Source organism: Shinella sp. (genome assembly GCF_035998705.1).
In the GTDB taxonomy this organism is placed as follows: domain Bacteria; phylum Pseudomonadota; class Alphaproteobacteria; order Rhizobiales; family Rhizobiaceae; genus Shinella.
Window position 1 is genome coordinate 166,487 of record NZ_DASYHH010000019.1, and the last position, 40,903, is coordinate 207,389.

The window sequence follows — 40,903 nt, forward strand, 5'->3', positions numbered from 1 at the left end:
CCAAAGACCCAGAATTCGTTCATATCCACCGTCACTTCTGCCGTTTCTCGAAGTCCGTCCGGTTCATTCAGAACCGGACGGACTTTCGCCTTTTTGTTTCCGTTTGTCTTGTCGGGAAAACCGGGTTCCACTTTTCCCCGACAAACTCTAAAAGCCGCCGCAATTGCCGGCTTTGACGCCTTTGCGGGCAAATCGCATCGCCACCATTGGAGAACAACATGGCATCGTCAAGCCACGCCGGCACATCCGGCGTCTCGCGCAAACTCGTTCGGCTCGCCATTGCCGTCGTTCTCGTCGTCGCGCTCTATACGGGCGGATGGTTCTATGCCGCAAGCTGGCTGAAGGACACGCTGACGCAACAGCTCTCGGCGTCGGCCGCCGGCCTGCACTCCGCTTCCTGCAGCAATCTAGCCGTGCGTGGCTTCCCCTTCCGCATCGGTCTGTTCTGCGACACGGTCGGCATCGATGACCGCCCGACGGGCCTGTCGGCGACGTTCGGGGCGCTGCGCTCCGCCGCCCAGGTCTATCGTCCGGGCCATGCCGTCGTCGAGCTCGACGGGCCGGCGCAGGTGCGCGTGACACCCGATCTCGTCTTCGATGCCGACTGGGACCTGCTGCGCGCGAGCGCCGTCGCCTGGACGAACGGCCTCGACCGCGCCTCCGTCGTCTATGACGGGCTGAAGGGCCGGCTCAACGTGCCGTCGGAAGCCGTCTCGATCGGCGTTGCCGCGGCGCATGGGGAAAAGCATATCCGCCAGTCCGGCGAAGCGCTCGACGTTGCCGCCTCCTTCGATGCGCTGTCGCTCGATCTCGGCGACCGGGTGCTGCCGCCGCTCGACGTCGTGGCCGACATGACGGTTGCCGATGCGGCGAAATGGCTTTCCACCGAAGGACCGCCCGCCGACATGCCGCTCGGGGCAAGCGTGGAGCTGCGCCGCCTGTCGCTCGATCTCGGCGACGGCAAGGTCGCGGCCCTTTCCGGCCCGCTCAAGGTGGGCGACGACGGTTATCTCTCCGGCACGCTCGATCTCGACATTGCCGGCATCACGGTTTGGCGCGACCGGATTTCCGAGGCGTTTCCGGAGATTGCCGAAACGGCGGAGCAGGTGGCACAGGTCATCGAAGGCCTGTCGAAGGGCGGCGACCGGGCGGTGGTGAAGCTCAATGTCCGGGATGGGACGGTTTATCTCGGCCTCTTCCCGATCGCCTTCATCCCGCCATTCTGACGCTTTGTTTTACGCAATTCCGGACGCAAAACCGCTTCACGCTTTTGCTGGAATTGCTTCTAACGTTTTTTATCCGCAACCGGGCGGCCGAAGTTCGGCGCGGCGGTATCCTGGCCGGCATCGATGATCGAGCGGCGGATGGCGCGGGTGCGGGTGAAGAGGTCGAAGAGCTTTTCCCCGTCGCCCCAGCGGATGGCGCGCTGGAGATAGGCGAGGTCCTCGGAAAAACGCGACAGCATTTCGAGGATCGCGTCCTTGTTGTGCAGGCAGACGTCGCGCCACATGGTCGGGTCCGAGGCCGCCAGACGCGTGAAGTCGCGGAAACCCGAAGCGGAATATTTGATGACTTCCGATTCCGTCACCGTCTCCAGGTCATCGGCCGTGCCGACGATGTTGTAGGCGATGATGTGCGGCAGGTGCGAAACGATGGCGAGCACCTTGTCATGGTGCTCCGTGTCCATCTCGTCGACCTTCGAGCCGAGCGCCTCCCAGAAGGCGGCGAGCTTGCGCTTGGCGTCCTTGTCCGTGCCGTGCACCGGCGTCAGGATGCACCAGCGGCCCTGGAACAGTTCGGCGAAACCGGCGTCGGGGCCGGAATGTTCGGTGCCGGCGAGCGGATGGCCGGGGATGAAATGCACGTTCTTCGGAATATGCGGCAGCATCTGCGCCACCACCGAGGCCTTGGTGGAGCCGACATCGGTGACGATGGCGCCGGGCTTCAGGTGCGGCGCGATTTCCTCCGCCACCTTGCCCGAGGCGCCGACGGGCACCGAGACGACGATGAGGTCGGCGCCTTCGACGGCCTGGCCGGCATCGTGCACATAATCGGTGCCGAGATCGAGCTCGCGGGCGCGGTCGAGCGTCTCCTGGCTGCGGCTGGAGATGGTGACGGTCTTTGCCAGCCCCTTGGCCTTCACCGCGCGGGCGATGGAGGAGCCGATGAGGCCGATGCCGATCAGCGTGATCTTGTCGAAATGTCCGTCCGTCATGTCCGCCGTCCCTTTTTGCCGCTCCGGCCCGGATTAGCGGGCAGCTCGACATTTGTCGAGGGGATCAGCGCGGCGCGCGCTCGCGCGTCGTCGGCACGCCCTGCGGCGCCAGCACCGGCACGAAGACGCGGCGCGAGGCGCGGGCGGCGACCGGCAGGCCCTGGTAGAGCCGTTTCTGCGCCTCCACGATGATGACGCCGGAAAACATCGGCCAGAGCATGCGCCCCAGCCGCTCGAAGGCGCCGCGCAGTTTCTGCACGCTGCGCAGCTTGGAGGGCGGGAAGAACAGCGCCTCGGCGGAGGCGCCGGGCGTGAAATTGGTCTCGCGCAGCAGCGCGGTGAGCTGGCCGCGGGAATAGGGCCGGCCGGAGCCGAAGGGCGTGTGCTCCATGCGCGCCCAGACACCGCGCCGGTTCGGCACGACGATGACGAGCCGCCCGCCCGGCGCCAGCACGCGCCAGAGCTCCTTCATGGTCTCGCGCGGGTTTTCCGCGAATTCCAGCGAATGCACCATCAGGATACGGTCGACGGCAGCGTCCGGCAGCGGCAGTTCCTCATCGAAAACCAGCGCCGTGGAAGAGAGCTCGCTCGGCGGCCAGTTCACCGCGCCCTGGCCGGCCGGCATGAAGGCGAAGGTGCGCTCGGTGTCCGCGCGGAAGCGCTCGAGATAGGGCACGGCATAACCGAGCCCGACCAGCCGCTCGTCCGGCAGCCGCGCCCAGAGCGAGGCAAGCGCCATGGCGATCGAATGATCGGCCAGGCGGCCAAGCGACGAGTGGTAGAATTCGCGGAGGTCGACGATATCGGCATGCATGGCCTGAATGTGAGCGATAGTCCGGTGGACTTCAAGGCCGATTGCCTTACATTCCCGCCGACCGACCGCCCGACCGATAGATAAGGATTGCGCCATGGCTTCGCTCGAACTAGACCTCTTCCCTTGCCGCAGCGACAATTTCGGCGTGCTGCTGCATGACCCGGCGACGGGTGCGACCGCGAGCATCGATGCGCCGGAGGAACAGCCGATCCTCGACGCGCTCGCCCGCCGTGGCTGGACGCTCAGCCACATTTTCACGACCCATCACCACAACGACCATGTCGAGGCCAATCTGGCGCTGAAGGCGCGTTTCGGCGTCACGATCATCGGGCCGGCGCGCGAGGCGCCGCGCATTCCCGGCATCGATCAAAAGGTGGATGGTGGCGACAGCTTCGACTTCGCCGGCCGCCGCGTCGATGTCATCCTGACGCCGGGCCATACGCTGGGGCATGTCTGCTTCCACCTGCCGGCAGAAAAGCTGCTGTTTGCCGCCGATACGCTCTTCGCGCTCGGCTGCGGCAGGCTTTTCGAGGGTACGCCGGCGCAGATGTGGGACTCGCTTTCAAAGCTCGCTGCCCTGCCGGACGAGACGACCGTCTACTTCGGCCACGAATACACGCTGTCCAATGCGCGCTTCGCAAAGACCATCGACCCGGAGAATGCAGCGCTCCTCAGCCGTGTCGCCGAGATCGAGACGCTGCGGGCGGAGGGTACTTTCACCGCGCCCACGACGATCGGGTTGGAAAAGGCGACGAACCCGTTCCTGCGCGCCGCCGACCCGGCGATCCGCCGCCATCTCGGCCTGGAGACGGCCAGTGACGCCGAGGTCTTCGCCGAAATCCGGGCGCGCAAGGATCGGTTCTGATGACGCCCGAAGAGATCATCGCCCGGCTCGGCATGGAGCGGCATCCGGAAGGCGGCTGGTATGTGCAGACCTTCAGGGATGCCGATGGCGGCGAGCGCGGGCATTCGACGGCGATCTACTACCTGCTGGAAAAGGGTGAACGTTCGCACTGGCACCGGGTGAAGGATGCCGTCGAGATCTGGCATCATTATGCGGGCGGGCCGCTGGCGCTGTCGCTGAGCGACGGCGATGCGCCGGCCGAGGTGCAGGTGCTCGGACCGGATCTTGCCGCAGGTGAGCGGCCGCAGCTCATCGTTCCGGCAAACTGGTGGCAGGCGGCCGAGCCGCTCGGCGACTGGACGCTGGTCGGCTGCACGGTCTCGCCCGGCTTCGTCTTCTCGTCCTTCGAGATGGCGCCGCCCGGCTGGACGCCCGGCGGCTGAGTTCAGGTCGGCACCGCCGTGCGCCTGCGCAAAATCATGTCCTTGGCGGCCAGCACCGCGCCACCCGTCACCAGCAGGCAGGCGAGGCCGATGCGCCAGGACGGTTCGGCGAAGCCCGTGAGGATCAGCATGAAGGTCGAGAGCAGCGGCGCGGCATAGCTTGCGGCGCCGAGGATCTGGATGTCGCCGTTCTTGACGCCGAAATCCCAGGCATAGAAGGCGGCTCCCACCGGCAGCAGGCCGAGACCGGCGACGGCGAACCACTCGAAATTGCTTTGCGGCCAGACCGTGGTTTCCAGCATCACATGGCAGATGAGCGACAGGAGCGAGGTGGCGAGGCAGAAGCCGGTCACCACATCGGTCGAGACGGCCTCGAAGCGGCGGGTGATCAGCGAATAACCGGCCCAGGTGAAGGCGCAGAGGAACGCCGCGCCATAGCCGACGAGATAGGCCTCGTCGAAGGCAAAGCCGTTACGGCCGACGATGAGGACCGTGCCGCCAAGGCCGAGGACGGCGCCGACGACATGGTTCCACTTCAGCGTCTCGCCCGGCAGCAGCGCCGAGCCGACGACGATCAGCAGCGGCCAGAGATAGGCGATGAGGCCGGCTTCGACGGCCGGCGCGTTGCGCAGCGCCGTGAAATAGAGGAAGTGATAGCCGAACAGGCCCAGAATGCCGGTGATCCAGACCTTTGGCGGTTGCCGCAGCAATCTGACGCGCTGCGGCCTCGCGGCGAGCACGATGAGGCCGGGCAGGCTGCCGATCAGGAAGCAGATGGCGGAAAGCTGGAAGGGCGGCATCTTGCCCGAGGCGGCGGTGAAAAGCGCGAGCAGCGCCCACATGAGGATCGCCGAAAAGCCGATGAGGGTTGCACGCGTCTTCAAGGCCGATCACTCCCGCCGGTTTTCCGACGGGGCGCCGCGTCAGCCGCCGAAGCGCGTGGCCGAGACGGTGACAGGGCCGAGCTTGGTCGGAATCTGTACATAGACCGGAGCATATACATTCGCCCCCTCGGCCTTGGCAAACCAGATTTCCATCGTCGTCAGCTTGCGCAGGTATTCCACGTCGTCACGGCCCTTCTTGTAGCCGGACTTGGGGATGAAGCGGATGCCGCAGACCACGACATCGCCTTCGAAACCCTTGGTGGAATAGGGCTTGGTTCCCTTGGAGGTGAGTTTGATGTCCATCCGGGATTCGCCGTCGAAGATCGGCAGCGTCTTCGGGCAGACCTTGCCGTCGTCGGAAGGAATGATCAGGCCGGAGATCGGATCCAGCACGGCACGCATGTCGGCGCTGGAGACCGGCACCCAATTCTTCGGTTTGCGGCGCGGCGGCGTCATGTTCGCGGTGACGACGTTGCCGTTGCGGAAGGTGACATCGATGGCGCGGCTGCGCTTGCCGCTCTTGTAGGTCACGGAATAGTTGGTGGCGCGCAGCTTGTCGCGGCTGACGGTGCCCGAGACCGAGGTCGTGCCCTTGGTGCTGGAAAAGATATCGGCGAGGCCGGCCGATTGCAGGCTGCCGGAGATCGTGTAGCGGTTGCCCTCAAAGGCCGAGCGGAAGGTGGCGGTGGCGACCGGCAGGCCGGAGAGACGGATGCTGTAGTCCGTGCGATGCTCGATTTCAGCCGACGACAGCGGTGTCGCGCTGCCCGCAAGGGCAAGCGACACCAGTGCGCCAGCAATCCAACCCCGCCCGTTCATCTTCACGCTCTCCATTGAGACGCTCCGCCTAACCCGCCATTGCGGCGATTCTGCGCCGGTCGAAAAATCCCGACCGGCTTGCTATTGCCTGCAAATCATGGGTTCTGGCAACTGAATTCAAGCTGAACGGCAGGTTTGGCTTGACGGCTCCGCTCCGTGTGACTATAGAACCGCAACTTTCCAAAAAGGCCAGACGGACTGCGGCCGGTTTCGGTGCCGGAAACGTATTGTCCTGAACCAAGAAAAATAGGTGTACCATGTCCCGTAGTTGCGAATTGACCGGCAAGGGCGTCCAGTCGGGCAACAATGTGAGCCACGCAAACAACAAGACGAAGCGCCGGTTCCTGCCGAACCTGTGCAGTGTCACGCTGATTTCCGATGCCCTCGGCCAGCGTTACCGTCTTCGCGTTTCCGCTGCAGCGCTCCGCTCCGTCGAGCACCGCGGTGGTCTCGATGCCTTCCTGCTGAAGGCTGACGAGGCCGAACTGTCGATGCGCGCGCGTCTGCTGCGTCGCCAGATCGCCAAGAAGACCGCAGCCGCTGCTGTCGCTGCCTGATCTTTCAGGTTTTGCGTTGCGATGCTTTGATTGAGGCTTGACCGGTTCCGGGCAGGCCTCAATGCTTTGCGTGGCGTACATTGTCAGTCCTCCAACTGGTGGCATCACCCAGGATAAAAAAATGCTAGCGAACCGCATTACCCTTATCTACGTCCTCCTGATGACGGTCGTCGTCGTCGCCTCCAACGTGCTGGTGCAGTACCCGCTTTCCGGTGAACTGTTCGGCATCGCGCTCGGCGACCTTCTGACCTATGGCGCCTTCACCTATCCGGTCGCCTTCCTCATCACCGACCTCACGAACCGCCAGTTCGGCCCGCGCGTCGCGCGCCGCGTCGTAGCAGCCGGTTTTCTGGTCGCCGTGGTGTTCTCCTTCGCGGTCGCCTCGCCGCGCATCGCCATTGCGTCCGGCTCGGCCTTCCTGCTGGGCCAGCTCCTCGACATTTCCGTCTTCAACCAGCTGCGCCGGCAGGCCTGGTGGCGTGCGCCGCTGCTCGCCTCGGTGATCGGCTCGGTGCTCGATACGGTGATCTTCTTCTCCTTCGCCTTCGCGCCGGCCTTTTCCATCTTCGGGCCGAACGATGCCTTCGCGATCGAATGGGCGCCGGTGCTCGGCGTGCTGACCACGGACGCGCCACGCTGGATCTCCTGGGCGCTCGGCGATTTCACGGTGAAGGTGCTGGTGGGCATCGTCATGCTGCTGCCCTATGGCGCGCTGATGAGCAAGCTGAAGCCGATGTCGGGCATCGAAAAGACGGCCTGATAACGGCCGCAAAGCCTGAATGAAGAAAGCCGTCCGGTTACTGCGGGCGGCTAAGGTCGTCGAAAAACATCACTCCAAGCACTCCGTCATCCTCGGGCTTGACCCGAGGATCCACATCCGCGTGGTGCCGGTGGATGGATGGCCGGGTCAAGCCCGACCATGACGGAGGAGCGGTTTGGCGGCCTTTATTTGTCCTGCGGCAGCCTGAACTCCAGCATCAGGTTACGCTGGAGAATGGAGTGGTTGTCGTCGGAAACGACGATGAGGCGGATGTCGTCCGGCGCCATGACCACCACGTCCAGCCCCTCCATATTGTCGATCTGGTGGCTGAGATCGACGTCGATCAGCACCTCGCCATCGGCCACTGCGCCCGGACGGATCTTCGTGCCGTCGATCCGGCGGATGCGCATGCCGACGCCATCGGAAAGGCGGAAGCGGCGTTCCAGCAGCAGCAGGTCGCCATTCGGCAGGAAGGCGCCGTCGGTGATGTCCCAGGGGTCGTTGCGCCTCACCGTGAAAGCGCCGGCAAGCGGGCCGTCGAGAATGGCCGCAAGCGCGTTGCCATCGGCATCGAGACTGCGCTCGGTGACCGTGACCGGCACGGCGCCGAGCGGCCCCGCCTCGGGCGACATGGCGAGCGTCTCCATGCCGCGGTTGCCGCGCAATTCCGCGCGGGGGAAGGGGAGCGGCAGTTCGCGTGATGGCCGCGCTTCCATGAAGCCCGGATCCGGATAGGCGTCGATGCGGTGCACCGCCTCGAAGCTTACCAGCAGCTCGCCCTTGCCGATCGCCAGGCCCTCGGCGTCCATCTGGTACTTGACGTTCTCGTCCTGGCCTTCGGCATTGAACATCGAGCGCGTCTTCAGGTCGGCAAGACCGCTCAGGCGGCCTTCGCTATCGCGTTCAATGCGACCGGTCAGCCAGTGCCCGGTGTCGAGCACGGCGACGAAGGATTCGTGGTCCGCGCGAAAGCGGATCGCCGACACGGCGCCGAGCAGCGGATTGCTGGACGAATAGCTAAGGCCGCCTAGGAATTCGAGCTTGCCGAAGGTGCGGGTGTCGGAGCCGAGCGCGAATTGCGAGAAGCCGCGGTTGACGACGGGCAAGTCGATGATTTCGGCTGCGGCCGGTTGGGCCAACGTGAGCGCCATACCGAGCGCAAGCCCATGCCACAGGCGACTGTGCGCCGCCGGCTCAGCCCGCACGGCGGCGGCCGGCGGGGCGGCGGCTGGTGGTTTCGTCGGCGAAGAGCGAGGCGAGCTGTTCGGTCATGGCGCCCGCCAGCTCGTCCGCGTCGACGATGGTGACGGCGCGGCGATAATAGCGGGTGACGTCGTGGCCGATGCCGATGGCGAGAAGCTCGACGGGCGAACGGGTCTCGATCTGCTCGATGACGGCGCGCAGGTGCCGTTCCAGATAGTTGCCGGGGTTCACCGAGAGCGTCGAATCATCGACCGGTGCGCCATCCGAGATCATCATCAGGATGCGGCGCTGCTCGGGGCGGGCGAGCAGGCGGTCGTGCGCCCAGATCAGCGCCTCGCCGTCGATGTTTTCCTTGAGCAGCCCTTCGCGCATCATCAGGCCGAGATTGCGCCGTGCGCGCCGCCAGGGCGCGTCCGCCGCCTTGTAGATGATATGGCGCAGGTCGTTGAGGCGGCCCGGCGCCTGCGGCTTGCCGCTGCCGAGCCATTTTTCGCGCGACTGGCCGCCCTTCCACGCCTTGGTGGTGAAGCCGAGGATTTCCACCTTCACGCCGCAGCGCTCCAGCGTGCGGGCCAGGATATCGGCGCAGGTGGCGGCAACCGTGATCGGCCGGCCGCGCATCGAGCCGGAATTGTCGATGAGCAGCGTCACGACCGTATCGCGGAAGGTCGTGTCCTTCTCGCGCTTGAAGGAGAGCGGCTGCATCGGATCGATGATGATGCGTTGCAGGCGGGCGCTGTCGAGGTAACCCTCTTCGAGGTCGAATTCCCAGGCGCGGTTCTGCTGCGCCATCAGGCGGCGTTGCAGGCGGTTCGCCAGGCGGCCGACCGCGCCCTGCAGATGGGCGAGCTGTTTGTCGAGGAAGGCGCGCAGGCGGTCGAGTTCCGCCTCGTCGCAGAGCTCTTCCGCGGTGATCGTCTCGTCGAATTCCTGCGTGAAGACCGTGTAGTCGACCTTCTCGTTGAAATCCGTGAAGGGATGGTTCGGGCGGCGCACTTCGCCGGGCGTCTCGGTGTCATCGCCGTCGTCGTCGACGAGATCGTCGTCGGAGATTTCCGCGCCGTCCATCTCGCCTTCTTCCATCTGGTCGTCGGACGTGTCGCTCTCGTCGGCAGGCGCCGAATCGTCGCCGGCCTCTTCCTTGCTGTTGTTGTCTTCTTCCTCTTGGCTGCGCGGCTGGTTTTCGTCCTCGGGCGTTTCCGAATCGTCCTCTTCGGTCTCGTCCTCGCCGTACTGCTCGGCGACGTTCATCGAGGCGAGCATGTTGCGCACGACGCGGGAGAAGGCCTGCTGGTCGTTGATCGTCGCGGAGAGGCCGTCCATGTCCCTGGCGGCCTTGTCCTCGATGAAATCGCGCCAGAGGTCGAGCACCTTGCCCGCGGAGGCCGGCGGGGCCTGGCCCGTCAGCTTTTCGCGCACGATAAGGGCGACGGCCTCTTCGAGCGGCGCATCGGCCTGGCGGGTGATCGCGGAGAAATTCGCCTTGGCGTATTTCTCCGTCAGCATGGTGGTGAGGTTCTGCGACATGCCATGCATGCGGTTGGAACCGATCGCCTCGACGCGCGCCTGTTCGACGGCGTCGAAGATGGCGCGCGCATCCGCACCCTGCGGCGACATGGTCGCGTGGACGCGGGCGTCGTGGCAGGCCTTGCGCAACGCCATCGAATCGCCGAGGCCGCGGGTGATCGCGACTTCGGTCGGCGTGGGGCGTTTGGTCAGTTCCGGCAGGCGGATGCGCTCGCCGGTCATGCCGGGCCGCTCGTTGGCGAAGGCGACCTCCACCTCCGCATCGCCGGAGACGGCGCGAACACAGCCCGTCACCGCGCGGCGGAACGGCTCCATGTCGACCACGCCGCCGGGCCTCGGCTTCGAATTGTCTCCGCGAGCAGCCATGAGATTCCTACCCGACCGTCAGGCCGTCGCCTCAAGCACGATATTGGCGGCACTTTCCTTCAGCTCGACGCCGAAGGCGCGCTGGTACAGTTCGGCGACCAGCGTGCGTTCCAGTTCGTCGCACTTGTTGAGGAAGGTGACGCGGAAGGCGAAGGCGAGATCACCGAAGATCTCGGCGTTTTCGCCCCAGGTGATGACGGTGCGCGGGCTCATCACGGTCGACAGGTCGCCGTTGATGAAGGCAGCGCGCGTGAGATCGGCGACGCGTACCATGCGCGAGATCGTGTCGCGACCGTCCTTGCCGGCAGCAAGGCGCTTCACCTTGGCGGCGACGATGCTGACCTCGTGGTCGTGCGGCAGGTAGTTGAGCGTGGTGACGATCGACCAGCGGTCCATCTGCGCCTGGTTGATCTGCTGCGTGCCGTGGTAGAGGCCCGTCGTATCGCCGAGGCCGACCGTGTTGGCGGTGGCAAACAGACGGAAGGCGGGGTGCGGGCGGATGACGCGGCTCTGGTCGAGCAGCGTCAGGCGGCCGGAGGATTCCAGCACGCGCTGGATGACGAACATCACGTCCGGGCGGCCGGCATCGTATTCGTCGAAGACGAGCGCGACATTGTGCTGGTAGGCCCAGGGCAGGATGCCGTCCTTGAATTCGGTGACCTGCAAACCGTCCTTGACGACGATCGCGTCCTTGCCGACGAGGTCGATACGGCTGACATGGCTGTCGAGGTTGACGCGCACGCAGGGCCAGTTGAGGCGGGCCGCGACCTGCTCGATATGGGTCGACTTGCCCGTGCCGTGATAGCCGGAAACCATGACGCGTCGGTTATGCGCAAAGCCCGCGAGAATGGCGAGCGTGGTTTCCCGGTCGAACAGGTAGTCCGGGTCGAGGTCCGGCACATAGGCGTCCGCCTTGGAATAGGCCGGAACCCGAAGGTCCGTATCAATGCCGAAAGCCTCCCGTACGGAAACCGTGGTATCCGGGAGGTTGGAAATATCGAGATCCATCTTGCTCATCACGTCTCCGTGGGCCGCCGCCACCCGCGCGTCCGCCCAATGTCTTGTTGTGCGCCGTCTTATTGTGCGCTGACTGCTCTAGCAGAAGCCGGCCTGCTTTAACAATTGATATGCTTGGATGACCGCGCGAAAACGCTCCTCCGAGCCCCTATCTCCGCCATTTGCATCGGGGTGATGCTTTTTGACAAGGGCTTTGTAGGCGGTCTTGACGTCCTGGGCCGTCGCATTGGCGGCAAGGCCGAGCGTATCGAAGGCTTTTGCCTCCAGTGTCTTCAGTTTTCGGGTGCGCGGTTCCAGGCGGGGGCCGCGGCTTCCCCTGCCCTCGCCGAACAGGCCGAAAGGATCGCGGATGCGCTGATTTGCCCCAGCGGAGCCGGAGCGGGCGCTGCCCTGCGCCGGGCCGTTCTTGGACGCCTTGTTGACGCCGATCGTCCAGGTCGGGCGGTGGCCGGTGATCGCTTCCTTCTGGTAGCGCGCGATCTCGCCGTCGGAGAGGCCGGAGAAGTAGTTGTAGCCCTTGTTGTATTCCTTGACGTGCTCGAAGCAGAACATGAAATACTGGCCTTCGGCATTGCGGCCCACCGGCGCGCGATGCACGGCATTCTCCTCGCAGCCGTCCCACTGACAGGTCGGCGCGGAGCGTTCGGGACGCTCCACGCGCCGCTTCGTGCGAATGCGGTCGAAATATTTGGAATCGAGTTTCATGGCGCTAATTATGGGGGGCGTGACGGCTCGCCACAAGAATTGACAAAGCGGTTTGTTGCTGGCTTTGTGGGACCCTTTTTCTCTCTCGCGGCGCACGGATTTTTTCGCCGTTCAAGGTCTTCGAATGTCCATGAAATCCAGCATAACAGAGAAGCTCGGCGCCGCTTTTGCGCCGGAGCGTCTCGAGGTCATCAACGAAAGCCACCTGCATGCCGGCCACAAGCCGGAATTCGATGGCGAAGGCGAGACGCATATGCGCGTGCGCATCGTCTCGTCCGCCTTTGCCGGCATGAGCCGCGTGGCGCGCCACCGGGCGATCAACGATCTGGTGAAGGCGGAGTTCGATGCCGGGTTGCATGCGCTCGCCGTCGAGGTGGCGGCACCCGGCGAACCCACCCGTTGGTAATCAGAGCAATTCCAGCAAAAGTGCGAAGCGGTTTTGCGTCCGGAATTGCGTCAAACAAAAGTCAGGCGCGCAGTTGCTCCGGGGCGACCGGGCGGATGCGCAGCTTGGTGATGCGGTTCTTCACCCGCTTCATGACAATGAAGCGCTTGCCGTAGAAGGTGAAGGCCTGGCGCTCTTCCGGAATCGATTTCGATTCGTGGATGACGAGGCCGGCAATGGTCGTCGCTTCCTCGTCGGGAAGGGACCAGTCAAAAGCGCGGTTGAGATCGCGGATCGCAACGCTGCCGTCGACGACGAGCGAACCGTCCGCCTCCTGGCGCACGCCCTGCATGTCGACATCCTTCTCGTCGGAAATATCGCCGACGATCTCCTTCAGAATGTCCTGTAGCGTGACGAGGCCCTGCACCTCGCCATATTCGTCCACAACGGTGGCAAAGTGCTCCTTGCGGCGCAGGAAGGCGGCGAGCTGTTCCTTGAGCGTCGTGGTATCCGGCACGAACCAGGGTTTTTGCGCGACCTCGGTGATGTCGAGGTTCTTCGGCTCGACGCCCGGCTCCGCCAATGCGCGCAAAAGATCCTTGGCGTGCACGACGCCGACGATATTGTCGACCGAGCCCGCCCAGAGCGGCATGCGCGTATAGGGGCTCTCGAGCACGGCCTTCACGATCTCCTCCGGTCGATCACCGGCATTCAGCGCCCGCATGGTCGTACGGTGGATCATGATGTCGGAGACTTCCAGCGCGTCGAGATCGAGGGTGCTGGCGGATTTTTCGCGTTCGGATTTTGCCTGCGGGTCGCGGGAGGCCTGGCCGTTGCGGCGCTCGCCTTCCGCTTCGCGCGTCTCCTGGCGCGGGCGCCGGAGCCCGGCGATCGCCGTGCGCCAGCGGAAAAGAGCCACGGCGAGAACGACCAGGCCGACGATGAGGACGATCAACGGCCAGTGGGTGGGAGCGAGCGCGGCGGGCGTGTCGCTGGTCATTTCGGCAGCTTTTCCTTGAGGAAGGCGACGACTTCGGATTGCGGCACGTCATCGGCGACGAAGGACTGGCCGATGCCGCGCGTCAGGATGAAGGTGAGCTTGCCGCCCTTGACCTTCTTGTCCTGGGCGATCGCGTCCATCAGCCGTTCGGCCGGCGGCAGGCCGCCCGGGATCTGGTCCATCGTTGTCGGCAGACCGACTTCGCGAAGATGCGCCTCGACGCGCCTGCCGTCGTCGGGGCTGGCGAGGTTCATGCGGGCGGAGAACTGGTGGGCGAGCACCATGCCGATCGAAACGCCCTCGCCGTGGACGAGGCGGGCGCTGTCATAGTCCGTCGCGGCTTCCAGCGCATGGCCGAAGGTGTGGCCGAGATTGAGCAGCGCGCGTGCGCCGTTCTCCCGCTCGTCGGCGGCGACGACGTCGGCCTTGGCCTGGCAGCTGGTGGCGATCGCCTCGATGCGGGCCTCGCCGCCGGCAAAGACGTCCTGCCAGTTCTTCTCCAGCCAGGCGAAGAAGTCCGGCTTGTCGATCAGGCCGTACTTGGCAACTTCGGCATAACCGGCTCGGAATTCGCGCTGCGAGAGCGTGTCGAGCACGTCCGTATCGGCGAGCACGAGGTCCGGCTGGTGGAAGACGCCGATGAGGTTTTTTCCGTGCGGCGAATTGATACCCGTCTTGCCGCCGACGGAGGAATCGACCTGCGCCAGCAGCGAGGTCGGCACCTGGATGAAGCGCGAGCCGCGGCGCGCGATGCCGGCGGCAAAACCGGTCAAGTCGCCGATGACGCCGCCGCCGAGCGCCACGACCGCGTCGTTGCGCTCGATACGGGCGGCGAGCACGCTGTCGCAGACGCTGATCAGGTGCTCGAAGCTCTTCGTCTTTTCGCCGGCCGGCAGCACCAGCGAGACGGCATCGATGCCTTCTGCGTTGAGCGCGGCCATGAAGCCGTCGAGATAGAGGGGGGCGACATGCGCATCGGTGATGACGGCGATCTTGCGGCCCTTGAGGCGGCTGGCGATCTCGCGGCCGGCGGCGGCGATCAGGCCGGGGCCGATCAGGATGTCGTAGGCGCGGTCGCCCAGTTCGACGCGGACGGTGCGGCGGGCGGTGGCAGTGGCAGTCATCGTCATCTCGTCAGGTTCTGGGGCGGGCGGCGGTGATCGCGGCGAGCACCTCCTCCACCATGGTTTCCTTCTTCACGTCGCGCGAGAGCACCGTGAGATCGGCTTCCGCATAGACGGGATAGCGGGCGTTCATGAGGTTTTCGAGCGTCTGGCGTGGATTCTCCGTCTTGAGCAGCGGGCGGGTGTCGCGCATGTTGACGCGTTCCCACAGCACGTCGAGGTCGGCCTTCAGCCAGACGGTGAGCCCGCCGCGCCGGATGTGCTTTCGCGTGTTCTCGTTGATATAGGCGCCGCCGCCGGTCGACACGACCCGCGGGCCGGAGCGCAGCAGGCGCTTTATGACCCGGGTTTCCAGCGCGCGGAACTCCGCCTCGCCGTAAGCCGCGAAAAGATCGGTGATCGACATGCGCGAGACACGCTCGATTTCGTGGTCGGAATCGATGAAGGGAATGCCGAGCGCCTGGGCCGTCATCCGGCCGACCGCCGACTTGCCGGCGCCCATCAGGCCGATCAGCACGAGGTTGCGCTTGCCGAGTGCTGCGCGGGCCTGCTCGGCGAGCGTGGAAGGGGCCGGTTCGATCAGCTCGGTCATTTGTGTTTCCGGGGTTTCGTCCCTTTCCGTATCGACAAAAGCACCGGAAGCGTCAAGCCTGCGCCGGGGTTCATCCCACGTGTCGGCCTTGCGCTCGGCGTGGGGCGAGGCGATATAGGGGGCATCGTCCCGGAGAGCGCCATGCCGACCCTGTTCCGATTCCTGTTCTTCTGCGCCGTGATCGCCGGCTCGATCTACGGTACGATGGTGGCGCTGGTGACCTTCGTGGAACCGACGCCGCGCGAGGTGACGATCCGCATTCCTTCCGAACGGGTGAACCCGCAGCCATGAGGGACCCCTCCGCACTGCAGGTCGAGTCCTTCCTCGAGATGATGAGCGCCGAGCGGGGTGCTGCGACGAACACGCTGCAATCCTACGAGCGGGACCTGGAGGACGTGCGTTCTTTCCTCAACGGGCGCGGCGTGCGCCTGACGGACGCGACGCCGGACGATCTGCGCGCCTATCTCGGCCATCTCGCCAAGCAGGGTTTTGCCGCCTCCTCGCAGGCGCGGCGGCTGTCGGCGCTCCGGCAGTTCTTCAAGTTCCTCTATGGCGAGGGTCTGAGGGGCGACGATCCGACCGGCATTCTCGATGCGCCGAAGAAGGGCCGCTCGCTGCCGAAGACGCTGAGCGTCGACGACGTCGGCCGGCTCATCGGTCGGGCGGAGACTGAAGCCGCGGAGCCCGGCGGCAACCTTCTCCTGCGCCGCCGCATGCATCTGCTCGTGGAACTGCTCTATGCGACGGGGATGCGCGTCAGCGAGCTCGTTTCACTGCCGGCAAGCGCGCTGGCGCAGACCGGGCGTTTCCTGGTCGTGAAGGGCAAGGGCAACAAGGAGCGGCTGGTGCCGCTGTCGCGCGCCGCGGTTGCCGCCCTCGATGCCTATGGCGAGGCGCTGGCGGCCGAGGTCGGCGACGATCCGGCAGCGGGGCGCTTCCTGTTTCCCGCCCAAAGCAAGGAAGGCTATCTCCCGCGACAGGTTTTTGCGCGTGACCTGAAGGCGCTGGCGGGGCGGGCGGGCATTCGTGCCGCCACGCTCTCGCCGCATGTGCTGCGCCATGCTTTTGCCAGCCATCTGCTGCAGAACGGCGCGGACCTGCGTGCCGTGCAGGAACTGCTCGGCCACTCGGACATTTCCACGACACAAATCTATACCCATGTGCTGGAAGAACGGCTGCACCAGCTCGTTCAGACCCATCACCCTCTTGCCAAACAGGCAAAAAAACCGGATTAGGACCCCCAATGCTTGCAAATGGCCGCTTGGCCGGCTGCACCCTGGCGCGGTTTGAGCAAACGATCGGAAACGCATCTCATGCACAACTACCTCGATTTCGAAAAGCCCATCTCGGATCTCGAAGGCAAAATCCACGAGCTGAGAAAGCTCGCCGAGGAAGATGAGAGCATCGACACGACGGATGAGGTCGGTAGGCTTGAAATCCGCGCCCGCGAGGCGATGGCCGACATCTATTCCAAGCTGACTCCCTGGCAGAAGACGCAGGTCGCGCGCCATCCGCAGCGCCCGCATTTCCTCGATTTCGCCGGCCAGCTTTTCGACGAGTTCACGCCGCTTGCCGGCGACCGCAAGTTCGCCGAGGACGAGGCGATCCAGGCCGGCCTCGGCCGGTTCCGCGGCGAGGCCGTCGCCATTATCGGCCAGGAAAAGGGCAACGACACCAAGTCGCGCCTGAAACACAATTTCGGCAGCGCGCGGCCGGAAGGCTACCGCAAGGCGATCCGCGTCATGGAAATGGCCGACCGCTTCGGCATTCCGATCGTCACGCTGATCGACACCGCCGGCGCCTATCCGGGCATCGGCGCGGAAGAGCGCGGCCAGGCGGAAGCCATCGCCCGCTCCACGGAGATGTGCCTCAATGTCCGCGTGCCGATCGTCTCGGTCGTGCTCGGCGAAGGCGGCTCGGGCGGCGCCATCGCCATCGCCACCGGCGACCGGGTCTACATGCTGGAACATGCGATCTACAGCGTGATCTCGCCGGAGGGTGCTGCCTCGATCCTGTGGCGCGATTCGACGCGCGCCAAGGAGGCGGCCAGCAATATGAAGATCACGGCGGAAGACCTGAAGGCCTTCGGCATCATCGACGGCATCATCCAGGAGCCGGTCGGCGGCGCGCATCGCGACCCCGAAGCGGTGATCGGGCGCACCGGCGACGTGATCGCGGCGGCGCTCAAGGATCTCGGCGCCAAGCCGGGCGACCAACTGCGGAAGGACCGCCGCCAGCGTTATCTCAATATCGGCCGCCAGCTTTAACCGGATTCTTGGCCGTTGGCGGCCCTTGGGGCTGCTTTCGCCCCATCTCGGCCATAATCCTTGTGTCTGAGATGGTCGCGGCTTCCCGGCAGCCTCGCGAAAGAATTTCCGGTTAAGAATTTATGAAGTATAAGCCGGTTACGACTGCGCGTCCGCCCTTGTCGGCGCGACGGCATGCGATCTGACGATTGTTGACGGACCTTTCGAATGCGCCTGACTGTTCTTGCCGCTGTATCGCTTCTCGCTGTGGTCGCTGCCGGCTGCACGAACGAGACGCTCGACACGTTCGACAAGGTCGACGTCGACATCACCAAGGTTTCCAGCAAGACCAACTACCAGCTTTCCTCCGCGGTGCTCGGCAAGCTGTCCTCGATGGGCATCGACCGCTCCTCGCCGATGATGCTGCGCATCTTCAAGGAAGAGGGCCGGCTGGAGCTGTGGAAGGCCGACCGGGCGAACCGCTACAAGCTGGTGCGCAACTACAAGATCTGCGCGTGGTCCGGCAAACTCGGGCCGAAGATGAAGGAAGGCGACCGGCAGGCGCCGGAAGGGTTCTATCCGCTCTCCAAGGCGAACATGAACCCGAATTCGAGCTACTACCTCGCCATCAATACCGGCTACCCGAATGCCTTTGACCGCGCCAATAAGGCGAGCGGCACGCATCTGATGATCCACGGCGCCTGCTCGTCGTCCGGCTGCTATTCGATGACCGACGAGCAGATGGTGGAAATCTTCGCCTTCGCCCGCGATGCGTTCGGCGGCGGGCAGTCGACCATCCAGCTCCAGGCCTTCCCATTCCGCATGACCGCGGAAAACATGGCGCGCCACCGCGACAATCCGCATATCGAATTCTGGAAGATGCTGAAGGTCGGCTATGATCATTTCGAGCTGACCAAGCGTCCGCCCGAGGTCAATGTCTGCGAGAAGAAGTACGTCTTCAACCAGCAGGCCGACAAGCCTTTCTCGCCGGCTGGCGCCTGCCCGGCGATGACGACGCCTGCCAGCCTCGAAGTGGCGCTCGGCAGCTACAACAAGACCTATGCGGCGGCTTACGCCACGGCGATGCGGAAATATGACGGCACGGTCTGGGTCGAACCTTCGGAAGCCCAGCGCAAGGCGATCGTCGCCGACCAGCGCAAGGGCCGCGAACTCGCCTATGCGCCGACCGGCAATTCGCTCGATGCCGGCAAGCTGATGACCGCCCGCGAGCTCGCCGAGCAGAAGCGCAAGGCCGAAGAGGCCGAAAAGCGCAAGGTCGAGGCCGCCGAACGCGCGGTTCGCGAGGCCGAGCAGGCCAAGCTCGACGCCGAGCAGGCGAAGATCAAGGAGGCCGAGGCGCTCGCCGCCGACGTCGCCGCCGCGAAGGCCGCAAAGCAGGCCGGAGGCAAGGACGCCCTGCCGGTGCCGGTGGAAAATCCGGGCGTCGCTGTCGTCGAGAAGAAGCAGGAAAAGCCCTTCTGGAAATTCTGGACCGACAAGGCCGCCCCGCGCAAGGTCGAGCCGGTCGCCGGCGTGACGCAGGAGACCCAGCAGCAGGCGAAGGCCGAAGCCGGGACACAGATGCTCCAGAAGGAACAGAAGCCGGCGACGGAGACCGCCGGCCAGCGCGTCGAGAAGCCCGCGGAAGGCACGGTCGTCCTGCCGACACCGGAGCAAAATCCGGAGGTTCAGGTCGTCGAGAAGAAGGCCGAAAAACCCTTCTGGAAATTCTGGCAGAAATGACCGCCACGGCGGCCGGCGACGAAGACGAAGTCTATGACCTGCGCGGCCTGAAATGCCCTTTGCCGGTGATGAAGGCACGCAAGCGCCTGTCGGCGATGGCGGCCGGCGCCGCACTCTGGGTCGAAACCACCGACCCCCTCGCCGTCATCGACATCCCCCACTTCTGTAACGAGGACGGCCACACGCTCGAAGCAAGCGAGCGCGTCGAAGCGGGGCATCGCTTCCTGATCCGCAAAAAGGTTTAGTGGCTGGCAGCTATTGTCGCGTCTTGCGGCTCCCCCCTCTGCCCTGCCAGGCATCTCCCCCTCAAGGGGGAGATTGGATGGAGCGCCGTCTCGCTTCAAACGCTGCTGCTCGAATGCAGAGGCATAGCCTTGCTGATCTCCCCCCTTGAGGGGGAGATGCCCGGCAGGGCAGAGGGGGGTAAACTGCGCGCAGGCCTTAAAGCCGCAATCCCGGTATCGCCAGTGGATTGTCCGAGAGCGCCGTGCGGTCCGGGCGGTCGATGCTTGGGGTGCCGGTGAAGGCGTCGAAGAGGTCGCGCACGAAGGCTTCCGGCAGGTCCTTGGTGATCAGGACCAGACGGGTGCGCCGATCGGACGGGTCGGGCCAGGCGGGAAGCCGCTCCGGCGGATGGAAGACGCTCTGCACGCCCTGCAGAACCAGCGGGCGCTCTGGACTGGTGGACATCAGCACGATGCCCTTCATGCGCAGCAGCTTTTCGCCATGCGCGGAGCGCAGGAGGTCGACGAACATTTCCAGCGCCATCGGGTCGACCGGGCGATCATGCACGATGCTGAAGGAGCGGATCGTGGCATCATGACGCGTCACGTCATGGGCGTGCTGGTGGCCGTGCCCGTGGTGATGCCCGTGGTCGTGATGATGGTGGTCGTGCCCATGATCGTGGTCATGGTGGTGATGATCGTGCGCCTCCTCATGCAGCCAGCGCCGGACATCCGGGATCTTGCTGCCGGGATCGTAGAGGCCATTGGCGAGCAGAGCCGGGCCGACGAGGCCGGGCGTATCGACGTCGGAAATCGTCGCGCGCGGATTGAGCGCGGCGATCTCCTGTTTCACGGCATCCACGACCGCCGCGTCGGCCATCGAGATCTTGCTGACCAGGATTCGGTCGGCGACGGCGATCTGCTTGACGGCCTCCGGATGGTTGGCAAGCGTCGAGAGGCCATTGACGGCATCGACGACGGTGATCACGCCGTCGAGGCTGAAGGACTGGCTGAGCACGGGATTGCCCATGACCGATTGCAGCACCGGTGCCGGATCGGCCAGCCCGGTGGTCTCGATCACCACGCGCTTCAGCGGCTGGATCTTGCCCGTCTGCATGCGGTCCATCAGGTCGGCCAGCGTATCGACCAGCTCGCCGCGGATCGTGCAGCACAGGCACCCGTCGGACAGTTCGATGACGCCGTCGCTCGACTGCTCGACCAGCAGGTGATCGATGCCCACCTCGCCGAACTCGTTGATGATGACGGCGGTGTCGGTGAGCGCCGGGTCCTTCAGGAGGCGATTGAGCAGGGTCGTCTTGCCCGCACCCAGAAATCCGGTCAGCACGGAAACCGGCACGCGCCGCTCAGCGAGGGTCATGGTCTTGTCCAATCAGAAAGTTGGCCAATCAGAAGGTGGTGGGCCGCGGGATCGGGATCGGCACGTTAGTGAGGCCGCCGGTATCGCCGACGGCGACCTGATCGTTGCCGGCGGGCTTGGCCGTATCGCCGCCCATCAGGCCGGCATAAACGAGCTTCAGCGGTCGGTTCAGCTCGTGGATATAGGGCGAAACGAGCTTTTGCCGGCCCGCCTCGTCGCGGCCTTCGCTGCGCACCTTGGCGGCGTGTTTCGAGCAGATATCCTCGGAAACATCGGCGACGATGTCGCGCGTCTCGCCATAGGGACGCAGCTGGCCGAGCGTCGGCACGCTGCCCGGGCGCATCGTCAGTCCCTTTTCCAGCATGCCGGCCGAAATATCGGCGCGTGCGCCGAGACTGTCTGAGCCGAGCACGACGGAAACGACGCTGCGGCCGTTGCGGGTGGCGGAGGACACCTGGTTGAAGCCGGAGGCGCAGATGAAGCCGGTCTTCATGCCATCGGCGCCATCGAAGCGGCCGATCAGCATGTTGAAGTTCGGGTATTGCTTCTTGCCGGTGGTAAAGCCTTCCAGCGCGAAATAGGAGGCATATTGCGGGAATTCGCGCTTCAGCGTCACGGCGAGCACCGCAAGGTCGCGCGCCGTCGTGTACTGGCCCTTGCCGGGCAGGCCGTGCGGATTGATGAAATGCGAGGAGCTCATGCCGATGCGCGCCGCTTCCGCATTCATGCGGGCAACGAAACCCTGTTCAGAGCCGCCGACCGATTCGCCGATCGCCACGGCAACGTCGTTGGCCGACTTGACGAGGATGATCTTCAGCGCGCTGTCGAGCGTCATCTTCTGGCCGGGCTTGTAATACATCTTGCTCGGCGGTTCTGCGGCGGCGTTCTTGGTCATGGTGACCGCGCTTTCCAGCGTCACCTCGCCGGCCTTGATGGCGCGAAAGACCGTGTAGGCCGTCATCAGCTTGGTGAGGGAGGCGGGATACCAGCGCTGGAAGGCGTCCTCGTGCTCGATGACTTTCAGCGTGTTGACGTCCACCAGCATGCGCGGGTTGGCCGCGGCGGTGGTTGCCAGAAGGGTGGCTGCGAGCAGCAGGCTGGAGCCCAAAAGCCGTGCGCTCCGGCGCGTCGTTCGTCCGTTCATCTGCAAGGGTCTGTCCTCGAAATCGGGAGTTGTCTCGAACCGTCGCCCTATTTAACCTATATGGCACCGTGATGGCAAAGCCATCGAGTAGAGATGGCCAATTTTTCGGCCGAACAGGACAGGATGATCGCATGCCCATTCTTAACCGCGCCGCAGAAATGCAGGACGAAATCGCTGAATGGCGCCGCCACATCCACCGGGAGCCGGAAATTCTCTTCGCCGTGGAGAAGACCGCCGCCTTCGTCGCCGAGAAGCTGCGTGCGTTCGGCGTTGACGAAATCGTGACCGGCATCGGCCGCACCGGCGTCGTCGGCCTCATCCGCGGCAAGGGCGAGGGGCGCACGATCGGGCTTCGCGCCGACATGGATGCGCTGCCGATCGAGGAGGCGACCGGCAAGCCCTGGGCGTCCACCGTCAGGGGCAAGATGCATGCCTGCGGCCATGACGGCCACACGGCCATGCTGCTCGGCGCGGCAAAGTATCTCGCGGAGACGCGCAATTTCTCCGGCAATGTCGCGGTCATCTTCCAGCCGGCCGAAGAGGGCGGCGGCGGCGGCAACGAGATGGTCAAGGACGGCATGATGGAGCGTTTCGGCATTGCCGAGGTCTACGGCATGCACAATCTGCCGGGCATGCCGGTCGGCTCCTTCGGCACGCGGCCTGGCGCGATCATGGCGGCGACCGACGAATTCACCATCACGGTCAAGGGCCGCGGCGGCCATGCCGCGCTGCCGCACAAGACGGTCGACCCGATCGTCATCGGTTCGCAGGTGGTGGGCGCACTCCAGACGATCGTCTCGCGCGTCGCCGACCCGATCGCCTCGCTCGTCGTCTCCGTCACCAAGTTCAATGCCGGCTTCGCCCACAATGTCATTCCCGAGCAGGCGCAGCTTGCCGGCACGGTGCGCACGCTGGACCCCGGGATGCGCGAAGAGGCGGAAGCCCGCATCCGGCAGATCTGCGGCGGCCTTGCCGCAGCGCACGGCGCGGAAATCACCGTCGGCTATCACCGCAACTATCCCGTCACCGTCAACCATCCGGACGAGACCGGCCATGCCGTGGCGGTGGCGCGTGACATTGCCGGCGAGGCCGCCGTCGACCCGGCGCTCGACCCGATGATGGGCGGCGAGGACTTTTCCTACATGCTGCTTTCGCGCCCCGGCGCCTTCGTCTTCCTCGGCAACGGAGACAGTGCCGGCCTGCACCATCCGGCCTACGACTTCAACGACGACGCCATCCCGCACGGAGTGACCTATTGGGTCAAGCTCGTCGAAAGCCGGCTTTCCGCCTGAAAACCCCTTGGCTAAAAGGCCCGGTTTTTGTATGGGTGCAGTCAGTGGTCCCGTAGCTCAGCAGGATAGAGCACCAGATTCCTAATCTGGGGGTCCCGCGTTCGAATCGCGGCGGGATCACCACTTCTTCCAAAGATGATCCAAAACGCCGTCAAAGGATGAAATCGGTCGCCTTGAGGTTGATTTTTCCGTTGAGGAGGAGGGAGAAATCGGCATCTCCGTCGCCGTCGATGTCGCTGAAAACCGTCGTCTTGCCGTCAGCTATTTCGTAGCGCAGCTCGCCGGCCTTGCCGGTGAAGTCGCCCTGGCCGAGGAATTTGAAGAACGGAGTTGTCCCGCTGCCGTTGTCGATGCCGATCTTGCTGAGGTCGATCTTGTCGCCGCCCTTCTGGCTGAAATCGGTGATCGTGTCGCGGGTCCTGGCATCGGCGCCGGAATCGCCCCTGGCGGTGAACAGGAACACGTCCGCGCCCTTTCCGCCTGTCAGGACATCTCGGCCCGCGCCGCCGGCAAGGATATCGGTGCCGAGGCCGCCGAACAGCTGGTCTGCCCCCGCGCCGCCCTCCAGGCGATCGTTCCCGGCGCCGCCGTAGAGCGTGTCGTTGCCTGCTTCGCCGCGCAGCGTATCGGCGCCGTCACCGCCGCCCATCGTATCGTGGCCCCTGCCGCCGGAAAGAGTGTCGGAACCCTTGCCGCCATAGGCCTGGTCGTCGCCATCGCCGCCGTTCAGGCTGTCATTGCCTTCCCCGCCATAGAGCTTGTCCGCGCCGGCATCGCCGAGCAGCGTGTCGTTGCCTTTGCCGCCAAAGAGTGCGTCATTGCCGTCTCCGCCCTGGAGGTCGTCGTTCCCATCGCCGCCGCCGATCGTGTCGTCGTCTTGCCCGCCGAAAACGGTGTCGTTGCCACCGCGGGCGAAAATGGTGTCGTCGCCTTTTCCGCCGTCGATGATGTCGCGACCGTTGGTGCCGAAAAGCTGGTCGGCGCCATCCGTGCCCATTGTCGTCGGAGGATCAAGCGGGCGCGTTACGGTCTCTAGCGTAAACTTGCGCTGAAATATGCCGATATCGTCTTCAGCGCTGTTGCCAGACCAGGTGATGACCCAGCTGCCATCGTCAAGAACAGCGATGGAAGGATATCCCAAGGCAAAGTCGGCACCGCTCACCAGGGTTTCCCGGCCCACGGGCCTTCCCAATCGATCGAACACTTGCTGGAAGATTGCGCCGGAGATGTCAGCCCAGGCAACCACCCAGCCGCCGCCCGGAAGGGATGCCGCGGTCTGCAGGGCCTGTGCATCGATTGTCGTGGTGTTGACCCGGCTTTCAACGCCCCGCATCGAACCGTCGGCATTGAAGGCCTGCTGGTAGATGCCCAGACTGTCCCCGTCCTGATTTTCAGACGTCCAGGTCACCACCCAGCCGCCGTCCGCCAGGGTGGTGACGATCGGGTCGAGTATGCCGTAGTCGTCGTAATTCGCGCTGGTCAGCGTTTCCGAGTCTCTCGGCGTGCCGTCCGCATCGAAGGTGCGAAGGTGCAATTCGAACGAATCGTTGAAAAAGTCGTAGACGGTCCACACGGTCACCCAGCCGCCATCGGCAAGCGTTGCCACGCTCGGCTGGACACTGATAAAGTCGCCGGTGCTGCTGGAAAGCTGCGTCAGCCCGGTGGAGACGCCATTCGGATCGAAGCGCTGCTGGTAGATGCTCGTGTCGCCGCCCGATGTCTCCGATGTCCAGGTGACGACCCATCCGCCATCCGGCAGGGCGGTGGTGCTTTGCTCGTATTCGTCGTCGCCCACAAGGCCCGGACTGATATCCGCTAGCAGCCCGACTGTATTGCCATTGGCGTCAAACCGCTGCTGGAGGACCTGTTCCGTCGTGCCGTCAAAGCTCGAAAAGCTCACGACCCAACCGCCGTCGGCCAGCGCGGTCACGGATGGGGAGATTTCCAAATCGGCCGATATGGCATCTATGCGCGTTTCAACGCCTCTGCGGGTTCCATTTGCATTGAAGGCCTGCTGCAGGACTTCACTATGAGTGCCCGCCAGATCATAGGCTATCCAGGTCACCACCCAGCCGCCATCGCTCAGGCCGGTAACGGATGACTCGATCTCCACGTCGTCCACTTGTGTATTGACAAGCGAAATACCCCCCATGATCAGTGCCATGAAACCGCCCCAGCCCCTCGTGCAGTTCTCGGCCCCTGTTTCGCGTGAAAGCGCTGCGCAGGAAGCCTCTGACGGCAATTGCCGACCCCTATTCAGAAGAAGAGTAATACACAAATCGGCGATCGACTGCGCTCATTTTTTTGAGACGCCACCAAGCCTTCATTCCGCATTGCACTCGACCAGGTTCGTCGGCGTGACGACGCAGTTTGCGGGGCGGTTGGTCGTGCAGGCGGCGATCAAGGTGAGGGCGAGGAAGACAAGGACGGGGCGCATCGGGCCTCTATTGTGCTGCCTTGTCCGCACCCTCAGACGTCTTCCTTCTCGCGCTCCGGGGTCACCACGCGGGGCTTGGGGCGGATGGAGGGGACGAGCGAGGGTTTGGCGACGACCTTTGGCGTCGGCGCCTTGATGCCGAGCATGTTGCGGATGCGGTCGGAGACCAGCGGGCGGAAGCGGCTGGCGCGGAAGGGCATGTCATCGGCGCCGTAGCCTTCCGGGCCGTCGTCCTTGCCGCGGTAGAGCTCCATCAGCTTGATGCCGTAGAAATCGCCGTCGACATAGTGACGGTACTGGCCGGCCCAGCGGACCGTGTAGATCTGGCCCTTGCGGATGCCCTGGTCGATCGAGACGTTCTTGAAACGGTCGTTGATGCAGACGACTTTCTGTCCGACCTGGAACGTGGGCATGCGGTGTTCCTTCTCAGAGCAATTCCAGCAAAAGTGTGAAGCGGTTTTGCGTGCGGAATTGCGTAAAGACCAAGATGTCGCGCCGGCTCAGCCGGTCTTCTTGCAGGTGACGCCCGGCGCGTTCTCGCCCCTGGTCAGGTCGTAGAGTGTCGCCTCGTCGCCCTTGGTCCACCATTCATAGCGGCCGCCGGCATATTTGGCGCCGGACGCGGCCATGACATTGGCGGCGATGACCGTCTCCTCGTCGACCCGGAGAACCGCGAGCGAATTGGCGCCGACATTGATATATTCGACGACGACGCGCTGTTCGGCATCACATTGGTAGTTCAGCGTCTCGCGCGCGACACTCTGCTCCGGCCCCGGCAGGCGGATGACGATGTCGGTGTTGTTCTTCAGCGCGCTCAGCCGGATCGGCGGGGCGCCTTCCTTGCCCGTCAGGTGCAGGATGCCGTTTTCGAGCTTCCACGAGGTGACGGTGCCGAGCGCATCGAAGAATTTCTGTTCCTGGTCCATGATGGCGGGCGCGCACATCTTGCGCGTTGCGGCGGCGGGGGCGAAGGCGATGTTGCCGTTCTGCACCTTCAGCTTGCCGCGATAGGTGTTGCAGCCGCCATTACCGCCATAGTTGCCGTCCGGCTTGATCTCCAGCGTCGTCTGCAAGTCATCGATTACGCCGTTGCCACCGATATCCTCGGCAAGCCAGCTGCCGCCGAGACCACCCGGGACCGGCTCGTCGGCATAGGCCGGAGCTGCCGCCAGAAAGGCGAGGCAGGCGAGGGTCCATACTCTCAGGCGTCGGTGCACAGATTTCTCCAATCGCGTCAGGGCGGAAGACCGCTTTGCCGGGACGTTATGGCCGACCGGGCGAAAAGGTCAAGCCACGGGTTCCACAAGACGAACCAAGCCTTCGCTTTACAGCATTTCGATGACTTGTTGCAGGCGTCTTTCGCCTGTAGAGCCATTTGTAGAAAACAAGAAAAACGCGGAATTCACCATGGCTCCCGACCAGCGGCAGAAACGCCGCATCACTATTCTCGGCTCCACAGGTTCCATCGGCACCAGCACGCTCGACGTCGTGCGCCAGCTCGGCGGGCGCGAACGCTACGAGGTCGTGGCGCTGACCGGCAATGGTAATGTGGAGCTGCTCGCCGCGCAGGCGAAGGATTGCGGCGCGCGGCTGGTCGTGACCGCGGACGAGAGCCGCTATGCGGGCCTGAAGGATGCGCTTTCTGGCAGCGGCATCGAGGCCGCCGCCGGACGTGCGGCGCTGATGGAGGCCGCTTCGGGCGATGCGGACTGGGTGATGGCGGCAATCGTCGGCACCGCCGGCCTGGCGCCGACGCTGGCGGCGGCGAAGCGGGGCGCGGATATCGCGCTTGCCAACAAGGAATGCCTCGTCTCGGCCGGCGACCTGTTCGTCCAGGCTGTCAATGAGGGCGGTGGGCGGCTCATCCCCGTCGATAGCGAGCACAGTGCGATCTTCCAGGCCTTGGAGGACGACCAGCGTCATGCCGTCGAGCGTATCGTGCTGACGGCGTCGGGCGGGCCGTTCCGCACCTGGAGCCGCGAACAGATGGCCGGCGTGACGGCCGATATCGCCCGCGCCCATCCCAACTGGTCGATGGGGCTGAAAATCTCGATCGGCAGTGCCTCGATGTTCAATAAGGCGCTGGAGATGATCGAGGCGAAGCACCTCTTCGATGTGCGGCCGGACCAGATCGAGGTGGTGGTGCACCCCCAGTCGATCATCCATTCGATGGTCGGTTATGTCGACGGCTCGGTGCTGGCGCAGCTCGGTTCGCCCGACATGCGCACGGCGATCGGCTATGCGCTGACCTATCCGCAGCGCTCGGCGCTCAATGTCGATCGGCTGGATTTCGCAAAACTCTCGCGGCTTGATTTCGAGGCGCCGGACGAGGTGCGTTTCCCGGCGCTCAGGCTTGCCCGTACGGCGCTGGAGCGCGGCGGTTTGCAGGGGGGTGTGATGAATGCCGCCGAGGAAGTGGCGTTTCACGCTTTCGTCGCCGGGCGCATCGGGTTTCTTGCGATGGCCGATATTGCCGAGCAGGTGATGGACAAGCTCAGCCACCTGCCGGCAGCATCATCGATGGAAGACGTCTTCGCCGCGGACGAAGAAGCCCGGCGAGTGGCCGCCGGGCTCATTGGATAGATATCGCTGGCGTTTAAGCGACGGCGCGGGCCAGCGCACAGCGCGACCAGAGCGAATGCAGGGCGCCGACGAGATGGTCGATATCGGCATCCGTGTGCAGCGGCGTCGGCGTGATGCGCAGGCGCTCGGTCTTCTTCGGCACGGTCGGGTAGTTGATCGGCTGGACGTAGATGCCGAAATTGTCGAGCAGCAGGTCCGAGATCCATTTGCACTTGGCGGCATCCCCCACCATGACCGGCACAATGTGGCTGGGGTTCGGCATGTGCGGGATGCCGGCGCGGTCGAGCGCCGAACGCAGGCGACGCACGCGCTCCTGATGGGCGAAGCGTTCGACCTGGCTGACCTTGAGGTGACGGATGGCGGCACATGCACCGGCGGCGATCGCCGGCGGAAGCGAGGTCGTGAAGATGAAGCCGGAGGCAAACGAGCGCACGAAATCGCAAAGTGCGGTCGAGCCGGCGATATAGCCGCCCATGACGCCGAAGGCCTTGCCGAGGGTCCCCTCGATCAGGGTCAGGCGGTGCATCAGGCCTTCGCGTTCGGCAATGCCGCCGCCGCGCGGGCCGTACATGCCGACGGCGTGGACTTCGTCGAGATAGGTCATCGCGCCGTATTTGTCGGCAAGGTCGCAGATTTCCTTGATAGGCGCGATATCGCCATCCATCGAATAGACCGATTCGAAGGCGATCATTTTGGGCGCATGCGGGTCGGCGCCAGCAAGCTTGGCTTCGAGGTCCTTCAGGTCGTTGTGCTTCCAGATCACGCGCTCGCATTTCGAGTGGCGGATGCCCTCGATCATCGAAGCGTGGTTGCCGGCATCGGAAAAACAGATGATGCCGGGGATCTTCGAACAGAGCGTGCCGAGCGCTGCCCAGTTGGACACATAGCCCGAGGTGAAGAGCAGGGCGGATTCCTTGCCGTGCAGGTCGGCGAGTTCGCGCTCGAGCAGGACATGATGGTGATTGGTGCCGGAGATGTTGCGGGTGCCGCCGGCGCCGGCGCCACACTGGTCGATGGCGAGTTTCATCGCCTCGGTGACTTTCGGGTGCTGGCCCATGCCGAGATAGTCGTTCGAACACCAGACCGTGACGTCCTGCGGGCCGCCTGCCGTGTGGCGCGTCGCCTTCGGGAAGTTGCCCTTCTGGCGCTCCAGGTCAGCGAAAACGCGGTAGCGGCCTTCCTGATGCAGGCCGCCAAGCTCGTTCTTGAAGTAGGTCTCGAAGTCCATCCATGTCTCCAGTCCGGCAATCGCCCGGACACTGATTACCGGACACCGTCATCGTTGGCTGTCGTTCAATCGGCTATATCAGGCGCCCTTCGGCTGCAACGATCAGCGCTGCGGCAAATTGCGCCACCTTTGAACCATTCCAATCTATCTTAAGCGCCCAAAGGCCATTTCCCGTTGATGCATGTCAAGTCTGCATGAAAAAAGGACGGTCTCAACCGTCCTTTTAATCGAACAGTTTCAATTTTTTCGAGGGGTCAGGCGGCGGCGACCGCGCGCTTGGCCATGACTTTCACCAGGTTAGCCCGGTATTCCGCGCTTGCGTGGATGTCCGAAAGCAGGTCGGACGCATCCACCGCGACGCCGGCCGCGGCATCCGTCGACCAGTTGGCGGCAAGCGCACCCTCCAGCCCGGCATGGCGGAACACGCCGTTGGAGCCGGCGCCGGTCACCGCCACCCGCACGCCGCCATCCGCCCGTTTCGCCACGAAGACGCCGGCCATCGCATAACGCGAGGCCGGGTTGGGGAACTTGGAATAGGCGGCTCTTGCCGGGGCATCGAAGGTGACCGCGACGACGATCTCGCCGTCTTCAAGGGCCGTCTCGAAGAGGCCGGTGAAGAAATCGTCGGCTGGGATCTCGCGGGCATTGGTGACGATCGTCGCGCCCAGCGCTAGCATGGCGGAGGGGTAGTCGGCGGCGGGGTCGTTGTTGGCGATCGAGCCGCCGATCGTGCCCATATGCCGCACATGCGGATCGCCGATATGGGAGGCGAGGTGGCAGATCGCCGGGCAAACGGCCTTCAGCTCCGCCGAGGTCGCGACCTCGGCATGCGTCGTGCCGGCGCCGATCCGGACCCGGCTGCCATTGACGGAGATGCCCTTCATTTCGGCGATATGGCGGAGATCGACGAGATCGGACGGGGCCGCCAGCCGCTGCTTCATGGTGGGGATCAGCGTCATGCCGCCGGAGACGTATTTCGCCTCGCCGGAGGACGATTGCAGCCTGGCGGCGTCGGCAAGCGAGGACGCGCGATGGTAATTCGTTGCGTACATGGTCTTCCTCCTCGCTCAGTTCGTCACGGTCCGGGCAGCCGCCCAGACCTTCTGGGGCGTTGCGGGCATGGTGAGATCGTTGTTGCCGATGGCGTCGGTGATGGCGTTCATCAGCGCCGGCGGCGAGCCGATGGCACCCGCCTCGCCGCAGCCCTTGATGCCGAGCGGATTGTTCGGGCAGGGCGTGTTCTGGTGCGAGACGCTGAAGGAGGGCAGGTCGTCGGCGCGCGGCATGGTGTAGTCCATGTAGCTTGCCGTCAGTAGCTGGCCCGTGTCGGGATCGTAATGCACGCCTTCGAGCAGCGCCTGGCCGATGCCCTGCGCGATACCGCCATGCACCTGGCCCTCGACGATCATCGGGTTGATGATATTGCCGAAATCGTCGGCGGCGACGAACTGCACGATCGTCGTCTTGCCGGTCTCCGGATCCACCTCGACCTCCGCGATATAGCAGCCGGCGGGGAAGGTGAAGTTGGCCGGATCGTAGAAAGCGCCTTCCTTGAGGCCCGGCTCCATGCCGGAGGGCAGGTTGTGCGCCGTATAGGCCGCAAGCGCCATCTGGAACCACGGCACGGTCTTGTCGGTGCCGGCGACCTTCAGCGCGCCGTTCTCGATGACGATGTCGCTCTCGTCGGCCTCCATCAGGTGCGCCGCGATCTTCTTAGCCTTGGCCTCCACCTTGTCGAGCGCCTTGACGACGGCGGACATGCCGACGGCACCGGAGCGCGAGCCGTAGGTCCCCATGCCCATCTGCACCTTGTCGGTGTCGCCGTGCACGATGGAGACGCTGTCGATCGGCACGCCGAAGCGCTCGGCGACAAGCTGGGCGAAGGTCGTCTCATGGCCCTGGCCGTGGCTGTGCGAGCCGGTCAGCACTTCGATCGTGCCGACGGCGTTGACGCGCACTTCCGCCGATTCCCAGAGGCCCACACCGGCGCCGAGCGAGCCGACAGCGGCGGACGGCGCGATGCCGCAGGCCTCGATGTAGCAGCTCATGCCGATGCCGCGCTTCATGCCGCGGCCGGCGGCTTCCGCCTTGCGGGCCGGAAACCCGTTCCAGTCGGCCGCCTGCATGGCGGCCTCCAGCGAGGCTTCGTAGTCGCCGGCGTCGTAATTCATGATGACCGGCGTCTGGTAGGGGAAGGTGCGGATGAAGTTGGCGCGGCGCAGTTCCGCCGGCGAGACTCCGAGTTCGCGCGCCGCCGTCTCGATGGTGCGTTCGAGCAGGTAGGTCGCTTCCGGACGGCCGGCGCCGCGATAGGCATCGACGGCGACCGTGTTGGTGTAGACCGCGCGCACATTGGCATGGATCGCCGGGATGGCGTATTGGCCGGAAAGCAGGGTCGCATAGAGATAGGTCGGCACGGCCGAGGAGAAGAGCGACATGTAGGCGCCGAAATTGGCGATCGTGTCGACCTTCAGCGCCGTGATGCGGTTGTTGGCATCGAAGGCCATCTTGACCGTCGAGACGTGGTCGCGGCCGTGGGCGTCCGTCAGGAAGGCCTCGGTGCGGTCGCATGTCCACTTCACGGGCACGCCGGAGCGCTTGGAGGCCCAGAGACAGACGATCTCTTCCGGATAGATGTAGATCTTCGAGCCGAAGCCGCCGCCGACGTCGGGCGCGATGACGCGCAGCTTGTTTTCCGGCGCGACATTGTAGAAGGCGCTCATGACGAGGCGGGCGACATGCGGGTTCTGGCTCGTGGTGTAGCAGGTATAGTGGTCTTCGGCGGAATCGTAGATGCCGAGCGCTGCGCGCGGTTCCATCGGGTTCGGCGCAAGCCGGTTGTTGATGATCTTCATTTCGGTGACGTGGGCGGCCGAGGCGATCGCCGCGTCGGCCGCATCACCGTCGCCGATCTGCCAGTCGTAGATCAGGTTGCCGGGTGCTTCGGGGTGAAGTTGCGGCTGGCCGGCTTCGAGCGCCTTCACCGCATCGGTGACGGCGGGCAGCACCTCGTAATCGACGATGACGGCTTCGGCCGCGTCGCGCGCCTCGCCCATCGTGTCGGCCACCACCACGGCGACGGCGTCACCGACATAGCGCACCGTCTCGTGCGCGATCGGCCGCCAGGCGCCCATCTTCATCGGCGAACCGTCCTTGGAATGGATCATCCAGCCGCAGATCAGGTTGCCGATGCCGTCGTCCAGCATCTGCTTGCCGTTCAAGACCGCGATGACGCCCGGCATTTCCTCGGCCGCAGACGTCCCGAGGCTCCTGATCTTCGCATGCGCGTGCGGCGAGCGCACGAATGCGGCATAGCGCATGCCCGGAACGGACATGTCGTCCGTATAGCGGCCCTGGCCCATCAGGAACCGCTTGTCTTCCTTTCGCGCGACCCGCGCGCCGATACCTTCGACACCCATCTTCATCTCCTCCAGAGAAGTGAGGCAGCAGGCCTTAGCCAATAGGCGTTAGGGATTTCACCGTCGCGCAATTGGCCGCCCTATTGGCTACTGCCTATTGCCTAACGCCTATTCCGCCGCCTGCCGGCCTGCCGCGCCCATCTCTTCGGCGGCGGCGAGGATGGCTTTCACGATGTTATGGTAGCCGGTGCATCGACAGATATTGCCTTCGAGGTTCTCGCGCACCGTCTTCTCGTCGAGCGCGGCCCCGTAGCGGTCGATCATGTCGACCGCGGTCATCACCATGCCGGGCGTACAGAAGCCGCATTGCAGGCCGTGATTGGCCTTGAAGGCGGCCTGGACGGGGTGAAGCTCGCCGTTGGCGGCAAGGCCCTCGATGGTGAGGATGGTGGACCCCGCAGCCTGCGCCGCGAGGATGGAACAGCTTTTCACGGCCTTGCCGTCCATGTGCACGACGCAGGCCCCGCACTGGGAGGTATCGCAGCCGACATGGGTTCCGGTGAGGCTTAGATTGTCGCGTATGAAGTGCACAAGCAGCGTGCGGTCCTCACACTCCTTGCTTACCTTCCGGCCATTGACGGTCATTGCCACTTTCGCCATTCGTTCCTCCCTGGCAGTTCAGTGTCCGCTGGGGCCGATCGATCCGACGTTACATGCAGCGGGCGTCTCGCGACGCGGGCCTGGGATCAGACAACACCAGCAATCTTCATTCGCGCGCATTGAATTCCGGCAGCCTGAGGCAGTGCTCGCTGCCTCAACAGTCATATCATTTGACTTTTTGCGGCGGCGATCAACCGCTACTTTGGGGCGAAGGTGAAATTTCTCGTGACCTCTCGATAGACGAGGGTAAATCAGACGAAACGGCAACGATATTTATTCGGCCCTCAAAAAAATAGTTGCATGGCATGGACTTCCCGATTTCCGAGTATATTTTCGATGCCGGACAGACCAACCGTCGATGACGGCCCCGGTATGTGTCTGAGTAGAAGGGGATAGGGCGGACCCGGCAAACGCGGCCGCCGCTCAACTTTGGAGAAGATCTTCATGAAGAAAGTCATTGCGCTCGTTCTGGTCGGCCTCGCCGTCGCCAGCTGCACGCAGACGGAAAAGGGTGCGGGTATCGGCGCCGTCTCCGGCGCGATCATCGGTGGCGCCGTCACGGGTAATGTCCGCGGTGCTGCCGTGGGTGCTGCCATCGGCGGCGTTTCGGGTGCTGTCATCGGCAGCGTTTCCGAGCAGCCGGGCCAGTGCTACTACCGTGACCGCTACGGCCGCCGCTATATCGACCGGTGCCCGTCGGGTTACTAATACTGAAACCATGCAACCTATGCGAAGCCCCGGAGTGTCTCCGGGGCTTTTGCTTTCATCGGTGTGACCTAAAATCACCGCTGCGGTGCTTCAAATCTTGTTTCCATCCGTGTAAAACCACCGTTAACATTACGGAAAACCTAACACGTTAGGGTCTTTTCCTGCCTGAAAGCTCTGGATGAACCAGAGCGCCCGAAGTCTGTGACGGAAGCTGCCGGTCCGCCGTTTGCCCCGCACCCAAGGCGTAAAGGCGACGGATAACTGCGGATGCGGGATAAAGTGAACCGGCCGGAAAAGAGTTTCGCGTTTCTGAGAGCTGGCACCGCGCTCGCGGTCGCTGCCGCGCTTTTGTGCGGGCCCATCTCCGCCACCCCGGCATCCGCCTTCGAGATCTTCGGCATGAAGTTCTTCGAGGACGAGGAAGAAACCACCGCCGTCATCGATCCCGTCAACTACACGCTGACGCTCGAGCCCGGCACGGACGACGGCGATCTCAAAGAGGCGATCGAGAACACGACGCGCCTCAAGCAGGACGAGGGCACGCCGGTCTCCGGCGATCTCGGCCTCGTCATCAAGGCGCGCGACGACCGCGACCGCATCCTCGCCGCGCTCTACGAAAACGCCCGCTATGGCGGCGTGGTGAAGGTTACCATCGCCGGACAGGACCTTGATTCCCTGCCGCCCAATCCGGAATTCAACATTAGCGGCGCGGTCCCGGTGACGGTCAGCGTCGAGCCCGGCCCGGTCTTCACCTTCGGCGACGTCGCCTTTTCCGGTGATGCGGAGGGGCGCAATCCGGCGGATTACGGGCTGGTGCCCGGTGCCCGGGCCGATTCCACCATCATCCTCAAGGCCGGCGAGAAGATGGTCGTCGATCTCAAGGCGGAAGGCCGGCCGCTCGCCAAGCTGACGGAACGCAACGCCACGGCCGACCACAAGACACAGACCGTCGATGTGGTGATCGCCGCCGAAGGTGGGCCGGTGGCGCCTGTCGGTGAGGTCGGCGTGACGGGTACCAAGACGGTCGATCCGGGTTTCGTTCAGCGGTATTCGCGCATCAATGCCGGCCAGCCGTATTCGCCGGAGGCGCTGACGAAGGCCGCCGAACGGCTGCGCACGCTCGGCGTTTTCTCCAGCGTCACGATCCGCGAGGCCGACAAGCTGGCGCCGGATGGTTCGCTGCCGATGACCATCGAGGTCTCCGAGGGCAAACACCGCTATTTCGGCGCCGGCGCTCAGGTTTCGAATACCGACGGCCTCGGCCTGCAAGGCTATTGGGGCCACCGCAACCTGTTCGGCGAGGCGGAATCGCTGCGTGTGGAAGGGGCGATCAACCGGATCGGCGAGACCAAGGATATCGGCAATCTCGATTATTCGAGCGCCATCCTGTTCTCCAAGCCCGGCGCCTTCGGTCCGGCGACCACCTTCAACGCCAGCGTGAAGGCCTCGATCGTCGATCCGGATGCCTACAAGGCCTTCACGATCACAGGGGCGGCCGGCGTCGCGATCGAGCTTTCCGACCGTGACACGGTGAGCGCCGGTGGCGAGGTCAGCTGGAGCGACGTCGACGACGCCTTCGGCAAGAACAACTATCTCACCGTCGCCATTCCGATCGAATATGTGCGTGACACGCGTGACGACAAGCTGAACCCGACGGAAGGCTATCGCGCGATGATCAGCGCGAAGCCGAGCTACGAGATCGAGCGCGGCACCTTCTTCTCGAGCTTCGAAGGTGCGATCACCGGCTACCAGGCGCTCGGCGAGGAAAAACGCTTCGTTCTGGCCGGAAAGATCGCTGCCGGCACGATCATCGGTGGCGATGAATTGTCCGACATTCCGGCGACGCGACGCTTCTTCCTGGGCGGCGGCGGCACGGTGCGCGGCTACGGCTACCAGGAGATATCGCCGCGTGACAGCCGCAACAAGCTGCTCGGCGGCCGCTCCTATGTGGCGGCCTCGGCGGAGGCGCGCATCGGCGTCACCGAGACGATCGGCGTCGTGCCCTTCCTCGATGTCGGCACGGTCTCGACGGACGAGGTGCCGGATTTCAACGATATCCGGGCGGGTGCCGGCATCGGCCTGCGCTACGCGACGCCGTTCGGGCCGCTTCGGCTCGATGTCGCGGTGCCGCTCAAGAAATATCCGGGCGGAACCTCCTTCGGGGTCTATGCCGGTATCGGCCAGTCCTTCTGACTGTCGCCCCAATTTTCGTCTAGGCTCTTGATCGATTGCGCGATTTGGATTCAAGACGTTGAGGAGCGAATGTTTGCGCTCCCCGCACGCGAAATGGATGATGCATGAACAGGCTGTCCCGAATTCTCCGCGCCACGCTTCGATATATCGGCTACGCCCTTGTGCTTTTGCTGGTTGTTCTTGTCGCGGCGCTCGGATTTGTCGGTTTTACCGATGCGGGCGCGCGTTTTGCCGTTTCGCAGGTGGAGAAGATCGCGGCTGCGAGCGGGCAGGTCATCTCGATCAGCGAGCCCTCCGGCCTGCTCACGGGGCGGCTTCGTGCGGGCGCGATCACCCTCGGCGACGACAAGGGCACCTATGCGGAAATCCGTGACCTCGCCGTCGACTGGTCTCCGTGGGAGCTGCTGTTCTTCTCCTTCGATGCCGAGCGCATCGCCGCCTCCTCCGTCTCCCTGCTGCGCCTGCCGGAGCCGAAACCCGACACGGAAAAATCCGATACGCCGTTCACGCTGCCGGTGGAGGTGCATGTCGGCGCGCTGGAGGTGCCGGAACTCCTCGTTTCGGGCGTGGTCGCCGGACGCGACCAGCGCGTCGTCGTCACGGGCAGCGGGGATGCGACCGCCGACAGCGTCGCGGTCAAGCTTTCCGCCGCCGAACTGGCGCGGCCAGATGCCCGGGTCAGCGCGGATATCGTCTTCAACCCGGCCGACAACCAGCTTCGCCTGGAAGCCGACGTCGCCGAGCCGAAGGGCGGGTTGCTGGCGGCGCTGCTGAAGCTTCCGAACGATCCCGCCGTCGCGATCCGGTTGACCGGCGACGGCCCGCTGTCCGAATGGACGGGCCGTCTTTCCGCCGCACTCGACGGCACGGAAATGCTGCACGTCGACGGGCGTCACGACCTTTCGGCGGGCGGGTTGCACACGATCGCCCTCAATGGCGGCGGCACCTTCGACGCGCTGATGCCGCCGCAGCTTCGCCCGCTCTTTGCCGGCGAGACCGGCATCGACGTCGTCGCGGCCTTCGACGGCTCGGATATGCTGCGCATCGAGAAGGGCTCGATTTCGACGGGCGCGATGACGCTCGGCGCATCGGGCACCGTCAGCGCCAAGGGCGCAAACGACCTCGATGTGAAGCTTGCCGGCCGGGATGGGCCGATCGATTTCCGCTGGCCGCTTGCCGGGGGCGATGCGCGCGTGCTGATCGAGGGCGCCGATGTTTCGCTGACAGGCGAGGCGAGCGCCGCAGCGCTCCAGGTTGATGCGACGGTCGTCTCAGCGGCGTTGCCGGCCGGCCGGGTGGAAAACATCCGCCTTTCGGCCAAGAGCGACGCCTTCAACGTGGCGAGCCAGTCCGGCCGCGTGGATGTGACGCTGGAAACGGGTGCTACGGCCTTCGCCAATGCCGATATCGACCGCATGGTGAAAGGGCCGGCGAAGCTCGTCGCCACGCTGAACGTGTCCCCAAGCGAGATCGCCTTCGACCCCGCGACGCTCGAAAGCGCCAGCATCGGCGGCACGCTCTCGGGCCGCTACGGCATCGAGAGCCGCGAGGCGGACGTCGATTTCCGGCTCTTCGCGCTGCCGGCCGTGTTGCCGCCGGCGCTGTCCGGCAAGTTCGACACGACGATCGCGATGGAAGGACGGGTGCAGCTCGCAAGCGACGGCGCCGTCCAGGTCTCCGGCCTCCAGGTCAAGTCCGGTACGCTGGAGACGGCAGGCACGGTGTCGCTCGGCGGCGGCAATCTCGACGCTGCATTGATCGGCAAGGTGCTCAACCTGGGCAAGCTTCTCGCAGACGCCGCGGGCGAGGCGGCCTTCGAGCTTTCCGCGACCGGCCCCGTCCAGGGGCTCGACGTTTCGGCCAAGGTCACGTCGAGCGACGCGACGCTGTCCGGCCGCACGCTCAGCGATCTCGTCGTGACGCTCACCGGCAAGGCCGTCGCCGACAGCCCGTCCGGCGAGTTGACGGCAACCGGTGCACTCGACGGGCAGCCGATCAATGTGCGCTCCAGCATCACCTCGGAAGGCGGGCGCATCTCGGTGCCGGTGCTTGAGGCGGAAATCGGCCCCAACACGCTGAAGGGGTCGCTGGCGCTGGCCGAGAATTTCATGCCGGATGGCACCATCCGCTTCAATTTTCCGGATCTCGGCCTGCTTGCCGCCATGGCCGGCCAGCAGGCGGCCGGCGATCTAACCGGCCAGGTGGAAATCGCCACGACGAACGGCAAGACGTCGGCGACGGTGCAGGCATCCGGCTCCGCCATTCGGCGCGATGCGGTGAGCATCACCAAGCCGGCCGTCGATCTCACCATTTCCGACCTCGCCACCGCCGCGATCACCGGCACGATGCGCGCGGAACGGATCGCGTCGGGCGAGAACCGGCTCGAAGCCCTGACGCTTGATTTTTCGCGCGAGGGGCAGGCGACCAACTTCGATCTCTCCGGCCGCCTCGACGGTGCGCCGCTCGTGACGAAGGGCAAGGTCCTCCAGCGAGACGGCGGCCTCGACGTCGCCTTGCAGGCCTTCGAGGCGGCGCCGCGGCGCATCGCGCTGAAGCTTGCCAAGCCGACGACCATCGGCGTCACCAACGGTGTGGCGACGCTCGACGGGCTCACCATCCAGGCAGGCCGCGGTTCCGTCGCCGTCTCCGGCCGGGCGGGCGAGACCCTCGATCTCGCGCTTCGCCTCAATGCGCTGCCGGCCGACCTCGTCAATAATTTTGCCGCCACCCTCGGTGCCGAGGGTACGATCAGTGGCACGGTGACGGTCAAGGGCAGGGCGGCGGCACCCGTCGTCGACTACGCGCTCGACTGGAGCGGGGCACAGACGAGCCAGACCCGCGGTGCCGGCATCGGCGCACTTAGCATCAATGCCAAGGGCGCCTTTGCCAACAACCAGGTGCGGCTCGACACGGTGCTCTCCGGCGCAGGCGGCCTGTCCTTCCGCGGCGGCGGCACGGTCGGTATCGGCGGCGCCACGCCGCTCGGGCTGAAATTCAACGGCACGGTGCCGTTCGGCCTGTTGGAGGGACAGCTCTCCGCGCAGGGTTTCGTGCTGACCGGCAATGCCAATGTCGACGTGTCGATCGGCGGCACGGCGGCGGCCCCCTCGGTTACCGGCAGCATCACGGCGGGCGGCGCGCGTCTCGTCGATGTGCGCCGCAACCTCGCGGTGGAAAACCTGACGATCCGCGTCACCATGGACGGGCGCCAGGCGGTGATCGAGACCGTCTCCGGCAAGCTTGCGAGTGGCGGCCAGCTATCGGCGAGCGGCCGCGTCGGTATCGATCCGGCAAGCGGTTTCCCGGTCGATGTGACTGTCAAGCTCGGCGACATTACCTATGTCGACGGCACGCTGGTGACGGCGAATGTCGCCGGCGACCTGACGCTGAAGGGGCCGGTTGCCGGGCTTTCGCTCGGCGGCAAGCTGCACATCAACAAGGCGAACGTCACCATTCCGCAGAAATTGCCGGCTTCGCTTTCCGAAATCGCCATCAAGCACCGCAATGCGCCGGCCGATGTCAAGCGCATGACGGCGGATGTGCAGCGCGACCAGGGCAGCGGTGGCGGCGCCTCGCGCGGCATCGCGCTCGATCTGACCATCGAGGCGCCGGGCCAGCTTTTCGTGCGCGGGCGCGGCATCAATGCGGAGCTCGGCGGTAGCCTGAAGATCACCGGCACCTCGTCGTCGCCCGTCGTCTCCGGCGGCTTCGAGCTCAGGCGCGGGCGCATGGAGATCCTGACGCGCCGCCTCGATTTCACCAGCGCCCATATCGGCTTTGCCGGCGGTCTGGTGCCGACCGTCAACCTGGTCGCCGGAAGCAGCGCCGGCACGACGGAAATCACCGTCACGGTGGCGGGCCTTGCCAACAACCCGACGGTCACCTTCGCCTCCTCGCCCTCGCTGCCGCAGGACGAAATCCTGGCGCAGCTCATCTTCAACCGCTCGATGTCGAACCTTTCGGCCGTGCAGATCGCGCAGCTCGCCTCCGCCGCAAGCCAGCTTGCCGGCGGCAGCTCGACGGGCCTGCTCGACAGCCTGCGCAGCAAGCTCGGTGTCGACGACCTCGACATTACGACCGATGCCGAGGGCCGGGCGGCCGTCTCGGCCGGCAAATACCTGAACGAACGAACCTATATTGAGCTGAAGCAGGACCCGGAAACCAACGGCGCCAAGGCCGTCATCAACCTCGACGTGGGCCGTGGCCTGAAATTGCGCGGCGAAGCCGGCAGCGGCGGCAGCGCGGGGGCGGGTATTTTTTACGAGAAGGAATATTGAGGCTGATGGGCTCTCGCTCTTTGCCTCACCCTGAACGTCATCCTTATCTGTGCGTGCCGCCTGATTTGTTATGATGGAGCGGTGGGCAGCGTACCATTGTCATCCCAGGTCTTCAGAAGACCGTGTCCGAGCACGGTCCGCTGCCCCTTGTCGCGTTTTCACCCGAACAGTTGACC

General features: G+C 64.7%; 35 protein-coding genes, 1 tRNA gene and 2 pseudogenes (1 of these 38 only partly in view). 17 read left to right on the forward strand and 21 right to left on the reverse strand.

Annotation, left to right across the window (positions count from 1 at the left end):
• Positions 1 to 35, reverse strand: partial view of a gamma-glutamylcyclotransferase gene (locus tag VGN93_RS15235; RefSeq protein WP_319324185.1) — the 5' portion only. Its footprint begins 517 nt before the window's first position; the window shows 35 of its 552 coding nt (coding positions 1–35); it begins with the start codon at positions 33 to 35; the stop codon falls past the left edge of the window.
• Positions 36 to 218: 183 nt separating this feature from the next.
• On the opposite strand from VGN93_RS15235, the gene VGN93_RS15240 reads away from it, so the two are divergent.
• Complete coding sequence (locus VGN93_RS15240; protein ID WP_327508109.1) at positions 219 to 1,226, forward strand: DUF2125 domain-containing protein; 1,008 nt, start codon at positions 219 to 221, stop codon at positions 1,224 to 1,226.
• A gap of 59 nt (positions 1,227 to 1,285) precedes the next feature.
• Here the strand turns inward: VGN93_RS15240 and VGN93_RS15245 are convergent, their stop codons facing one another.
• Both VGN93_RS15245 and VGN93_RS15250 read right to left on the reverse strand, forming a co-directional pair.
• Complete coding sequence (locus VGN93_RS15245) at positions 1,286 to 2,215, reverse strand: prephenate/arogenate dehydrogenase family protein (RefSeq protein WP_327508110.1); 930 nt, start codon at positions 2,213 to 2,215, stop codon at positions 1,286 to 1,288.
• A gap of 64 nt (positions 2,216 to 2,279) precedes the next feature.
• The gene (locus VGN93_RS15250; protein WP_256121401.1) at positions 2,280 to 3,029 is read right to left on the reverse strand and encodes a class I SAM-dependent methyltransferase; all 750 of its coding nucleotides are present in this window, start codon (positions 3,027 to 3,029) and stop codon (positions 2,280 to 2,282) included.
• Positions 3,030 to 3,123: 94 nt separating this feature from the next.
• Between VGN93_RS15250 and gloB the strand changes: the two genes are divergently transcribed.
• Both gloB and VGN93_RS15260 read left to right on the forward strand, forming a co-directional pair.
• Positions 3,124 to 3,894, forward strand: coding sequence for a hydroxyacylglutathione hydrolase (gene gloB, locus VGN93_RS15255; protein WP_327508111.1), 771 nt, complete (start codon positions 3,124 to 3,126; stop codon positions 3,892 to 3,894).
• On the forward strand, positions 3,894 to 4,316 hold the full coding sequence (locus VGN93_RS15260; protein WP_327508112.1) for a cupin domain-containing protein: 423 nt from the start codon (positions 3,894 to 3,896) through the stop codon (positions 4,314 to 4,316). Before gloB ends, VGN93_RS15260 begins: the two co-directional genes overlap by 1 nt.
• 2 nt (positions 4,317 to 4,318) lie before the next feature.
• On the opposite strand, the gene VGN93_RS15265 is transcribed toward VGN93_RS15260, so the two are convergent.
• Both VGN93_RS15265 and VGN93_RS15270 read right to left on the reverse strand, forming a co-directional pair.
• Positions 4,319 to 5,200 (reverse strand): DMT family transporter, encoded by an 882-nt coding sequence (locus VGN93_RS15265; protein WP_327508113.1) that lies wholly within the window; start codon positions 5,198 to 5,200, stop codon positions 4,319 to 4,321.
• A 39-nt stretch (positions 5,201 to 5,239) separates the two neighbouring features.
• A complete protein-coding gene (locus tag VGN93_RS15270) occupies positions 5,240 to 6,019 on the reverse strand; it encodes a DUF3108 domain-containing protein (protein WP_327508114.1) in 780 nt (259 codons plus the stop codon).
• 257 nt (positions 6,020 to 6,276) lie between these two features.
• Between VGN93_RS15270 and rpmB the strand changes: the two genes are divergently transcribed.
• Both rpmB and VGN93_RS15280 read left to right on the forward strand, forming a co-directional pair.
• The gene (gene rpmB / locus VGN93_RS15275; RefSeq protein ID WP_319324175.1) at positions 6,277 to 6,576 is read left to right on the forward strand and encodes a 50S ribosomal protein L28; all 300 of its coding nucleotides are present in this window, start codon (positions 6,277 to 6,279) and stop codon (positions 6,574 to 6,576) included.
• A 121-nt stretch (positions 6,577 to 6,697) separates the two neighbouring features.
• Positions 6,698 to 7,336 carry a VUT family protein gene (locus VGN93_RS15280; protein WP_327508115.1) on the forward strand — a complete coding sequence of 213 codons (639 nt, stop codon included), beginning with the start codon at positions 6,698 to 6,700 and terminating at the stop codon, positions 7,334 to 7,336.
• A 185-nt stretch (positions 7,337 to 7,521) separates the two neighbouring features.
• Here VGN93_RS15280 and VGN93_RS15285 read toward each other — a convergent pair whose 3' ends face one another.
• The 4 genes from VGN93_RS15285 to VGN93_RS15300 all read right to left on the reverse strand — a co-directional run bounded on the left by VGN93_RS15285 (position 7,522) and on the right by VGN93_RS15300 (position 12,163).
• Positions 7,522 to 8,487: an esterase-like activity of phytase family protein gene (locus tag VGN93_RS15285; protein WP_327508116.1), complete on the reverse strand. Its 966-nt coding sequence runs from the start codon at positions 8,485 to 8,487 to the stop codon at positions 7,522 to 7,524.
• A gap of 43 nt (positions 8,488 to 8,530) precedes the next feature.
• Entirely contained in the window at positions 8,531 to 10,432 is a 1,902-nt protein-coding gene (cobT, locus tag VGN93_RS15290) for a cobaltochelatase subunit CobT (RefSeq protein ID WP_319324173.1), read from the reverse strand.
• An 18-nt stretch (positions 10,433 to 10,450) separates the two neighbouring features.
• A complete protein-coding gene (gene cobS, locus VGN93_RS15295) occupies positions 10,451 to 11,449 on the reverse strand; it encodes a cobaltochelatase subunit CobS (protein WP_327508117.1) in 999 nt (332 codons plus the stop codon).
• A 78-nt stretch (positions 11,450 to 11,527) separates the two neighbouring features.
• Entirely contained in the window at positions 11,528 to 12,163 is a 636-nt protein-coding gene (locus tag VGN93_RS15300) for a J domain-containing protein (RefSeq protein WP_319324208.1), read from the reverse strand.
• A gap of 115 nt (positions 12,164 to 12,278) precedes the next feature.
• Here VGN93_RS15300 and VGN93_RS15305 point away from each other — a divergent pair, with 115 nt between their 5' ends.
• The gene (locus tag VGN93_RS15305; protein ID WP_319324171.1) at positions 12,279 to 12,560 is read left to right on the forward strand and encodes a BolA family protein; all 282 of its coding nucleotides are present in this window, start codon (positions 12,279 to 12,281) and stop codon (positions 12,558 to 12,560) included.
• 61 nt (positions 12,561 to 12,621) lie between these two features.
• Here the strand turns inward: VGN93_RS15305 and VGN93_RS15310 are convergent.
• The 3 genes and pseudogenes from VGN93_RS15310 to VGN93_RS15320 all read right to left on the reverse strand — a co-directional run.
• Positions 12,622 to 13,317: pseudogene (locus VGN93_RS15310) on the reverse strand (transporter associated domain-containing protein); the annotation flags it as partial.
• Between the two features lie 218 nt (positions 13,318 to 13,535).
• Positions 13,536 to 14,663, reverse strand: coding sequence for a 3-dehydroquinate synthase (aroB, locus tag VGN93_RS15315; RefSeq protein ID WP_327508118.1), 1,128 nt, complete (start codon positions 14,661 to 14,663; stop codon positions 13,536 to 13,538).
• A gap of 10 nt (positions 14,664 to 14,673) precedes the next feature.
• Positions 14,674 to 15,255 carry a shikimate kinase gene (locus tag VGN93_RS15320; protein ID WP_319324169.1) on the reverse strand — a complete coding sequence of 194 codons (582 nt, stop codon included), beginning with the start codon at positions 15,253 to 15,255 and terminating at the stop codon, positions 14,674 to 14,676.
• 141 nt (positions 15,256 to 15,396) lie between these two features.
• On the opposite strand from VGN93_RS15320, the gene VGN93_RS15325 reads away from it, so the two are divergent.
• From VGN93_RS15325 to VGN93_RS15345, 5 genes and pseudogenes are all read left to right on the forward strand, one after another.
• Positions 15,397 to 15,546 carry a hypothetical protein gene (locus VGN93_RS15325; protein ID WP_319324168.1) on the forward strand — a complete coding sequence of 50 codons (150 nt, stop codon included), beginning with the start codon at positions 15,397 to 15,399 and terminating at the stop codon, positions 15,544 to 15,546.
• Positions 15,543 to 16,490 (forward strand): site-specific tyrosine recombinase XerD, encoded by a 948-nt coding sequence (locus VGN93_RS15330; RefSeq protein ID WP_327508119.1) that lies wholly within the window; start codon positions 15,543 to 15,545, stop codon positions 16,488 to 16,490. Before VGN93_RS15325 ends, VGN93_RS15330 begins: the two co-directional genes overlap by 4 nt.
• Positions 16,491 to 16,568: 78 nt before the next feature.
• The gene (locus tag VGN93_RS15335; protein ID WP_319324166.1) at positions 16,569 to 17,522 is read left to right on the forward strand and encodes an acetyl-CoA carboxylase carboxyltransferase subunit alpha; all 954 of its coding nucleotides are present in this window, start codon (positions 16,569 to 16,571) and stop codon (positions 17,520 to 17,522) included.
• A 207-nt stretch (positions 17,523 to 17,729) separates the two neighbouring features.
• Positions 17,730 to 18,998: pseudogene (locus VGN93_RS15340) on the forward strand (L,D-transpeptidase family protein); the annotation flags it as partial.
• Between the two features lie 242 nt (positions 18,999 to 19,240).
• Positions 19,241 to 19,489 (forward strand): sulfurtransferase TusA family protein, encoded by a 249-nt coding sequence (locus VGN93_RS15345; protein ID WP_327508121.1) that lies wholly within the window; start codon positions 19,241 to 19,243, stop codon positions 19,487 to 19,489.
• Positions 19,490 to 19,685: 196 nt separating this feature from the next.
• Here VGN93_RS15345 and VGN93_RS15350 read toward each other — a convergent pair whose 3' ends face one another.
• Positions 19,686 to 20,846: a GTP-binding protein gene (locus tag VGN93_RS15350; protein WP_327508122.1), complete on the reverse strand. Its 1,161-nt coding sequence runs from the start codon at positions 20,844 to 20,846 to the stop codon at positions 19,686 to 19,688.
• 28 nt (positions 20,847 to 20,874) lie between these two features.
• Positions 20,875 to 21,990: a D-alanyl-D-alanine carboxypeptidase family protein gene (locus VGN93_RS15355; protein WP_327508123.1), complete on the reverse strand. Its 1,116-nt coding sequence runs from the start codon at positions 21,988 to 21,990 to the stop codon at positions 20,875 to 20,877.
• A 131-nt stretch (positions 21,991 to 22,121) separates the two neighbouring features.
• Here VGN93_RS15355 and VGN93_RS15360 point away from each other — a divergent pair, with 131 nt between their 5' ends.
• Together VGN93_RS15360 and VGN93_RS15365 are read left to right on the forward strand one after the other, a co-directional pair.
• Complete coding sequence (locus VGN93_RS15360) at positions 22,122 to 23,282, forward strand: M20 aminoacylase family protein (RefSeq protein WP_327508124.1); 1,161 nt, start codon at positions 22,122 to 22,124, stop codon at positions 23,280 to 23,282.
• A gap of 46 nt (positions 23,283 to 23,328) precedes the next feature.
• A tRNA-Arg gene (locus tag VGN93_RS15365) sits at positions 23,329 to 23,405 on the forward strand.
• A gap of 28 nt (positions 23,406 to 23,433) precedes the next feature.
• Here the strand turns inward: VGN93_RS15365 and VGN93_RS15370 are convergent.
• The 3 genes from VGN93_RS15370 to VGN93_RS15380 form a co-directional block, all read right to left on the reverse strand.
• The gene (locus VGN93_RS15370; protein WP_327508125.1) at positions 23,434 to 25,446 is read right to left on the reverse strand and encodes a hypothetical protein; all 2,013 of its coding nucleotides are present in this window, start codon (positions 25,444 to 25,446) and stop codon (positions 23,434 to 23,436) included.
• Between the two features lie 305 nt (positions 25,447 to 25,751).
• On the reverse strand, positions 25,752 to 26,132 hold the full coding sequence (locus VGN93_RS15375; protein ID WP_319324159.1) for a CAP-Gly domain protein: 381 nt from the start codon (positions 26,130 to 26,132) through the stop codon (positions 25,752 to 25,754).
• A gap of 87 nt (positions 26,133 to 26,219) precedes the next feature.
• Positions 26,220 to 26,936, reverse strand: a complete 717-nt coding sequence (locus VGN93_RS15380) for an META domain-containing protein (protein ID WP_319324158.1) — start codon at positions 26,934 to 26,936, stop codon at positions 26,220 to 26,222.
• A 190-nt stretch (positions 26,937 to 27,126) separates the two neighbouring features.
• Here VGN93_RS15380 and dxr point away from each other — a divergent pair, with 190 nt between their 5' ends.
• Entirely contained in the window at positions 27,127 to 28,302 is a 1,176-nt protein-coding gene (dxr, locus tag VGN93_RS15385; RefSeq protein WP_327508126.1) for a 1-deoxy-D-xylulose-5-phosphate reductoisomerase, read from the forward strand.
• Between the two features lie 13 nt (positions 28,303 to 28,315).
• Here the strand turns inward: dxr and hemA are convergent, their stop codons facing one another.
• The 4 genes from hemA to VGN93_RS15405 all read right to left on the reverse strand — a co-directional run bounded on the left by hemA (position 28,316) and on the right by VGN93_RS15405 (position 33,549).
• Complete coding sequence (hemA, locus tag VGN93_RS15390) at positions 28,316 to 29,530, reverse strand: 5-aminolevulinate synthase (RefSeq protein ID WP_327508127.1); 1,215 nt, start codon at positions 29,528 to 29,530, stop codon at positions 28,316 to 28,318.
• A 254-nt stretch (positions 29,531 to 29,784) separates the two neighbouring features.
• Positions 29,785 to 30,582, reverse strand: a complete 798-nt coding sequence (locus VGN93_RS15395; RefSeq protein ID WP_327508128.1) for a xanthine dehydrogenase family protein subunit M — start codon at positions 30,580 to 30,582, stop codon at positions 29,785 to 29,787.
• A gap of 15 nt (positions 30,583 to 30,597) precedes the next feature.
• Entirely contained in the window at positions 30,598 to 32,949 is a 2,352-nt protein-coding gene (locus VGN93_RS15400) for a xanthine dehydrogenase family protein molybdopterin-binding subunit (RefSeq protein ID WP_327508129.1), read from the reverse strand.
• A gap of 108 nt (positions 32,950 to 33,057) precedes the next feature.
• Entirely contained in the window at positions 33,058 to 33,549 is a 492-nt protein-coding gene (locus VGN93_RS15405; RefSeq protein WP_327508130.1) for a (2Fe-2S)-binding protein, read from the reverse strand.
• A 444-nt stretch (positions 33,550 to 33,993) separates the two neighbouring features.
• Here VGN93_RS15405 and VGN93_RS15410 point away from each other — a divergent pair, with 444 nt between their 5' ends.
• The 3 genes from VGN93_RS15410 to VGN93_RS15420 all read left to right on the forward strand — a co-directional run bounded on the left by VGN93_RS15410 (position 33,994) and on the right by VGN93_RS15420 (position 40,727).
• Positions 33,994 to 34,257, forward strand: coding sequence for a YMGG-like glycine zipper-containing protein (locus VGN93_RS15410; RefSeq protein ID WP_064331830.1), 264 nt, complete (start codon positions 33,994 to 33,996; stop codon positions 34,255 to 34,257).
• 267 nt (positions 34,258 to 34,524) lie between these two features.
• Positions 34,525 to 36,450, forward strand: coding sequence for an autotransporter assembly complex family protein (locus VGN93_RS15415; RefSeq protein WP_327508131.1), 1,926 nt, complete (start codon positions 34,525 to 34,527; stop codon positions 36,448 to 36,450).
• 104 nt (positions 36,451 to 36,554) lie between these two features.
• Positions 36,555 to 40,727 (forward strand): translocation/assembly module TamB domain-containing protein, encoded by a 4,173-nt coding sequence (locus tag VGN93_RS15420; RefSeq protein WP_327508132.1) that lies wholly within the window; start codon positions 36,555 to 36,557, stop codon positions 40,725 to 40,727.
• The last annotated feature ends 176 nt before the right edge of the window (positions 40,728 to 40,903 follow it).

Bases quoted from the DNA above. Each gene is read 5' to 3' on its own strand.
- VGN93_RS15240 (WP_327508109.1), top strand. From the start codon at position 219: ATGGCATCGTCAAGCCACGCCGGCACATCCGGCGTCTCGCGCAAACTC.
- VGN93_RS15245 (WP_327508110.1), bottom strand. From the start codon at position 2,215: ATGACGGACGGACATTTCGACAAGATCACGCTGATCGGCATCGGCCTC.
- VGN93_RS15250 (WP_256121401.1), bottom strand. From the start codon at position 3,029: ATGCATGCCGATATCGTCGACCTCCGCGAATTCTACCACTCGTCGCTT.
- gloB (WP_327508111.1), top strand. From the start codon at position 3,124: ATGGCTTCGCTCGAACTAGACCTCTTCCCTTGCCGCAGCGACAATTTC.
- VGN93_RS15260 (WP_327508112.1), top strand. From the start codon at position 3,894: ATGACGCCCGAAGAGATCATCGCCCGGCTCGGCATGGAGCGGCATCCG.
- VGN93_RS15270 (WP_327508114.1), bottom strand. From the start codon at position 6,019: ATGAACGGGCGGGGTTGGATTGCTGGCGCACTGGTGTCGCTTGCCCTT.
- rpmB (WP_319324175.1), top strand. From the start codon at position 6,277: ATGTCCCGTAGTTGCGAATTGACCGGCAAGGGCGTCCAGTCGGGCAAC.
- VGN93_RS15280 (WP_327508115.1), top strand. From the start codon at position 6,698: ATGCTAGCGAACCGCATTACCCTTATCTACGTCCTCCTGATGACGGTC.
- VGN93_RS15285 (WP_327508116.1), bottom strand. From the start codon at position 8,487: ATGGCGCTCACGTTGGCCCAACCGGCCGCAGCCGAAATCATCGACTTG.
- cobT (WP_319324173.1), bottom strand. From the start codon at position 10,432: ATGGCTGCTCGCGGAGACAATTCGAAGCCGAGGCCCGGCGGCGTGGTC.
- cobS (WP_327508117.1), bottom strand. From the start codon at position 11,449: ATGAGCAAGATGGATCTCGATATTTCCAACCTCCCGGATACCACGGTT.
- VGN93_RS15305 (WP_319324171.1), top strand. From the start codon at position 12,279: ATGTCCATGAAATCCAGCATAACAGAGAAGCTCGGCGCCGCTTTTGCG.
- aroB (WP_327508118.1), bottom strand. From the start codon at position 14,663: ATGACTGCCACTGCCACCGCCCGCCGCACCGTCCGCGTCGAACTGGGC.
- VGN93_RS15320 (WP_319324169.1), bottom strand. From the start codon at position 15,255: ATGACCGAGCTGATCGAACCGGCCCCTTCCACGCTCGCCGAGCAGGCC.
- VGN93_RS15325 (WP_319324168.1), top strand. From the start codon at position 15,397: ATGCCGACCCTGTTCCGATTCCTGTTCTTCTGCGCCGTGATCGCCGGC.
- VGN93_RS15330 (WP_327508119.1), top strand. From the start codon at position 15,543: ATGAGGGACCCCTCCGCACTGCAGGTCGAGTCCTTCCTCGAGATGATG.
- VGN93_RS15335 (WP_319324166.1), top strand. From the start codon at position 16,569: ATGCACAACTACCTCGATTTCGAAAAGCCCATCTCGGATCTCGAAGGC.
- VGN93_RS15345 (WP_327508121.1), top strand. From the start codon at position 19,241: ATGACCGCCACGGCGGCCGGCGACGAAGACGAAGTCTATGACCTGCGC.
- VGN93_RS15350 (WP_327508122.1), bottom strand. From the start codon at position 20,846: ATGACCCTCGCTGAGCGGCGCGTGCCGGTTTCCGTGCTGACCGGATTT.
- VGN93_RS15355 (WP_327508123.1), bottom strand. From the start codon at position 21,990: ATGAACGGACGAACGACGCGCCGGAGCGCACGGCTTTTGGGCTCCAGC.
- VGN93_RS15360 (WP_327508124.1), top strand. From the start codon at position 22,122: ATGCCCATTCTTAACCGCGCCGCAGAAATGCAGGACGAAATCGCTGAA.
- VGN93_RS15370 (WP_327508125.1), bottom strand. From the start codon at position 25,446: ATGGCACTGATCATGGGGGGTATTTCGCTTGTCAATACACAAGTGGAC.
- VGN93_RS15375 (WP_319324159.1), bottom strand. From the start codon at position 26,132: ATGCCCACGTTCCAGGTCGGACAGAAAGTCGTCTGCATCAACGACCGT.
- dxr (WP_327508126.1), top strand. From the start codon at position 27,127: ATGGCTCCCGACCAGCGGCAGAAACGCCGCATCACTATTCTCGGCTCC.
- hemA (WP_327508127.1), bottom strand. From the start codon at position 29,530: ATGGACTTCGAGACCTACTTCAAGAACGAGCTTGGCGGCCTGCATCAG.
- VGN93_RS15395 (WP_327508128.1), bottom strand. From the start codon at position 30,582: ATGTACGCAACGAATTACCATCGCGCGTCCTCGCTTGCCGACGCCGCC.
- VGN93_RS15400 (WP_327508129.1), bottom strand. From the start codon at position 32,949: ATGGGTGTCGAAGGTATCGGCGCGCGGGTCGCGCGAAAGGAAGACAAG.
- VGN93_RS15405 (WP_327508130.1), bottom strand. From the start codon at position 33,549: ATGGCGAAAGTGGCAATGACCGTCAATGGCCGGAAGGTAAGCAAGGAG.
- VGN93_RS15410 (WP_064331830.1), top strand. From the start codon at position 33,994: ATGAAGAAAGTCATTGCGCTCGTTCTGGTCGGCCTCGCCGTCGCCAGC.
- VGN93_RS15415 (WP_327508131.1), top strand. From the start codon at position 34,525: ATGCGGGATAAAGTGAACCGGCCGGAAAAGAGTTTCGCGTTTCTGAGA.
- VGN93_RS15420 (WP_327508132.1), top strand. From the start codon at position 36,555: ATGAACAGGCTGTCCCGAATTCTCCGCGCCACGCTTCGATATATCGGC.